Raw genomic sequence first — 56,976 nt, 5'->3', positions numbered from 1 at the left:
GTAGTCGAGGCCGGCGGCGCCGCCGACCCACAGGCCGCCGTGCGCATCGCTGGCCAGTGCCGCGACCGCCGGACTGCTCAGGCCCTTGGGCCCGGCCGGATAGCGGATGAAGCGCTCGGTCTGCTTGTCGTACATGGCGACGCCGTCGGTGGGCGTGCCCAGCCACAGCCGGCCCTGGTGGTCCACATGCAGCGTCTGCACGAAGTCGGCCGGCAGTGAGGTGGGATCGTCGGCCTGGTGGAAGAAGTTGCGCATCTGGTAGCCGTCCCAGCGGCCGAGGCCGCCCTGGGTGGCCATCCAGATGTAGCCGTCGCCGTCCTGGGCGATGGCCATCACCACCGGCGCCGGGAAGCCGCGCTCGGCCGGCGCCAGGTGCTCGAACATGGTCGGCGCCAGCTTTTGCCAGGGCGTGGGCGCGGCAACGGCCAAAGGCGGCGCTAGCGCTACCATCAGCGTCAGGATTGCCCCACCAGCTGCGGCAAAGAGGGAAAAAGGGTAGCGCACAAGTACTCGGGTTGGATTTCCCATGCTCGATAGCAAGGGGGGATGACGACTCTAGGATACAAAATTGTGCGGCCATTGTCTATTTATACAGTGACGTAAAGTTTGCGCAACCGCGTTGACAAGAAATATTTATCGGAATATATTTGACGCAGAAATTGGAATCGTTTCCAATTTGTGGGAGCGATAAAAAAGGAGACATAATGAACGACCAGAAATTCGTTTTGTCCGCCATCGCCGCCAGCCTCGCGCTGGCGTACGCGGCCCCCGCGATGGCCAGCGTCACCAGTCCCGTCATCGGCGCCTTGCTGTGGTCCGAGGAGTTCAACGGCGCCGCGCTCAACACCAGCTTGTGGACCACTTACGACGGCAACGGCTGCCAGATCAACCTGTGCGGCTACGGCAACCAGGAGCTGGAATACTACAGCCCGAACAACCTGTCGATTGTCAACGTGCCGTTCGAGCCGAACACGCGCGCGCTGGCGATCCAGGCGCGCAGCCAGACGGTGGGCAGCAATGTCTTCACCTCCGGCAAAATCGATTCGTTCAACAAGGTGCAGGTGCAGTACGGCATGGTCGAGATCCGCATGGCGACGCCGGCGCTGGGCACCGGCCTGTGGCCGGCGGCGTGGATGCTGGGCACCAGCCCGCAGGCGTGGCCACGCAAGGGCGAGATCGACATCGTCGAAATGGGTCACAAGGCCAGCAGCCGGGCGGCGGCCGGGACACCGGCGCCGGCCATCGACAATTTTACCGGCGCCAACGTCATCACCTGGCAGCAGGCGGCTTGCGTCACCGGCAACGAAAGCTGCGCCGCCTCGACCGCGTGGCAGACCAAGAACTGGTACGCGCCGGCGCAATCGCTGGCCAACCGCTTCGTCATCTACCGTTTCTACTGGACCGAATCGCAGATGCGCTTCACGGTGGTGGACAATGGCCTCGAATACGATATGTACAACAGCCCGTTGCCGGTCAATTCGAGCGCGCTGCAGGCGCCGTTCTACCTGCTGTTCAACCTGGCGGTAGGTGGCAACTTCACCGACGCCGCCACGCCGGCGCAGGTGACGGCGCCATTGCCGGGCACCATGTACGTCGATTACGTGCGGGTGTACCAGCTGGACGGCAAGGGTTCGGTCAAGCTGGGCAACCAGACGCCGGCCGAAGTGGGCAAGTTTGGCGTGTTCACCGACAACACCGTGGTCAACAACAAGCTGGAGGCGGGGAATACGTCGGATGTCTTCGTCTGGAATACCGCCTCGACCACGGCCGGCACGATTCCGCCGTACGAAGGCGCGAATGCGCTGTCGTGGAGTTTCAACCAGCCCGGTTCGTGGTTTGGCGGCAGTGTGGAATCGCATCAGGCGCGCGACATGAGCGGCTTCCGCAACGGCAATATGAAACTGAAGATCAAGATCCCGGCGAACGTGGCGTTCACGGTGGGCATCCAGGACACCTACACCAACCAGAATGCGGTGAAATTCCCGGCCAACGCCACCGCTTACGGGCTGGTGCGGAACGGCGACTGGGGCACGGCGACGATCCCGATTGCCGACCTGGCCGGCCCGAAAGTCGCGCTGCAATCGATGCTGGACCTGTTCCAGATCGCCAGCGACGGCGCGGCCTTGCCGCAGGCGGCGTTCCAGATGTCGGTGGACGACATCATCTGGGACAGCGGCGTGCCGACGCCGACGCCAACGCCAACGCCCACTCCCACTCCCACTCCCACTCCCACTCCCACTCCCACTCCGACTCCTACGCCAACCCCGACGCCTACGCCTACGCCAACTCCCACGCCAGCCGCGGCCCAAACCAGCGCAACGATGCTGAAGTTCTCGCTAGCCAGCTCCAGCTGGGCAGACGTGCACTACACCGTCAACACTGGCGGCCAGTTGAACGTCCGGATGACGCAAAGCAGCGGCGCCAACACCTACACCGCCAGCGGCCTGAAAGCCGGCGACGTCGTGCGGTACAGCTTCACCTACTGGGACAGCGTCAACAACTACGCCATCGACACCGCCCAGCAAACCTACACCATGCAATAACCATCCGGGGTCAGTTCTGCCAATCGCACACGAGCTCATGTACCAATGGCAGAACTGAACCCGGAGTTTCCGGAGGTTATGGGGTGACGGTGGCTGTTAGCGGGTGGGTGGCACGGGCGGTCATGAGTTTGACTTTCTCCTGCCACTCGGCCGCGGTTTTGGCGTGGCCGGCGCGGTCCCAGGCGGCGCCGATGTAGTAGCGCAGCGGTTTGCCGGATGCGACCGGCGCCACGATCAGCTCGTTGAACTGGTCTTCGGCGATGGCGCTTGCCGTCGGCAGTACGACGGCGGTGCCGAACGCGCCCTTGGTGGCTTGCGTGACCCATTGCGTCAGCGCCACGCCATCCCGGCCGACGGCGATCTTTTCATCCTGGTTCTTGTCGGACGGCTTTTTGTTCAGGCCGACCGCCACATTCAATGTCTGCGGACCGCTGAAGGTGAAGGTGCTGTCCATGGTGTCGAAGTCCTGGCCCGCATCGACCGTGAAGCGCTTCACTTCGCTGACCTTGGTGCCGGCCGCATCCCAGCCTTCATAGTTCAGCTCGAAGATGGTGCGGATCGGGCCGTTGGCCAGCACTTTCCACGACGCGTAGTTGCGGCCGACATACAGCTGCTTGCCGTCCCACACGCCAGTGCCGCCGGCGCCGCGCGATTTGCCGACGTTGTACATGTCCATGCCTTCACCTTCGTCATGGTGATAGTGGTCGTGGCCCTTGTTGTACCAGCGGTCGACGATCGGGTAGTCGACGCGCTTGAACCAGATGTCCAAGCCGCTCGTCACCAGCACTTCCTTGCCGACGCCTGCCGTATCCGGCGCGGCCAGCGCCGGGCCGTAGGTGCGGTGGCCGACATGATCGTTTTCCCACGCGAAGTCATCCAGACGCTCGGGCACGTAGCGCGCAAAGGTCTTGGCCGCGAACGGTTGCGTGACGGTTTCGGTTTTCTCGACCGTGAAGGTGGCCTGCTTCTCGCCGGCCGCAAAGCTGTGCTGGAAGTACAGCTCGCCATACGCGACGCCGATGCCTTTCGGATCCTTGGCCTGCGGCGCCACATTGCTCACCTGGTAGGGCAGCACGTTGCCCTTGCTGTCCTTGATGGCGATCTTCTGGATCAGCGCGCCCGGCAGCGCGCGGTTGATCTCGCTCCACGGTATGGCGATGGTTTCCGACGGCCGCGCCAGGTCCAGGTCGTTGGTGACGGTGATCTTGGCCAGCTCGGCGGCCTGGGCGGCGGCGCCGGCCAGCAACGCGACGATGGGCAGAAGGTAAGTACGCATGCGGGTCGTCTCCTTATTCATGGCTGTAGTTGGTGGCGCCGGAATCCTTCGGCACGTAATGGTAGGTGCGCAGCTTGACCTGGATATCGATTTTCGGATTGTTGATCAGGCGGATCATCTCGGCGCCGGCCAGCAGCGCTGGGCCGTAGCCGTGCAGTGCGTCGACGCTGGCGGGACGGTTGTAGTAATAGATCTGGTCGCTGGCGAAGGTGGTGCCGACGCAGGTGCCTTCCACCTGGCCGCGCGCGTTGATGCGGCTCGACAGGCCCACCCAGCCGGCCTGCGCGATCGAGCCATAGGTCGCCGGGCTGACCCAGCCTTCGTTGACGGCGTGCGCGATCACGTAGGTGAAGATGGCGCTGGCCGAGGTTTCCAGGTAGGAGTCGTTACGGTCCAGCATCTGGTGCCACAGGCCCACACCCGATTGCAGTTCGGCGATGCCGCGCAGCGAGGCGCGCAGTTGCGCCAGCACTTTCGGATAGCCGGGATGGTCCTTCGGCAGCACGTCCAGCAGGTCGCTCATGGTCAGCACCGCCCAGCCGTTGGCGCGGCCCCAGTAGAAGCGCGGCGCGTCGGGATTGTTGGCGTTCCAGCCGTGGGTGTACAGGCCCAGTTGCGGGTTGTACAGGTACTGGGTCATTTGCAGCACGTTCCTGACGGCGTCGTCGTAGTATTCGCGCTTGCCGGTCAGGTGGCCCATCTCGGCCAGCGCCGGCACGCCCATGTACATGTCGTCGGCCCACAGCGAGATGGCTTGCGGACGCTGGCGCGCCAGCGTGCCATCTTTCAGGCGGAACTGTTTCTTGGCGACCCAGTTGCCGCAGACGTCGATGAAGTGGCCCATGTCCGGCCCGACCTTGGCGAACTTGGCGCGGATCATGGCGGCGCACATGGAGCCGGCGTCATCCAGCGAGCGCGGATCGAGCACGCGCGCGAAGCTGTTGGCGCGCTCCAGGTGAAATTGCTGTTCCTGCGCCTTGAAGTAGGGCAGCTTGTCGCTCATGAACTGGAAGTGGCGCGCGGTCATGGCGGTGTATTTGCTGTCGCCTGTGACGGCGGCCGCTTTCATCAGGCCGGCGTGCACCACGCCCATTTCGTAGACCTGGATGCCCCAGTCGGCGCTGCTCGGCTCGACAATGGCGTCGGCCACCGGCGTGCTGAAGTCGGTGATCTGGAGGCCGCTGCCCTTGTGGACGACTCTGGTCGGCGTGGTCGCCTCCATGTAGCTGCGGATACGGTCCAGCGACGCGGTGATTTCGGCGACGGTCGGCTTCTTGTACAGCACCGGGTAGGTGCCTTCGCCGGCGTCGTAGACGCTCTTGTTGTCCGGGTTGCGGTAAGGGCCTTCGGCGTGGGCGGAAAGGGCGAACAGGGATGCGGCGACAGCCGCAATCAGGGCGGTTCGGGAGGTCACGGGTTTTCGTCTCTTTTATAGTAAAACGTTTATTTGGTCAGACCATTCTAGATTGGTCCGGCCACTTTTGCAATCCGGACAGGCCACTTTGTGGCGGCCCAGAACATCAGCGCGATCAGGCTCAATCCGCCGCCCAGCAGGCAGACCCCGCTCCAGCCCGCCTGTGCATGGATGGTGGTGGCGGCCAACGCGCCGGCGCCGCTGCCGACGGCGTAGAACAGCATGTAGCCGCCGATCAGCCGGCTGTGCTCGTCGCCGCTGCGCAAAATCATGCTCTGGTTGGTGACATGCAGCGCCTGCACGGCCAGGTCCAGCGCGACGATGCCGGCGATGAGCGCTGACAGCGAGTGCGGCGCCAGCGCCAGAAGCAGCCAGGACAGCGGCATCAACAGCAGCGCGGCGGCGCTGGTGGCCTGCGCGTAGCCGCGGTCTGCCCAGTGTCCGGCGCGGGCGGCAGCCAATGCGCCGGCCACGCCCACCAGCCCAAAAGCGCCTGTGGTCCCATGTGAATATGCATAGGGCGGGGCGCCAAGCAGGAACACCAGCGCGCTCCAGAACGTGCCGAACACGGCAAACATCAGCAGCGCGATCACGCCGCGCACTTGCAGCACGCGGTTGCGCCGCAGCAGCGTGACCATGGAGGCGATCAGGCGCGGGTAGGCGAAGCGCGGCGCCTGGCCGCCGGCCTGCGTGGGCAGCAGCGGCAGGCAGCGCCACAACAGCGCGGCCAGCACCAGCATGATCGCCGCCGATGCACCGTAGACGCCGCGCCATCCGGCCAGATCCGCAACCAGCCCGGCAAATACGCGCGCCAGCAGCAACCCGGCCAGCACGCCGCTCTGCGCCGCACCGACCACACGTCCGCGCTCGGCCTCGGCCGCGGCGCTGGCCGCGTAGGCGATCAAGCCCTGCGTCATCGCCGTACCCAGCATGCCGACCGCCAGCATTCCGGCCATCATTGCGAACGTACTGGACGTCAGGCAGACAGCGACCAGCGCCGCAGCCAGCGCCATCAACTGCGCCAGCATCAAGTGCCGCCGTGGCAGCAAGTCGCCCAGCGGCACCAGCAGCAGCAAGGCCAGCACGCTGCCCAGCTGCGTCGCGGTGATGACGCCGCCGACCACCGCATGGCTGATGCCGAAATCAGCCGCCAGCGCATCGAGCAAAGGCTGCGCGTAATACACATTGGCGACACTCAGCCCGCTGGCGCAGGCAAATAATAAAACGAGGGAACGTGGCACGGGGATCTCCAATCTGGTTTTAAATTAAAACTGCTTGCAGCCTACCGTAAGCCAGTTTTAAAATGCAACCATGGCCAAACGAAAATCCCTGCAACACGATGACTGCCCGGTCGCCCGCGCGGTCGATCTGGTCGGCGACCGCTGGTCGATGCTGATCGTGCGCGACGCGCTTGACGGCATCCGCCGCTTCGGCGACTTCCAGCGCAACCTGGGCGTGGCGCGCAACATCCTGTCTGACCGGTTGAGTGCGCTGGTGGACGACGGCCTGCTCGCCATCCAGCCTGCCTCCGACGGCAGCGCCTACCAGGAATACATCCTCACGCCGAAGGGCGAAAGCCTGTTTCCGGCCATCGTCGCGCTGCGTCAGTGGGGCGAACGCCACCTGTTCGCGCCCGGCGAAGCGCATTCCGAATTGATAGAAACCGCCAGCGGCAAGCGTGTCGCCGCCATGCAGCCGCGTGACCACGACGGCAAAATCCTCAAGCCGTCCCACGCTGTGGTGAAAAAACTGGTTGAGAAGTGAACAAATGCCGCCAAACGGTCGCCCATTTAAATAACATGGGAGTACAATCATTTGGAACGGTCGTGCTTTTTTTATGCGCCGTAAAAAATAAGGAGACAGCATGGATTTGACTTACACGGCTGCGGATCTGGCGTTTCGCGACATGGCGCGCGCATTCCTCGACGCCAACCTGCCAAGCGACCTGCAAAAGAAAGTCCGCAACCACCTGCGCCTGAGCCGCCAGGACTACGTGCGCTGGCACCAGATTGTCGCCCGCCAGGGCTGGTCGGCGCCGGCCTGGCCGGTGGAATACGGCGGCACCGGCTGGAGCGCCACCCAGCGTCACATCTGGGACGAGGAGTGCGCGCGCGCCGGCACGCCGCCTATCCTGCCGTTCGGCGTCAACATGGTGGCGCCGGTCATCATGGCTTTCGGTAACGAGGCGCAAAAAGCCCACTACCTGCCGCGCATCCTGAATTGCGACGACTGGTGGTGCCAGGGCTATTCCGAACCAGGCTCCGGCTCCGACCTGGCCTCGCTGAAAACCACCGCCGAGCGCGCCGGCGACCATTACATCGTCAACGGCCAGAAGACCTGGACCACGCTGGCGCAGCATGCCGACATGATCTTCTGCCTGGTTCGCACCGACACCACCGTGCGCAAGCAGGAGGGCATCTCCTTCCTGCTGATCGACATGAAAACGCCGGGCATCACGGTGCGCCCGATCATCATGCTGGATGAAGACCACGAGGTGAACGAAGTCTTCTTCGACAACGTCAAGGTGCCGGTGCAGAACCTGATCGGCCAGGAAAACAAGGGCTGGACCTACGCCAAGTATCTGCTGGGCCACGAGCGCACCGGCATCACCGCTGTCGGCCGCTCCAAGCGCGAGCTGCTGTTCCTGAAAAAGATCGCCTCCGAGCACTTCAAGCATGGCAAGCCGCTGATGCAGGATCCGCTGTTCGCCGCCAAGGTCGCCAGCCTGGAGATTGACCTGATGGCGCTGGAAACCACCGTGTTGCGCGTGCTGACGCGCGAATCGCACGCGCCGGGGCCGGAAGCGTCGATGCTGAAAGTGCGTGGTTCCGAAATCCAGCAGCAACTGACCGAACTGATGGTCGAGGCGCTGGGGCCGGATGCGATGCCGTTCGACACCGACTACCTCGAAGGCAAGACCGACCATGCCGTCACCGGCGACGACGCCGCGGCGCCGTTGAGCGGCTACTACTTCAACTACCGCAAGACCTCGATCTACGGTGGCTCGAACGAGATACAGAAAAATATCATCACCCAGATGATTCTGGGCCTGTAAGGGAGCGGCGATGGATTTCAATTTCAAGGAAGAACAACAGCAGTTTGCCGACGCGCTGCGCCGCTGGGTCGACAAGGATTACGGCTTCGACGTACGTCACCGCATCATCCACTCGCAAAGCGGCGTCTCGGACGTGGCGTGGAACACGCTGGTCGAGCTGGGCATGACGGCCTTGCCGGTGCCGGAAGCGCAGGGCGGTTTCAGCGGCAACGCGGTCGACATGCTGGTGGTGATGCAGGAGCTGGGCCGTGGCCTGGTGGTCGAGCCGTATTTCGCCACCGTGTGGGGCGCCAAGTTCCTGCAACTGGCGAACAACCAGTATCACCGGCTGGAGGACGTGGCCAAGGGCGAGCTCAAGCTGGCGTGCGCGCTGGGCGAAAAGCACTCGCGCTACGACCTGGCCGACATCAAGACCATCGCCAGCATCAACGGCGAAGGCTACCGCATCGACGGCACCAAGACCGTGGTGATCCACGGCGGTCAGGCCGGGGCGCTGATCGTCTCCGCCCGCAGCGCCGGCACGCAACGCGACACCAACGGCATCAGCCTGTTCGTGGTGCCGACCGACACGCCGGGCGTGGTGATCCGCGACTACCGCACCATCGACGGCCAGCGCGCGGCCACGGTGCAGTTCAACCACGTGGCCGTGCCGGCTTCCGCGCTGCTGGGCAAGATGGGCGGCGGCTGGGACATGCTGGAAGAGGCCGCCGACTACGGCGTCAGCCTGCTGTGCGCGGAGGCGGTGGGGGCGATGGACGCGCTGTTCAACGCCACGCTGGAATATCTGAAGACGCGCAAGCAGTTCGGCATCGCGATCGGCAGCTTCCAGGCCTTGCAGCACCGCATGGCCGACATGTACATCCACCTGGAGCAGGCGCGCTCGATGGCGATGCTGGTGGCGGCGCGCATGTCGTGCGATGCGGAGGAGCGACGCCGGGTGGCGTCGGCGGCCAAGGTGCGCATCGGCCAGGCGTCCAAGTTCATCGGCCAGCAGGCGGTGCAGCTGCACGGCGGCATGGGCGTGACCGACGAATTGCCGGCCGCCCATCACTTCAAGCGCTTGACCATGATCGAGCAGACCTTGGGCGATGTCGATCACCATCTGGAACGCTTCGCCGCGCAGCGCGGCTTCCAGCAGCACTCGTAGCGTTACGCCTATGGCGCCATCCAGACCAAGTTCCACAGGTGGCCGTCGATATCCTCGAAGCCCTGGTCGTACATGAAGCCATGGTCCTCTGGCGGATGGGGGATGCGGGCGCCGGCGGCGGCGGCCTTGGCGATCAGGCTGTCGATTTCCTGCGGACTTTCGCAGCTCAGGCAGATGATCACTTCATTGGCTTCTTTCGCCTGCGCGACGGCCTTGTTGGTGAAGGATTTGAAGAAATCCTCCGTCATCAGCATGGCCTGGATGCTGTCTTCCACAATGATCATGAACGCCGCCTGCTCGTTGCTGAATTGCTGATTGAAAGTAAAGCCAAGCGCGGCAAAGAAGGCCTTGGACTTGTCCAGGTCCTTGACCGGCAGATTGAAGATGATTTGCTTGTGCATGATGTCCCCATTCGAAAGTGGATTGAATAAGCGCTGTTTCATCCTGACGACGAATGATGGCACGCCAATTCGACCAGTGCGCGAAAAAATAAGTGGCTGCCCTGCAGCCTTGCGCGAACAACAGTACAATGACTATTCGTCAACGTATGCGAGGGCGGTTTTAGGGGATGTGATATGAAGTATGTTGTCGTGGGTTTTCTGTTTCTCTGCATTTTGCACGTTCATTTTCGCGGCAAGGTGCGCCTGCCTTTCATGCGTCAGTTGTTCGACCATTCGTCGTTCATGGCGCCGATCAACCTGTTCATGCAGTTGTTCTCACGGGTGCCTGCGCAGCCGTTTCTGGACACCGAGCCATGGGAGGAACTGGCGCCGCTGCAGCAGAACTGGCAAGCCATTCGGAGCGAGGCGGTGAACCTGCTGGCGCTGGAAAAAATCAAGGCGGCCGAGCGAAACAACGACGCCGGCTTCAATTCCTTCTTTAAAACCGGTTGGAAGCGCTTTTACCTGAAGTGGTACGCGGCCGGCCATCCGTCCGCTGAACGCCTGTGCCCGCAGACGGTGGCGCTGTTGCGCCGCATTCCATCGGTGAAGGCGGCGATGTTTGCCGAACTGCCGCCCGGCGCCAAGCTCAACCCGCATCGCGACCCGTATGCCGGTTCGCTGCGTTATCACCTCGGTCTGGCGACGCCGAACGACGACCGCTGCTTCATCGAAGTCGATGGCCAGCGCCATAGCTGGCGCGATGGCCAGAGCGTGATCTTCGACGAAACCTATATCCACTGGGCCGTCAACGGCAGCGAGACCAACCGCGTGATCCTGTTCTGCGATATTGAGCGTCCGATGCGCTTTCGCTGGGCCCAGGCGCTCAACCGCTGGCTGGGGCGCACGCTGATGACCGCCGCCAGTTCGCCCAACGAAACAGGCGACCAGGTCGGCCTGATCAGCAAACTGTTCACGATTTCCTATGTCATGGGGCAGTACCGGAGGCGCTACAAGGCGTGGAATAAAACCGCCTACCGGGTCACCAAGGCGGGTCTGATTATCGGTTTGGCGGGGTTGATCATCTGGCTGTGAGGGTCTCAGCACTTATTTTATGTGGCATTGACGGTCTGGATGTCTTTTGACTTCTTCAGCATCCTGTAAGTCAATGGCACACGATTTGAATACTTTGTATCGGGAACCATCAAATTTAAGCAGTGAATCTGAGTAATGCCCAGCTGTACCGCTGGGCATACTGAGGTCTCGCAGTCCATTGGTCTTTGAATTCGATAAAACTACTGCTTGACCGCCGTTGTCCAGCACGATGCGGTAGTGGTTTTTTTCATTTTTCAATATCCAGATTTTTGCAGTCGCTGCACCCCAAGCACATCCATCGGCGGTCTTTGCAATCCAGTCCAGTTTGCGGCCGTTCCCGTTCAAGTCGACGGCACTTCCGACAAACTCGCCTTGTGCACAGTCCTTGTAGTTTGTTTGCCTGACATGCGCACGCAAAGCAGATGCGACCGCCGGCGGCACTCTGCGCAGGCTTTCGTCCTCAATGTCGAAGTCGCCCTTGGCGTGGGCAGGGTGCAATGCTGTACATACCAAAAGCGATATCACAACGGGTGGGGCATACAAGTGCCTAGCCATATGAGCCTTGTTCAGTTTTGGACGCTATTGGTCATCAGTCGCTGTCTTGATCGGCGGTTTCATGTACTGCTCAAAGTTCTCGATATAGTCGTCCAGATTCTCCGTCAAACATCTTTCGTACTGGGTCACAAAGTAGGCAATGGTCTCCGCACGCGCTGCTTGCATATCTTCCTTTTTCTGAAATCCACAGGCACTTCGTCATTGAATCGGGATGCCGCGTACATGAACGAGGCGCTGACTATTCCGCTAGTCGCATCGCTTAATTGCTCGTTCGCCAGATGAATGTGCGCATCAGCATGATTGTAGAAATGGTCGTCAGTTTGCTGATGCATATTCAAAATTGATTCCTTGGATTTCACAGACCGCACAGCAGCAAGTTATCATGAAAGTCCGCATTTCGCTGGTGAGTTGTTAGAAAAGCTCCACCACAACACATTCGTCACAGCGCTTTATCAGCTATCTATTCCTACGGTGGGGAGGGGAGACTGAATTCTCCCTATCAAGCCGACTGCCTTCTGCAAACACAATGTAGTGAGCGTATCGGCTGCATCCGCCCCAACTCGGACATTCACTTTACACACGCAGGGTCGTAAATAATTTGAATTCCATCGTATTTTTTAATCAAAGCGTCGCTTATGCTGATATGGATGAGTTAGTTAGCAATCCGAGACATTGCGTTTCATGGTACGGACAATATTTCCATGCCGAGAAACAAACTGCAGCTCATCGCCACGCCCAAAAACTTTAATGACACCGGGGAGCGAGGCGACAAAATCACTTATCACTACGAACTCATCATCACTCTTCTTTTCTACGAAAAAGTAGCGCTCCTTGCCCACACGTGGTATCTCGATCGACATCAGCTCAAGTCGCTGGTCCGGTGCGCCGTGCATCTGATTGGCGTAAAAAGAACCATACGTAGGAAATCTGAGCTCAATCATAGCGCTGAGAATTTCATCCTTCGATTTGAAATGCGGCCCGAAAGGTATGATCTCCATGATCTTTTCCAGTCGTTGAGCTTCTTCCCAGGGAATTTTCTCTCTATCGAGCAAAAACGACCGCTCGTGAAAAAATATCTTCCGCAGTTTTATGCGATGGCCGAAATACTGAATACTTCTAATAATTCTTATACCAAAAATGAGGTCAAGCATTGTCGAAATAACTCAAAAAAGTGGAGTGTCATGCTTATGCCCTTGTCAGCCATCGGCTCTAAACAGGTCTTGGCGCGTCCGTCCGCTCTTGGCCGAAGGCTGCATAACGAGTCTCGCGTCAACAAACCGATGACGACGTCGTTTCTCCTGACTTTAGAAGGACGGCCACGGTTCATCGGTAAAGCTTCCCATCCTTCGTGCAGGCCAAGCTCTGGGCTGTCTTCAAATATACCTTAGAGTCGCAGGCGGATTTCTGAGGCAATGCTTGAATTCCATTGTAGATATCTTTGGCCGCACGGCCTTCGACAATAAACACTACCCGATCCTCTTTTTCACCAGAGGGAGGGTCTATGAGCGAGCGCCCGGTGATCGCGTAAGTTCCATCCAACTTCTTAAATTCAGCAGCAGAGCCAGTAATAGAAACAGCAATAGAAACAACACTTAGCACGCACATCGTCACTAACATCGAGAGTTTCATTCATCGTCCTTCGTGACTGAATGCATCATGGTATTAAAGTCTATTTCAGATTTTGGTACAAGAACAGTCCGGTATTGGCCGAATGCCGTAGCTTAGCCGATAACTATCGCCCGAGCCGAATAATGTTCACCTGCACTTTGCACATGGCCTGAGTCCAAGGGAAAGTATCTTCGATTTCCCCTCCATCGTATTCCACGATCTCCGGCTTCCAACGCTTATGCTCAACATCAACGACTGACTTCAGGCGGTACTTCTTGCCTGCTTCAGCTGTGAACTGAAGCGGGAAGTCACCGACCGATTGTAAACAGAGCACAAAAAATCGCGAATTCAGTTCGTGCCGACCTGGTGCAAGGGCAATCGCTTCGCGCCGCTTTCCGGCAGAATGGGCTAAGTCCCGAGACTCATCATTAGGATGCTCGGTAATACTGTCCACACGGGTTACAACGACATGCGGATCAATAAATAACGTAGCAATTTGGCTTGGTTCTCTGTCGGCTCCATCATAGAGCTTGATTGTGCTCGTGGTCGTGCAGGCAGTAAGGAAAATTAGGCTGGTAAGTATAGGAAAAAAGCGAGATATATTCATGAAGCTCCTTGGTGGCGCTGTTGGACTAAACGGCTGACTGCTCATTCCCGACCGCTTTGGCCGTTTACGGGTTTGGGGGAGCAGCCTTTTTACAACGAATCCTGAGCCGGGCAGTCTTGGTCCCAGCTGTCAATTTTGAGGTCTTTGAATTGCTCACCCCAAGTAATTATGCGAAGGCACTTATTCTTCTTAGCATAGTGAACTATGCATACGGGCTTGTCCATCGCGCAGCTTTCTAATCCTTCAACTCCATGCTCTTTAATGGTTTTTTCACTGCCGATGTATTCATACCCGTCTCTAGTATGAACTACTCGCTGACGCCAGCCGCTGCGGCGAAGCGATGTATCAGCCATTTGATAGCTCATCCCTTTCTTGATAGGAACCACCTCAGATTCCGCAAAGGTTTTTGCCGCAAGTCCAAGAAAGACAGGTATTAGAATGTATTTTTTCATTTAGCTGAAGGCAGAATTTGGGAACGACTGCTGCTGGCCGATTTCGGTTAGTTGACGTTCACTGAAATTAATTCGTTCGAGATTTTTATAATTGGAGCTCCGTCTAGAGTACGATACTCGCGAACAGACTGCACCATTGCCTTTGCCTTAGGTGCGAACCAATACGTTACGGAAAATTTTTCTAAGTTAATTCCTTGGTACGTGCGTTTTCCTTTTCCTTGGATTTTTATAGCCTGAAAGGTTCCTGCTTTAGAATTAATTACTTCCTCTCCTACTACGATGAAATCTATCTGTTCAAGCACGTCGCCAGCCTTGATTTCACTTTTCCATTCCGAACCTACCTTTAGACCTTCTTTGCAGGAGTTAACTAGGTCAAGATTGGTTCGGCCCACGAAATCACGAAGACAATTTGTCGCAGGTAACGACTCAATGGGCTGCCAAATGACTTGACCTGAGGCCGTGATCGCTTTTGCCCATCCAAGCATCATGTCGCCGCTCTTTTTCTTGAAAAGCATACTTAAGCGTATTTCATTTGAGACGTCGGGCTTACCTGGCTCGGTTCGTAACTGAAGAAAAGTCCATTCATCGTTTGGAGAAAACTCTTGAAGTTCTACACCATAAGCTAAGCCGCAAAAAAACATCATCCCAAGCATAACGGATTTGAGCTTCGTAAAGTGCTGCAACATGTACTACCTTTCTCAATATCCGCAATCGGCCGTCAGCGGCCTCCAAAAAGTGATGTAATTAATTCAAGGTCAAGATGCTTTCCATCTTCTGAAAGGTCCAATATCTCTCCATTTTCAATTAGCCATTTAAGTCGCTTGCTGACTAAGTTTAGCGCCAAAGACATCGCCTGGAGTGAACTAATCCCGACGATATCAGAATAACGCCCCTCAAATCCAAATATCGCACAAGGACAAGCCCAATCAATATTTTTCCTATATGGCGCACCAATCATCACTTGTACGGGAGCTGTCGTACCATCTTTTTTATGCCAGATGAAGTCATGTGTCGCAATGACCGTGGGATTCTCAATTTTCATCATAGTTTTTGGGTCTAACTTGGCACACTTGAGTATCCGTTCCTGGCCGAACTTGGCCGGCGCCCGTAAAGAATAACATTTTGTCAAACTGAAAAAATACGCGGAATCTCACGGTAAGAGCTGGCGGCGACTTGCCCGGAGTGGGAGCCACAATGATATGATTTCCAACATGCCTTGCTAAGTGTGGTCGAATTCCTTATCGTCTGAAAATCTCGCAGAACATCCGCCGTTATAAAAAGGTGTGCCCGTTATGAAGAGCCACGCAGAGCATCCTCCACTTCCCACCGAGGCATTGGAAAAACGCCGGGCGCAGATTTATCCCGTTCTCAGCAAAGCTGATATCCGCCACGTCCGTCGCTTTGGCCCTGAGCGCCATTTCGAGGCCGGTGAGAGGATTTATCGTGCCGGGCAGCAAACGCCGGGCACGCTCTTCATTCTTGAAGGCCGTATTGCGGTCTACCGCAACGACGGCTTCAGCACAGACAGCCTGATGGCTACCTTGCAGGCGCGCCAGTTCACCGGGGAGATCGGCCAACTATCGGATCGCCCGTCGATGGCCGACGGCGTCGCCATCGACCGCGTGACTGCCATCGTGCTGTCGGCGGAAGCGCTGCGCGCCTTGCTGGTGGCCCATGCCGACCTGGGCGAACTGATGATACGCTCGCTCATCTTGCGCAGCGTTGCGCTGCTGGAGAAAAATTCGGGTGGCCCGGTCTTCATCGGGCCGCCGGGGCATGCGCGCATCCATGCGCTGCAAAGCTTCCTGACCGCCAACTCCCATCCCTACACGGTGCTCGATCCGCACACCGACCAGCGCGCCGCGGCACTGGTCGCCGCCGAGCAGCCGGCCGCAGACGATTGGCCGCTGGTGATCTGTCCGGGCGTCGGCCTGAAAAAAAATCCGTCCATTCCTGAGCTGGGTCGTTGCGTCGGCATGCTGAGGCACTTGAGCGAAGACACTGTATGGGACGTGATTATTGTCGGCGGCGGACCGGCCGGCTTGGCTGCTGCCGTGTACGCGGCGTCCGAGGGGCTGTCGGCGCTGGTGCTGGAAACGCGCGCCTACGGCGGTCAGGCCGGCGCCAGCGCGCGCATCGAAAATTACCTGGGTTTCCCGACCGGCATTTCAGGCGCCGGCCTGACTGGCCGCGCCTACGTACAGGCGGAAAAATTTGGCGTCGAGATCGCCATCCCGGCGCCGGCGGGACGCCTGCTCTGTGCCAGCTGGCCCTTGCAAGTGGAGATGTGCGGCAGCCTGACGATGCTGAAGGCGCGCAGTGTGGTGTTGTCGTGTGGCGCGCGCTACCGCCGGCCCGCGCTGGACGGGCTCAAGCAGTTCGAGGGACGCGGCGTGTATTTCTGGGCCTCGTCGGTCGAGGCGCAGCTGTGCAAGATGGAGGAAATCGTGCTGGTCGGCGGCGGCAATTCGGCGGGCCAAGCGGCGGTGTATCTGGCGGCGCATGCGGCGAAAGTGCACATGCTGATCCGCAAGGGCAGCCTGTCATCGACCATGTCCAGCTATCTGATCGAGCGCATCGCGGCACATCCGAATATCGCATTGCACACCCATTCCGAGATTGTCGGCATCGCGGGCGACGACGATGGCTTGAAACAGGTGCGGATCCGCGACGCCCGCAGCAACGAGGAAGTCACGCGCCAGACGCGGCGCCTGTTTTTGTTCATCGGCGCCGATCCGAACACCGGCTGGCTCGATGGCTGCGGCATCGCCGTGGACCGCCACGGGTTCATTCTTACCGGCACTGACGTCGAGCAAGCTCCGCTGTGCGAGACCAGCGATGTCGAGCAGGATTACGTTCGCAGCGTCCAGGCGCAGTCGACGCTGATGACCAGTGTGCCCGGCGTCTTTGCCATCGGCGATGTGCGGGCCGGGTCGACCAAGCGGGTGGCGGCGGCCGTCGGCGAGGGGGCCGCGGTGGTGGCGCAAATCCACGCCTTTTTGGTCAACGCTCCGCGCTCTCCAGACTGATGCAATAGCGGTTGCGGCCGGTCTGCTTGGCGCGGTAGAGGTTGTTGTCGGCGATGCGAATCAGCGGGCTGGGATCGTAGCCTTCGAGCGGCGGCAGTGCGGTGGCCAGGCCCATGCTGACGCTGACGTGCGGCGCCGTCAGCGAGGCGGCGTGCGGAATGTCGAGCTTGCGCACTTCCTCCAGGATGCGGTTGGCCACCACTTCGGTGCCGTCGGCGCCTTCCTGCGGCAGCAGCAGGATGAATTCCTCGCCGCCGTAGCGCGCCAGCATGTCCTGCGGCCGCGTGGCGCAGCGCTTCATGGCGGCGCTCACTTGCTGCAGGCAGGCGTCGCCGGCCTGGTGGCCGTAGTGGTCGTTGTACAGCTTGAAGTGGTCGATGTCGATCATGATCACCGACAGCGGCAGGCCGGCGCGCGCGCAGCGCCGCCATTCGGCCTCGACGGTGTCGTTGAAGTTGCGGCGGTTGGCGACGCCGGTCAGGCCGTCCGTCATGCTGAGTTCGCGCATGGCGTCGCCCTGACGCTTGATGGTCAGCTGGCTGCGCACGCGCGCCCGCACCACCGCCACGTTGAATGGTTTGCTGATGAAGTCGACCGCGCCGGCTTCCAGCGCCCGCGTTTCGTCTTCCGGCTGGCTCAGCGCGGTGACGAAGATGACCGGGATGTCCTGCAGCCGCGGCGAGCTGCGCAACGCCGCCACCACCGCGTAGCCGTCCATGCCGGGCATGACGGCGTCCAGCAGGATCAGGTCCGGCTGCTGGTCGTGGGCGATCTGCAAGGCTTGCTCGCCGTCCAGCGCGAACAGCACTTCGTGTTCTTCGCGCAGCGCATGGTGCAGGATCTGGATGTTTTCCATGGTGTCGTCGACCACGAGTATCCGTCCGTTCCTGGCCAGGTCGGTCCAAGTCATGCACTTTCCTTTCGCTGCAACATTTCTTCCACCATCTGGCGTGCGGCCTTGAAGTTGAGGGTTTCCACGGCTTCTCCCAGGGCCTGCGCTTGCCCGGTCGACGCCAGAGCAGGCCGCAGGGCCTTGAAATGTTCCAGTGCTTTCAGATTGTTATTCTGAAGCAAACCTTGTAACTCCGCCAGTTTTTGCGCCAAGTCAGAAGGGGGAGTGTTGCTTGTAGGAATATCCGGCCGGGGCGCGGCCAGGTTGCGGACGGTGCGGGCGATCAGATTCAGCGCCTCGTCCAGCCGGTTCAGCGCGGCCGGCATGGCCAGCGTGTCGGCGCTGGCGTCGTGCAGCACGGCCTCGGCCGCGCCGGCGAGCCGGGCGACGTCGGCCGCGCCCAGGTTGGCGGCCACGCCGCGCAGGCGGTGCAGCACCTGGGCCGCCTGTGGGCGCTGGCCGGCGCCGAGCAGGGTGCGCACTTCGCCGACGGCGCCGCCCTGTGATTGCTCGAAGCGCTTGAGCAGGGCGCTGAGGGCGTCGTAGTTGCCGCCCAGCCGGCTCAGTGCGGCTTCGACGTCGATGCCGGGCAAGGGCGAGATCGGCGGCATCAGCGCGGCCGCCGGCGTCGGCGGCGGCGCCTTGGCCGGCACCGGCGCCACCATCTCGCGGGTGGCGTCGCGGATGGTCACCAGCCGCGTCAGCACCGAGATCAGCTCCTCGACGTCGATCGGCTTGGCCACGTGGGCGTTCATGCCGGCTTCGGCGGCGCGGCGGCGGTCGTCTTCCAGCACGTTGGCGGTCATGGCGATGATCGGCAAGGTCAGCCGGCCCTGGCGGCGGATTTCGCGGGTGGCGTCGTAGCCGTTCATCACCGGCATCTGCACGTCCATCAGCACCACGTCGTAGCGTTCGGGCGCGGCGGCCAGCAGTTCCACCGCCAGCTGGCCGTTGGACGCCACCTCCACCGTGGCGCCGGCGTGCAGCAGCATGTATTCCGCCACTTCCTGGTTGATTTCGTTGTCTTCCACCAGCAGGATGCGCATGCCGGCCAGGCGGCCGTGCAGCGGCGTGTGTTCCAGCTGCGCCAGCAGACCGTCGGCCGCCTGGTCGCCGGCCAGCAGGCTGCTGACGCGTTCCAGCAGCCGCGCCGGGCTGACCGGCTTGGCCAGCACGCCAGCCAGCCCCAGCGTGGCCGCCTGCTGCACCAGCGCGGCGGCGCGGTGCTCCGAGGTCATCATCAGCACCGGCGGCAGGGCCAGGTCGGGCGGCAGCTGTTGCAGCAGGGCGGGGCCGTCGACGCCCGGCATGTCCTGGTCCAGCAGCAGCAGGTCGTAGGGGCGGGCGGCGCGGGCGCGTTCCAGCAGCAGCGTGCGGGCCTGGTCGGCGCCGGTGGCGCAAGCGGTGTGCCAGCCGAAGCTACGGCCGGCTTCATACAGTGCCTTGCGCACGCTGGCGTTGTCGTCGACGATCAGCACCGACAGCGTGGTGGTGGCCGACGGCGCCGGCGCGGCGGCCAGCGGCGCGCTGCATTCCAGCGGGCAGGCGAACAGGAATTCGGCGCCGTGCCCCGGTTCGCTGCTGACGCTGATGGCGCCGCCCATCATGTCGGCCAGCTGGCGGCAGATGGCCAACCCCAGGCCGGCGCCGCCGAACTGGCGGCTGGTGCTGCTGTCGGCCTGCGAGAAGGCGTCGAAGATGCCGGCCTGCTTGTCGGGGGCGATGCCGATGCCGGTGTCGCGCACCGAGAATTCCACCAGCAGCGCCTGGTCGCCTGGCCGGGCCGAGCCGGGCGCGGGGCGCACCGTCAGCACCACTTCGCCGTGGGCGGTGAACTTGATGGCGTTGCTGACCAGGTTGAGCAGCACCTGCTGCAGCCGCATCGGGTCGCCCGCCAGCTCGGTCGGCATGGCCGGATCGATGTCGAACACCAGCTCGACGCCCTTGTCGCAGGCGCTGCCGCTGAGCATGACGCTGATGCTGTCGAGGATGTGCTGCAGGTGGAAATTGGCGTGTTCCAGCACCAGCTGGCCGGCCTCCACCCGCGAAAAGTCGAGCACGTCGTTGACCAGGCTGAGCAGCGATTGCGTGGCGAACTGGATCTTGTGCAGATAGCCGCGTTCGCGCGGCGCCAGCGGCGCTTCCTCCAGCAGCCGCGCCAGGCCGATGATGGCGTTCATCGGCGTGCGGATCTCGTGGCTCATATTGGCCAGGAACTCGCTCTTGGCGCGGCTGGCCGCCTCGGCGCGGTCGCGCGCCAGGATCAGTTCTTCGTTGACGACCTGCAGGTGCAATTCGGTTTCCTTTAATTCGGTGACATCGGAGACTAGCACAAAGAAACCGACTACTGCTCCCGTATCGTCGACATCCGGGATGTAATTGACCCAGGTATGGCTGATGTCGCCCGACGGCCAGCGCAATTTGCCGGCAAAGCCCTGCGGCTCGCCGGCCAGCGCCGCCTGCACGTAGGCGGCGCCCTCGGCGTATTCCTCGGCGCCGGCCACGTCCGGCATGTGGGCGCCGATGATGGCCTCGTGGCTCAGGCCGTGCCATTCGAGGAAGTAGCGGTTGGCGAAGCGGCAGCGCAGCGCGGCGTCCCAGTAGGCCACCATGCCGGGCAGGTTGTCGGTGACGGTGCGCACGAAGTGTTCGCTGGCGGCCAGCCGCTCGGCGGTGGCGCGCAGCACTTCCTTGGCCTGCTTGCGGTCGGTGATGTCGAGCGAGAAGCCGAGCACGTGGGTGGCGATGCCGTGCTCGTCGCGCAGCGCCACCTTGCGGGTGGTCAGGTAGCGGGTGCCGTCGGGCGTGGTCAGCGGTTCCTCGGCGATCTCGGTCACCACGCCGGGCGCGCTGGCCAGCACGCGGCGGTCGTCGGCAATGAAGACTTCCGCCTGCTCGGGGGGCACGAAATCGTAGTCGTTCTTGCCGATGATTTGCTCGCCGCCGACGCCCAGCATCTGCGCGCCATGGCGGTTGAACATGTCGTAGCGCAGGTCGTCGGCGCGCTTCAGGAAAATCATCGCCGGGATGTTTTCCACCACCGAACTCAGAAGCCGGCGCGAGCGTTGCAGTTCCGCCTCCACGTATTTTTGCTCGGTGACGTCGAGCACCAGGGCGGTGATGCCGATGATCTTGCCGTCGGTGCCAAATTGCGGGTAATAGCTCAGCACCCAGTGGCGCAGCTGGTCCGGCGACGAGGCCGGGTGGCCGCTGCGTTCGATGCCGGTCAGCGGCTTGCCGCTGCTGAGCACGATGCGGTAGTCTTCCAGCACGCTGCGGCGCACGGCGTGGTCGGGGATCATGTCGCCGATGTGGCGGCCCAGGTGCGCCACCACTTTCTGCTGGTTGAGCGCGGCCAGGTAATCGTTGATGCGCAGCACCCGCAGTTCGGCGTCGACGTAGCTGAGGCCGACCGGCGCGGTGGCGTACAGCGTTTCGAGCTGGGTGCGGTTCTTTTCCAGCTGGCTGGTGCGCTCGGCGACCAGGCTTTCCAGCTCCTGGCTATGGCGGCGCAGGTCGCCTTCCACCGCGCCCAGCGCGCGCGCCACCATGTCGGCCTCGCGGAAGGCGGCGGCCGGCATGGCGAACGGCCGGCCGCTGGCCAGCGCCTGGGCCGGCGCCACCAGCTCGCGCACCGAGCGGGCGATGCGGCCGCCGACCGCCCACGCCAGCGAGAAACCGGCCGCCAGCACCGCGATCATTGTGGCGGCGATCAGCGCCACCGCGTTCATCAACTCTTCGTAGGCCTTGGACTGCGGCGTGGCCACGCCCACCACCGCGCCGCTGACCGGCGCCCGGCTCAGGCCGAGGTAGACCGGCGTGCCGTTGGCGTCTTCGGTGTCGAGCAGGTTTTCCTGCGGCTTGTGCAGGTAGGCGCGCAGCGCCGGCGTCGCCGCATGGCCCAGCAGCAGGCGCGGGCCGCCGTACTGGGCCACCACGTTGTCGTCGCCGTCGTACACGGTCAGGGCCTGGTCGGCGCTGATGTGCTCATCGGCGATGATGCGCGCCAGGCGGTCCGGCTTCAGCAGCGCGGTCATGGCGTAGGCCACGTGGCTGTCGATGAACACCGGCACGTCGAGCGCCAGCAGGGCGCTGCCTTCCACCACCACCACCGACATCTGCGGCCGGCCGTGGCCGAACAGCGGCGCCAGGCGGCGCGCGTTGTTGACCGGATTGAGCGTGTCGGGCAGCGCCGCGCCGACGTTCAGCGCGGCCTTGCCGGTGAGGTCGCTCAGGATGAATTGCGACGCCGGGAATTGCGGACTGAGCATGGCGCCGGCCTGCAGGCGCAGCGCCGCCAGGTCGCCGCTGCGCAGGCTGGGCGAGGAGGCCAGCGCGGTGGCGGCGCCTTCGCTCTGCACCAGGTCGCGGTCGATGGCGGCGGCCACCGCGCGCGCGGCCTGCTGGGTGTCTTCCTTGAGGTTGTCGCGCTCGCGCGTGTAGAACTGGCCGACCAGGGCGCCGAAGCCGACCACCGTGGGCAGCGCGCAAGCCAGCACCAGCAGCGCGATCTGCGAGCGGATGGATGGCAGGGATTTGCGTTTTGTTTCTGGCACGCGCTTGGCCTCGGTCATGGTGCTGGCAGCACGATAGTAGCCGAGGCCGGAGTTTTCAGAAAGTGCTTTTGTCCAGGGCGAACCTTAACGCCACACCGTCAGATCGGTTTGCCGCAGGCGTAGGCCCAGCCCAGTTCGGCCATCGGCCGCGCCATCCTGCCCGATTCCAGCGCCTGGGCGCTGGCGGCGGTGCCGTCGACGTAGCGCTTCATGATGCCTTGCATGATGCTCGCCAGGCGGAACATATTGAACGCCAGGTAGAAATTGAAGTCGGCCAGCTGGATGGTCTTGCCGGTGCGCTCGGCGTAGCGGGCGATGTATTCCTGCTGGGTCGGGATGCCCAGCGCCTGCAGGTCCAGGCCGGCGATGCCGCGGAACTGGCCGGGCGGGATGTGCCAGCTCATGCAGTGGTAGGAGAAGTCGGCGAACGGGTGGCCCAGCGTCGACAGTTCCCAGTCCAGCACCGCCAGGATGCGCGGCTCGGTCGGGTGGAACAGCATGTTATCGAGGCGGAAGTCGCCATGCACGATGGCCGTGTCGTCGCCCGGCGGGATGTGGGCCGGCAGCCAGGCGATCAGCTGGTCCATGGCCTCGATGGTTTCGGTTTGCGAGGCCAGGTATTGCCTGGTCCAGCGTTCGATCTGGCGCGCGAAGTAGTTGCCCGGCTTGCCGTAGTCGGCCAGGCCGATGGCAGCGTAGTCCACCGTGTGCAGCTGGGCGATGACGCGGTTCAGTTCATCGTAGATGGCGGCGCGTTGCTCCGGCGTCATGCCGGGCAGCGACTGGTCCCACAGCACGCGGCCTTCGACGAACTCCATCACGTAGAAGGCGCGGCCGATCACGGCTTCGTCGGTGCACAGCGCGTATTGGCGGGCGGCGGGGAAGCCGTGCTGTTGCAGCGCATCCATGACGCGGTATTCGCGCTCGATGGCGTGCGCCGACGGCAGCAGCTTGTCGGCCGGCGCCGGCTTGGTGCGCAACACATAGTGCTGGCCGCCGACGCTCAGCTTGAAAGTGGGATTGGACTGGCCGCCCTTGAATTGCTCGGCCGTCAGTTCGCCGTCCGGGTAGCCTGCCACATGCTGGCGCAGCCAGGCGTTGAGGGCGGCGGTGTCGAACTGGTGGCGCGACGATACCGCCTTGGTGCCGATGAATTCTTCGAACATGCTGCTGTCTCCAACTTTTTATATGCGTGACAGCCATTCTAGATCAAAAAAGTACGGATGTGCTTTTAATCTCGGTGGAAGGCGGCGGGCGTTGAACGACGGGCGCAACACTATCGCGCTTCCGTCTGCAGAAAGCGACACCTTAGCTCGCTCCGCACGGCCATCTGTCATAGAATGGCCGCAAGTTTTGGTGACAATTGACAAGGAGCGCTATGTCCAGACCAGAAAAAGTGCGGTTGGGTGAAATTCTGGTGCAGCAAAAGCTGCTCTCCGAGGAGCAACTGGGCCTGGCGCTGGCCGATCAGAAGCGCAGCGGACGCAAGCTGGGGCGCGTCTTTGTCGAAAATGGCTATGTTACCGAGGAACAGATTGCCGGCGCGCTGGCGCGCCAGCTGAACATCCCGTATCTGAACCTGAAGTTCTTCAACATCAATCCCGAGATCGTGCGGCTGCTGCCGGAAACCCAGGCGCGCCGCTTCCGCGCGCTGGTGCTGGAAGACCGGCGCGGCTCGCTGCTGGTCGGCATGTCCGACCCGACCGACCTGTTTGCCTACGACGAGATCGCCCGCATCGTGCGCCAGGACATCGAGCTGGCGGTGGTCAACGAGACCGAGGTGGTGGCGGCGATCGACCGCATCTACCGCCGCACCGAGGATATTTCCGACCTGGCGCGCGAGCTGGAGCAGGATCTGGGCGACGTGTCGGTCGACTTCGGCGCGCTGGCGGCGGCCAATCCCAACCTTGAGGAAGCGCCGGTGGTCAAGCTGCTGCAATCGGTGTTTGACGACGCGGCGCAGGTGCGCGCTTCCGACATCCACATCGAGCCGCAGGAAGGCCGGCTGCAGATCCGCTTCCGCATCGACGGCGTGCTGCACCTGCAAACCGAGTCCGATATCAAGATCGCGCCGTCGCTGGCCTTGCGCCTGAAGCTGATGTCGGACCTGGATATCTCGGAAAAGCGCTTGCCGCAGGACGGCCGCTTTGCCGTCCGCGTGAAGAACCAGCGCATCGACGTCCGTATCTCGACCATGCCGACCCAGTACGGCGAATCGGTGGTGATGCGTCTACTGAACCAGAGCGGCACGCAGCTGAAGCTGGACGCGATCGGTATGCCGCGCGGCCTGCTGGAGAAGTTCCGCGCCATCGTCCAGCGGCCGAACGGGCTGGTGCTGGTGACCGGGCCGACCGGCTCCGGCAAGACCACCACGCTGTATTGCGCGCTGTCCGAGCTGAACTCGGTCGAGAAAAAGCTGATTACCGTGGAAGATCCGGTCGAGTACCGGCTGGCCGGCATCAACCAGGTGCAGGTCAACGACAAGATCGACCTCAACTTCGCCCGCGTGCTGCGCTCGGCGCTGCGGCAAGACCCGGACATCGTGCTGGTCGGCGAGATGCGCGACCAGGAAACCGCCGCCATCGGCCTGCGCGCCGCCATGACCGGTCACCTGGTGCTGTCGACGCTGCACACCAACGACGCCGTCAGCACGCCGCTGCGGCTGATGGACATGGGCGTGCCGCGCTACATGGTCGGCAGCTCGCTGCAGGCGGTGCTGGCGCAGCGCCTGGTGAGGGTGATCTGCGAAAGCTGCACCACGCCGTACGAGCCGACGCCGACCGAGCGCGAATGGCTGAGTCTGGAACTGAACGACAAGGTCGACAAGGCGCGCTACTTCCACGGCAAGGGCTGCTCGCACTGCAACGGCATGGGCTATCGCGGCCGCACCGGCGTCTACGAATTGCTGGAAATGACGCGCGCGGTGGTGGACGCGGCCAACGATCCCGATCCGTCCCACTTCCTGAAGGTGGCGCAGCAGCAGATGGCCGGCGAAACGCTGCGCCGGCACGCGGTGCAGCTGGTGGTGCAGGGCCGCACCACGGTGTCGGAAGCGATGCGCATCAGCAACCAGGTCGAGGACTAAGACCGTGCCTTTCTTCGCATACAAAGGCCGCAACGCGCGCGGCGAGCTGATGCAAGGCGTGCTGGAGGCGATCGACAGCGGCGCCGTTGCCGACCAGCTGTTCAATACCGGCGTGACGCCGATCGAGATCGTTGTCACCAACAAGAAGGTGGCCGGCGGCGACAACTGGTGGGCCAAGCTGCTGGAAAAAAAGGTCACGTCGATGGACGTGCAGCTGTTCAGCCGCCAGATGTATACGCTGCTCAAGTCCGGCGTGCCGATCATGCGCGGGCTGGCGGGCTTGCAGGAATCGGCGGTCAGCAAATCGTTCGGCAAGGTCATCAAGGATCTGCGCGAGTCGCTGGATGCGGGCCGCGAGCTGTCGGCCGCCATGCGCCGCCATCCGGACGTGTTCACGCCGTTTTACCTGTCGATGGTGCGCGTGGGCGAGATGACCGGGCGGCTGGAGGAAGTGTTCCTGCGATTGTTCGACCACCTGGAGTTCGACCGCGACATGCGCGAGCGGGTCAAGACCGCGCTGCGCTATCCGAGCTTCGTGGTGTTTGCCATGATCGCCGCCATGGTGGTGGTCAACATCTTCGTGATCCCGGCCTTTGTCGGCGTGTTCTCCAAGTTTAACGCCGAGCTGCCGCTGATGACGCGGATATTAATAGGCACCTCCAACTTCTCGGTGCGCTACTGGCCGGTGTTTGCGGTGGGGCTGGTGGCCGCGGTGTGGGGCTTCCGCGCCTGGGTGGCGACGCCCAAGGGCCTGTACCAGTGGGACAAGTTCAAGCTGAAAATCCCGGTGGCCGGAAAAATCATCCTGAAAGCGACGCTGGCGCGGTTTGCGCGCAGCTTCTCGCTGTCCAGCCGCAGCGGCGTGCCGATCGTGCAGGCGCTGTCGGTGGTGGCGCAGACAGTCGACAACGCCTACCTGACCGCGCGCGTGGAGCAGATGCGCGACGGCGTCGAGCGCGGCGAAAGCATCCTGCGCACGGCCACCGCCGCCAGCGTGTTCACGCCCATCGTGCTGCAAATGATCGCGGTGGGCGAGGAGAGCGGTTCCATCGACGAGCTGATGGACGAAATCGCCCAGATGTACGAGCGCGAAGTCGATTACGAGCTGAAAACCCTGTCGGCGCAGATCGAACCGATCCTGATTGTGTTCCTGGGCATCATGGTATTGGTGCTGGCGCTGGGCATCTTCCTGCCGATCTGGGATCTGGGCAAGGCCGCCTTGCATCATTGAGTGTGAAATCGTGATCTTATCGGCAATATTTGTGACTGCCAAACAACGGGGCGCGAGCTTGCTGGAGTTCGCCGTTTCCGTAATTGTGGTAGGCATTTTGCTGGGTTTTCTGCTGCAACGGGTCTGGTATTACCAGGGCGAAGCCGAACAGGCGGCGGTGCAGATGACGGTGGCAAATGTGCGGACCGCCTTAGAAATTAAGGTGGCGCAAGCAAAATTGCCCGGGCGCAGCGAGGATTTAACGTTTTTGGCCGAAGAAAATCCGCTGGATTTGCTAAATGTTAAGCCGGTCAATTACGCCGGCGCCTTGTTCAGCCCCTCCGACAAGGACATCGGCGCGGGCAATTGGTGCTTCGACCGTACTAATAAAAGTCTGATTTATTTGTTAAATTTCGGAAATTCTTTTCGAGATGCTGAAACGAAACGTTTGAAATTCAAGGTAAAATTGTTTCGCTTGCCCCATAGCCCCGCCAAGCCGTCAGGCGCACCTGAGTTAGTAGGTGTGGCCTTTGAGCAAGTGAAGGACTAGCGCAATCCGCGCAAATTTTTCGACGATTTGGAGAGAGTAATGAACAAGCAAGCCAGCATCGCATCCCGTCAACGCGCCCAAGGCGGTTTCACGCTGATCGAGCTGATCGTAGTGATCGTGATCCTCGGCATCCTGGCGGCGACCGCGTTGCCGAAGTTTGCCAACCTGGGCGGCGACGCCCGCATCGCCGCGCTGAACGCGGCGCGCGGCGCACTCAATACAACGTCATCCATGATGCACGGCCAGTTCCTGATGAACGCCGCTGGTCCGTTCACCAATGAGGGCATCACGATCACCAACGTCAATGGTTATCCTGGCGCCGATCAGAACACCACTCTCGCGTCTGGTATTGGCAATCTCGCCAACAACGCTGATTATCTGGTGACGGTGGGAAGTGCCGCGAACAATAGCGCGACCAACAATCGTCCGGCTGTCAACGTTGGCAGCCTGCTGGTGCAGCCTATTTCGGTCGCCAACAATCCGCAAGGCCTGACCTGCTATCTGATGTACACACAGGCGGCTAATACGACGACGCCGCCTACGGTGAACGTGGTTACTACCAACAACTGCAACTAATGTTAGCCGGCGGCGTGGCCAGCCGCCAGCGGGCGGACGGCTTCACGATTGTTGAGCTGGTGACGGTGATTGCGGTGATCGGCATATTGGGCGCCATCGGCATGTCCCGGTTTTTCGATAACACTGTATTCGAGAATCAGGCTTACGCCGACCAGGCCCGCAGCCTGATACGCTACGCGCAGAAGTTGGCCGTTGCGCAGAACCGCATGATTTTTGTCCGCTCGGACGGCAACAGCTTTGCCGTCTGTTCCGATGCGGCCTGTAGCGCCAATGGCATCATCGCCGCACCCGGCGGCAATAACAACGGCAGCGCCGCCACCAAGCTCAACTGCTTGCAGGGCAATGTCTACGCCGCGCAGTGGATGTGCGTCGGCCGCCCTTCCAGTGTGGTTGTCAGTGCCGGAAGCACACGTCCTGAATTGGCCGCTGGAGGTTTCTTCTCCTTCGATGCGATGGGGCGTCCCTATAATCGGGACGGTACGGCGATGACGGCGACGCTCCCGAACGCATCGGTGGTGAACGTACCTGCCATGACGCTGACCTTTACCAGTGGCGGCAATACCGCTCGCCTTGCCATCTGGCCGGATACTGGATATGTGCAAAGTGTTGCGCAATAAAATCGCCCTTCAGCGGGGCTTAACCATCGTCGAACTGGTGATCTTCATCGTCATCGTCGGCATTGCCGCGGCCGTGCTCATGCAGGTGATGAATTTGGCGAACAAAAGCAGTACCGATCCTGCGCGCCGCAAGCAGGCGCTGCTCATTGCGGAAGCGTACATGGAAGAAGTCCAGCAAGCGCAGTTCACTGCCTGTGATCCATCCGATGCCAATGCCGCGACCATTACCGATCCCAATCAATGCGCTGTCAGGGAGCGCTTTGGCCCGGAGCCGGGTAATGTCCGGCCATTCGACAACATCAATGATTACGTTCCGCAAAATTATGTGCCAGGAAATGCTGTGCGCGCGTTTGCCGTGACCGATTCGTCCGGCAATCTGGTCGATGCAGATGTTTCCGGCAACCCCTTGGGCGCCGGCACGGTGGGCGGCAATTTGAGCGGCATCACCACTACTCTGGCACTTAATCCGGTTATTTCGTTGGGCGGTGTCAGCTCCACCCTCAACAACATGACCGTGATGCAGATTACCATCACCACCACTTACGGTCCGGGCCAGTCTGTCACGTTGGACGGCTATCGCACCCGCTATGCGCCGGAGGTCCGATGAAATTCTCTGTCGCCAGCCGCGCGCGCGGATTCACGCTGGTGGAAGCGATTGTCGTGATGGTGCTGACGGCCGTCCTGGCGGGCATGATGGTGGTATTCATCCGCAAGCCCGTGCAAAGCTACGCGGATGCCGCAAACCGCGCCGAATTGACTGATGTGGCTGAAGTCGCCTTACGCCGCATGGCGCGCGAGATCCATGGGGCTGTGCCGAACAGCATACGGCTGACCATTGTCGGTGGTGCGACTTTCCTGGAGTTCATCCCCAGCAAGGCCGGTGCGCGCTACCTGGCGGAGGACGATGGTGCTATTTCTACGGCGCAGGATCCGCATCCGCCGCTGAGTTTCACTGATCCGACTGCGCGTCAATTCGAGGTGGTGGGCCCGATGCCGCCAGCGCCTTACGCGATTGCCGTCAACGACATCATTATCCTTAACAACTTTGGCACCGGCTTTGCCGATGCGGATGCTTATGCGCAGAACGCCAATAATCGCGCCGTTGTAACAGCCCTTAATGGCAAGTTCATTACTTTGGCCGCCAACCCGTTCGCCGGACATGTCAACCCGTTGCCGGGCAAGCGCTTCATTGTTGCGGGTTCGCCCGTTACTTTCGCGTGCGTGAGTGATGCCACCACCGGCAGGCAGCGATTGGTGCGTTATTCGGAATATGATTTCCAGGCCAATCAAGTCGATCCTGCCACGGTTGTCCTGCCTTCTCCACGTCAGGTGAAAATGACGCTAATGGCCAGCAATGTGTCGGGCTGTAACTTTACCGCGACGCCATTGGCTAACCGCCAAACGGCGCTGGTGGGGCTGGCGATTGCGCTGGTACGCGTGAAGCCTGGCGCGGCGGCGAATGATCTGGAGACGTTGACGCTGGCCCAGCAGATTCACGTGGATAACACACCATGAAGCCATCCGTATTCATGCGCCGCAAAAATGCCGGCGTTGCCATCGTGACCGCGATCTTCCTGCTGGTAGTGGTGGCAGGCCTGGCGGTCGCTATCGTCTCGCTGACAACCACCCAGCAGGATGCATCGGCCAAGGATTTGCAGGGGCAGCGCGCTTATCAGGCTGCGCGGGCCGGTATCGAATGGGCCTTGTACATCGGCTTGCAAACGCCGGTCTCAGCACAGCAACCTCCGCCACCGCCGCAGCCGTCGACATCTCTGGTGTGTGACTCGCACAGTAACGTGGCTCTGCCGACCGGCACCACGCTGTCCTCCTTTACTGTGACAGTGCTGATCACCTGCGATAACGTGCGCGTTGGTGGCATTGCTGGCGGCGGCCAGAATGATCCGACTGCTTATCACGTTTTGATTACCTCCTACGCCTGCAATCAACCAGGGGCGAATGGCGAGTGTCCGAATCTGAATTCCTCGGGACCAGACTACGTCCAACGCAGGGTGACGGCACAGCTGTAAGCAGGGTGTGGCGGAATGTGGCTATTTTTGCAGAATGGTTGTTGTTTTGAACATGAATCGATGGGTAAGTTGAATATAATCAAGCATCTAGCGCGTTAACCTCGTGTAGTGAGATATGGGTTTCTTTAAAAGAGCGAAAAAAACCGATGGCTGGCTGACTGTCACTTTCTTGAGGGACGGGATCTGTGCGGGCCGCGTTCAGCGCGTGCGCGACGCCAAGGCCATCGTCGAGGTGGCGGCCTTTTATCCGGCCGACAGCAGCTTTTCGCCCGAGGCGCTGGAGCGCCTGAGCAAGGAGCTGAAAGCCGCCGGCTACTACTGCGGCACCATGCTCGGCGGCGGCGAGTATCAGCTGCTGATGGTCGATGCGCCCAACGTGCCGCAGGACGAACTCAAGACCGCCGTGCGCTGGCGCTTGAAGGATATGCTCGACTTCCATATCGACGACGCCACCATCGACGTGCTGGATATCCCGGTCGATAACGCCGTCGCTTCGCGCGGTCATTCGATGTTTGCCATCGCCGCGCGCAACACGGTGATCCAGTCGCGCCAGACGCTGTTCGGCGAAGCCAAGCTGGACCTGACCGTGATCGACATTCCCGAAATGGCGCAGCGGAATATTTCGGCGCTGCTGGAAACCGACGGCCGCGGCCTGGCCATGCTGTCCTTCGACGCCGATGGCGGCCTGCTGACCATTACCTACAAGGCCGAGCTGTACCTGTCGCGCCGCATCGATGTGACGCTGGAGCAGTTGCTGGAGCGCGATTCGATGCGCCAGCAAATCCATTTCGACAAGATCACGCTGGAGCTGCAACGCTCGCTGGATCACTTCGACCGCCAGTTCTCGTTCGTCAACGTGCTCAAGCTGCTGCTGGCGCCCACCGGCGCCGAGGGCTTGCACGAGCACCTGACCGGCAATCTCTACATGCCGGTGGAGGCGATGGAACTGGGCGATGTATTCGACCTCGGCAAGGTGCCGGAGTTGCAGGACGTCGCGCAGCAGCGGCGTTTCTTCCTGACGCTGGGCGCGGCCCTGCGGCATGAGGAGGTGCGCCTGTGAGCCAGCAGATCAATCTGTTCAATCCGATCTTCCTCAAGCAGAAGAAGATTTTCACCGCCTTGCCGATGGCCGAGGCGCTGGGCGTGATCGTCGCCGGCGCCTTGCTGCTGGACTGGTACGCGGCGCAGCGCGTGGCCGATTTGCAGCGCGAGGCCGATGAAGGCAAGGCCATGCTGGCGGTGCGCGAGCAGCGCCTGGTGAAAGCCAATGCGCAATTCGCGCCGCGCGCCAAGGACGCCAGGCTGGAAGCCGAGCTGGCCGAAGCGCAGGCGGAACTGAAGGCGCTGCACGATGTGTCGTCGGTGCTGCAAGGCGGCGCGCTGGGCAATACGGCCGGCTATGCCGAGTACTTCCGCGCGTTTTCGCGCCAGAACGTCAGCGGCTTGTGGCTGACCGGGGTGACCATCAGCGGCGCTGGCAATGATATCGGCGTGCAGGGCAGGGCCATGCAGGCGACGCTGATTCCGAACTACATCGCGCGCCTGACCGGCGAACGCGTCATGCACGGCAAGAGCTTCGCCAGCCTGGACATCGGCCGGCCGGAAGCCGCCCAGCCGGCGCAGGCGGCGCCGCAAGGCCCGGCACCGGCCGCAGCCGCCACGGCGCCGTTCGTGGAATTCAGCCTGCAATCGACCGCTGCGCAGGAGGCCGCCAAATGAAGCAGACCCTGCAACAACAATGGATCAAGCTGAGCACCAAGCTGGATGCGATGACGCTGCGCGAGCGCGCCATGGTCTTCGCTGCGGTGGTGGCGGCGGTCCTGTTCCTGATCTACACCGTTTCGGCCGAACCGCTGCTGAAAAAACAGGACGCGCTGCGCACGCAGATCAAGCAGCAGCAGAACCAGATCACCGGCATCGACCTGGAAATCGTCGGCAAGGCGCAAGGCTTCAACGCCGATCCCGATGCCGCCACCCGCGCGCAATTGCGCGCCGTGCGCAATCACATCGACGCCACCAGCAGCAGCCTGATGGCGGTGCAAAAAGGGTTGGTCGCGCCGGACAAGATAGCGCCGCTGCTGGAGCATCTGCTGCAAGGCAATGGCCGGCTGAAGCTGCTGTCGATGAAGACATTGCCGGTGGCCGGCCTGAATGAATCGGTGCAACCTGCCGCACCCGCCGCCGCCGCGCCGGCCGACAAGGGTGCAGCGTCCAAGCCACGCGAACTGCTGTACCGCCACGGCGTCGAGATCGTGCTGCAAGGCAGCTACCTGGATATGGTCAACTACATGCAGGCGCTGGAAACCCTGCCGGTGCAGCTGTTCTGGGGCAAAGCCCGTCTGGACGCCGAACAGTATCCGAATTCGCGCCTGACGCTGACCTTGTACACGCTGAGCCTGGATCAGAAATGGATGAAACTATGAACCGCCTGCCGATGCTGTGCGCCGGCCTGTTGCTGTCGGGCGCCGCCGCCGCGCAAACGCTGGCCGATCCGACCCAGCCGCCGCCCGAGTCGCGCCTGCTGCCGGCGACGCAGACCGACGTGCCGGTGTACCAGGGGCCGCGCCTGCAGTCCGTGCTGATCGGCTCGCGCGGACGCGAGGTGGCGGTGATCGACGGCCAGACCGTCCGCAAGGGCGAGAAGTTCCACGGCGCCACGCTGGTCCAGGTCAACAAGAATTCTGTAGTGCTGCAAAACGGCCGGAGCAGGCAGGTCCTGACTCTCTTCCCTGAAGAAGCCAAGAAGGCCGCTCATTAAACGCGAAGAATGTATATGCAAAAAATCCTGACCATCGCCCTCGTGACCACGCTGCTGCTCGGCGGCTGCGGCACGCCGTCGACGCGCGATACCTACGACAAGATCAGCAGCGAAGTGAACGCGGCGGCCGCCAAGCCGGCCGTGGTGACCCAGAGCGACGCCGTGTCGAGCGCCTTGCTGCCGCCGGTGTCGCAGCTGGCCGATCAGTTGCCGAAGGCGCGCGCGGTGCTGGAGGAACGCTTCAATGTGTCGTTCAACAATGTGCCGGTGCAGCAGTTCTATAATTCGATCGTGGCCGGCACGCGCTACAACATGCTGATCAATCCCGAGGTGACCGGCAACATCACCGCCAACCTGAAGGACGTGACCCTGTTCGAGGCGCTGGACGCCGTGCGCGAGCTGTATGGCTACGACTACAAGGTGGAAGGCACGCGCATCTATATCCGTCCGCTGACCATGCAGACCAAGATTTTCAAGGTCAACTACCTGACGGCCAAGCGCAAGGGCGTATCCAGCCTGCGCGTGTCGTCGACCTCGGTGGCGAACGCGGGCACCAGCAATAGCGGCGGCCAGAACAACAACGGCAACAACTCGAACAACAACAATAACAACAATAACAACGATCCGAACAATCCGAACGGCGGCCAGACCCAGCGCGATTCGGCCAACGTCTCTACCACGTCGGAAAGCGATTTCTGGCTGGAGCTGAAGTCGGCGCTGGAAGCGCTGGTGGAAGTCGGCAAGGACAACCGCAGCGTGACCATCAGCCCGCAGTCGGGCGTGATCGTGATCCGCGCCATGCCGGACGAGTTGCGCAATGTGGACATGTACCTGAAAGCCACGCAGCTGTCGGTCGACCGCCAGGTGATTTTGGAAGCCAAGATCCTGGAAGTGGAACTGAACAATAATTACCAGAGCGGCGTGAACTGGTCCGCCTTCGGCAAGTTCGCCAGCGGCGGCAACAACCGCTTCTCGGCCGGCACGCTGCAGCCGGGCACCACGCTGGCGCCGCTGGGCACCGCTTTGAGCAGTGGCGGTCCCGCCGGCATCAACGCCTCGCCGGGCAGCACGCTGGGCGCGTCGGCCGACGCGGTCGGTTCGCTGTTCGGCATGGCCTTCCAGACCAGTAATTTCGCCGCGCTGATTTCCTTCCTCGAAGGGCAGGGCACGGTGCATGTGCTGTCCAGCCCGCGTATCGCCACGCTGAACAACCAGAAGGCGCTGCTGAAAATCGGCACCGATGAATTCTTCGTGACCGGCGTCAGCACCACCACGACCACCAGCGGCACCGGCACCGGCGTGACCACGCCGACCGTGACGCTGCAGCCGTTCTTCTCCGGCGTGGTGCTGGACGTGACGCCGCAGATCGATGAAGACGGCAATATCATCCTGCACGTGCATCCGTCGGTGAGCCAGGTGTCGACCGTGAACAAGGGCTTGAACCTGGGCTCGCTGGGCAACTTCACGCTGCCGCTGGCGGCGTCGTCGACGTCGGAAATGGACAGCATGGTGCGCGGCCAGAACGGGCAGGTGGTGGCCATCGGCGGCCTGATGCGCCAGGCCACGACCACCGATAATTCCGGCGTGCCGGGCGCCAACAAGCTGCCGGTGCTGGGCGCGCTGTTCGGCAGCAAGAGCGAAGTGCTGCAAAAGCGCGAGCTGGTGGTGCTGATCAAGCCGACCATCGTCGAGACCTCGTCGGACTGGAACCAGGATCTGCTCGACAGCGGCCGCCGTCTGAAGGAACTGGACCCCGGCCGCAACAAGGGACGCTAATCATGTACAGCAAACACTTCGGCCTGCGCGAGGCGCCGTTCAGCATCACGCCGGACACCAGCTACTTCTTCACCAGCCCGCATTCGCAGGAGGCGTTGAATACCCTGCTGGTGGCGGCCAAGAGCGGTGAAGGATTCATCAAGATCACCGGCGAGGTCGGCACCGGTAAGACGCTGTTGTGCCGCAAGTTCATCGCGACGATCGGGCCGGAGTTTGTGACGGCGTATATTCCGAATCCGTATCTGGAGCCGCGCACGCTGATGCTGGCCCTGGCCGACGAGCTGGAGGTGACGCTGGAGAAGGATGTCGATCAGCATCAGTTGCTGAAGTCGATTACGCAGCGTCTGATGGATCTGGCGCGCGAGGGCAAGCAGGTGCTGCTGTTGCTGGACGAGGCGCAGGCGATTCCGACCGAGAGTCTGGAGGCGCTGCGGCTGCTGACCAATCTGGAGACGGAAAAGCGCAAGCTGTTGCAGATCGTGCTGTTCGGTCAGCCTGAGCTGAACCAGCATCTGCAGGCGACGGCGATCCGCCAGCTGGCGCAGCGCATCACTTTCCACTATCACCTGGGGCCGCTGACGCGGGATGACATCGAGTATTACGTCGCGCACCGCCTGCGCGTGGCGGGCTACACCGGCGGACGGCTGTTCCATCGGGCAGCGATTTCGCGGCTGTACAAGGCCAGCGGCGGGATTCCGCGCCTGGTGAACATCATGGCCAATAAATCGCTGATGCTGTGCTTCGGCGAAGGCAAGCAGCAGGTGACGCGACGTCATGTGAACCTGGCGGCCAACGACACGGTGACGCCGTCGCGCCGCTTGCGCTGGCCGTGGATGGCCGCAGGTGTAAGCTTGCTGATCGCCGCTTGCGGCCTGACCTGGGCGCTGACCAAATGAGCCTGATTAATAAAATGTTGCAGGATCTGGATGCGCGCGGCGGTGCGGCGGCGGCCGGGGAACAGCCGGAGGTGAAGGCGGTGCCGGCCGTGGAGCGCGATCGTCGTCCGCTGGTGATCGGCGGCGCGGCGCTTGGCGTGGTGCTGCTGGCGGCCGGCGGATGGTTCGGCTGGCAGTACTGGACGTCGCACAGCACGCCGCCAGGTCCGGTGCCGAAGGTGGTCGATAACCGTATTCCGGACCGGCCACGCTTCCAGGAGCCGCCGACTGCCATCAAGCCGATCGCCGCGCCATCGCACGCCAACGCGCCAGTTGCCGCCGAGACCGCCGTTTCGCCGGGCGTCGCGGCCCCAGCCATGCCATTGCACGCCACTGCACCGGCCGAGGATGCCGACACCGCGCCGGTCGCAAGCCGCGCTCCTGCCAAGCCCAAGCGCGCAGCGCATGTTGCGGAAGGCGAGGGCGGCGAAACCAGCGCTGCCGCAGCGCCTGCCCGCAAGCCCGCACGCGCGCCAGCCGCCCCGGCCGACGGCATCGTGCTGCGCGAACTGACGCCCAAGCAGATGTCGGAAAACAGCTACCGCCGTGCACTGGCAGCCTTGCAGGAAGGCCGCGTCAGCGCCGCCATGGCCGACCTGGACAAGGCCGTCGAAATCGATCCGCGCAACGACGCCGCACGCCAGACTTACGTCAGCCTGCTGCTGGAAAATCGCCGCACCGACGACGCCATCCGCCAACTGCGGCTGGCACTCGGCGTCGACGCGCGCCAGCCCGGTCTGGCGATGGTGCTGGCCCGTCTGCAACTGGAAAAAGGCGGCCCGGCACTGGACACGCTGCTGAAGACCCTGCCATATGCGACCAATAACGCCGACTACCAGGCCTTCCTGGCCGGCGTGCTGCAACGCGACCAGCGCCATGCCGAAGCCGCCGAGCACTACCGCGAAGCCCTGGGCCTGGCGCCCGGCAACGCCGTCTGGTGGATGGGATTGGGCATCTCGCTGCAAGCCGACCAGCATCTGCCGGAAGCGCGCGAAGCCTACAAGCAGGCGCGCGCCAGCGCCGGCCTCACGCCGGAACTGAAAAGCTTCGTCGATAAAAAAATCGAACAGCTGTCGCGCTAGGCCCCGGCGCGACTGCGCCGCTTAAAGGCTGGCCTGGGCGCCCCAGATCTGCTTCATGCTGAAGCGGGTCGAGGCCTGGTCTTCGGTCAGACCTTCGGTGATGGTCAGCGGGCCGTCATCGAGGCAGCGCGGCTGCGCCGGCGACAGCATGGCGCCGGCGGCGTCGCGCAGCGTGTGCACCTGCAGGCCGCTGCTGCAACCCTGGCGGCGGCTGATGACGCCGATTTCGCCGCCCCCCAGCCGCACCAGGCAGCCGGGCGGGAAATCGCCCAGCTCGCGGCGGAAACAGTCGGCCAGTTGCGGATCGACCGGCGCCGTCTTGTCCTCGACCAGATTGCGCAGCGCCAGGCTGGGCAGGATGGATTTGCGGTAGTTGCGCGCCGACACCTGCGCGCAGTAGCGGTCGGCAAAACTCAGCAGCTTGGCGTTGAGCGTCACCTCCGGGCTGGCGATGCCGGCCGGGTAGCCGCTGCCTTCATCGTTCTCGTGATGCATCAGCACGCAGGAAATCCAGTCGTCGTCATCGATGCCGACGTCGCGCAGCATGTCGGCGCTTTCCGCCGGGTGGCGGCGCACGATGGCCATTTCCTCGCTGTCGAGCGGCGTGTTCTTGTTCTGGAAGCTTTCGTGATGGCGCAGCATGCCGACGTTCATGGTCAGCGCGGCGGCCGTCACGGTCAGCGTGCTGGCCGGATTCATGCCCATGCTGCGGGCGATCACCACCGTCACCACGGCCGTCTCGATACAGTGCCGCACGGCATAGGTGCCGTTGATCTGGCTGAGGAAGATGCAGGCCAGCGCCACGTCCGGATTGATCTCCACCGCGCGGATCACGTCGCCCGCGATGTCGCGGATTTCGCCCTCGGCGTTATGCTCGTTGCGCAGGTTGTGCAGCAGGCGTTCCAGCCGGCGGTTGCACAGGTTGAGCTGGTGCAGCACCGACGGCGTGGCCTGCGCAAACACCGGCGGCTCTAATTGAGTGCTCTCGGACATTTTTAATCCCGATCTTAAACTTTGCCCAGGCGCTCCAACGCGAGTGCCAGGGTCTCATCTTTTTTGGCGAAGCAGAAGCGCACGATGCCCGACTCCTTGCCCTGCTGGTAAAACGCCGATACGGGAATGGCCGCCACCTTGATCTCGGTGGTCAGCCATTCGGCGAATTCGGCTTCCGTCTGTGTCGAAATTTTATCGTAGCGCACGCACTGGAAATAGGTGCCGTCGGCCGGCAGCAACTCGAAGCGCGTGTTGTTCAGGCCGTCGCGGAACAGGTCGCGCTTGCGCTGGTAGAACGCCGGCAGTTCCAGGTAAGGCTTGGGATCGGCCATATAGCTGGCGATGCCGTGCTGCATGGGCGTGTTGACGCTGAACACATTGTACTGGTGGACCTTGCGGAACTCGGCCATCAAGGCGGCCGGCGCCGCCACGTAGCCGATCTTCCAGCCGGTGACGTGGTAGGTCTTGCCGAAGCTGGAGACGACAAACGCGCGCGCCGCCAGCTCGGGGTGGCGCGAGACCGACTCATGCTGGTGGCCGTCGTAGACCATGTGTTCGTAGACCTCGTCCGACAGGATCAGCACGTCGGTGCCGCGCACGATGTCGGCCAGCGCCTGCATGTCGGCGGCGCGCAGCACGGTGCTGGTTGGATTGTGCGGCGTGTTGATGATGATCAGGCGCGTCTTGCCGTTGACGGCGGCGGCCACCTTGGCCCACGGCACGGTGTAGCCGGCCGGGCCGACTTCCATCTCCACCGCGACCGGCACGCCGCCGGCCAGCGTAATCGCCGGCACGTAGCTGTCGTACACCGGTTCGATGACGATCACCTCGTCGCCCGGATGCACGCAGCAGAAAATGGCGGTGGTCAGCGCCTGGGTGGCGCCGGCGGTGACGGTGATCTCGCTGTCGACGTGGTACTGGTGGCCGTAGAGCGCGGCGATCTTGGCGACGATGGCCTGGCGCAGCACCGGCGCGCCGCTCATCATCGGATACTGGTTGAAATCGGCCTGCATGGCGTCGTTGACGGCGGCCAGCAGGCTGCGCTCGCAGCCGAAGTCAGGGAAGCCCTGGCCCAGGTTGACCGCCCCGGCTTGCGCGGCCAGCATCGACATGCGGGTAAATACAGTGGTCCCGACCGCCGGCAGGCGGGTGGTCAGGACAGGCGTCATCGGCAGATTGGTGCGGCTGTTCATGGCGACTGGATAGTTGGCAGATCGCCTATTCTAGCTCAGCGTGCCGGCTTGCGTGTGGCTATGCCTCCAAAGTCCACTTCTCAGGCAACATCACCTTGAACATCCCTTCGCGGGCCAGGCGGCGGGCCAGTTTCAGCAGCGCCTTGTCCTTGGTGATCAGCACCTCGGCCTGGGCGTCGCGGGCGATTTCGAGGAATTTCTGGTCGTCCTTGTCGGTGCAGACCGGCAGGCGCACGCCGGATTGGGGCGGCGCCACCACCTTGATCAGTGCATCGAAGCGGGCGGCGGCCAGTGGGCGGCTGTCTTCGTCGAGCGGCAGGTGCTTGTAGTGCAGCACGATGTTGTACTCGTCGCGGCAGTCGGAGCGGGTGACCGCCTCGACCGCGCCGCTCTCGATGGCGCCCAGCAACTCCGCCCAGCGCGGATCGTTGAACACGAACAGGTCGAGGCAAACATTGGTGTCGATGACGATGCGTTTCTTTGGAACAGGTATCATGTGGGCTAGTTATGTAAAAATGTTTTTTGGAATCTTATGCTGATAGTGCTTTCGCCTGCAAAAAGTCTCGATCTGGAGACGCCGCCCACCACCAAGCTGCACACCGAACCATCGTTTCTCGACCATTCAGAACAGCTGATCAACCGCCTGCGCGAGCTGTCGCCGACCGAACTGGGCGAGTTGATGGACCTGTCCGATAATTTATCCGCGCTGAACGTGGCGCGCTACGCCTCGTGGACCCGCGATACCAGCGAAGCGCGCCAGGCGGTGATGACCTTCAACGGCGACGTCTACGACGGCCTGGACGCCCGCACGCTGAAGCCGCAGCAGCTGGATTATGCGCAATCGCGCATCCGCATCCTGTCCGGCCTGTACGGCATGTTGCGGCCGCTGGACCTGATCCATCCGCACCGGCTGGAAATGGGCACCCGCCTGAGCACGGCGCGCGGCAAGAGCCTGTACGAATTCTGGGGCGAGACCATTACGGCAGCGCTGAACCGCCAGGCAAGCGAGCAGGGCGCCGACACGCTGGTCAACCTGGCGTCGGAAGAGTACTTCAAGTCGGTCAAGCCCAAGTTGCTGGACGTGCCGGTGATCACGCCGCAGTTCGAGGACTGGAAAAACGGCAAATACAAGATTATTTCGTTCTACGCCAAGCGGGCCCGCGGCCTGATGGCGCGCTACGCCGCCGTCAAAGGCATCACCGATCCGCAAAAGCTGAAGAAATTCGATGTCGACGGCTACCGCTACGTGCCGGACAGCTCCAACGACAAAACCTGGCTGTTCCGCCGCAAGCTGGCCGAATAAACAAAACCGGGGTCAGTGCCGACATTCGGACACGAGCCCTGCCGTAGCGACCGCTACGGCAGGGCTCGTGTCCGAATGTCGGCACTGACCCCGGTTTTAAGGGTTACATGCTGGCGTTGGAACTCCAGAATTTCCACCAGTGGCGCTCGGCTTTTTTGCCCTGGTCGAGGAACTTCGAGTTCGGATAATTCAGCTTGAACACGCGCTCGGTGTCGTTTTTCAGCTCGGTCATGCCCAGCTTGTCGTAGCTGCGGATCATGATGAACAGCGCTTCTTCAATCGCCGGCGTGTCGCGGAAGTCGCTCATGATGCCCATCGCGCGGTTGGCTGCGGCCAGGTAGGCGCCACGGCGGTAGTAGTAGCGCGCCACGTGGATCTCATACGACGCCATCGCATTCAGCAGATAACGCATCCGGTCCAGCGAATCCGGCGTATACTTGCTGTTTGGGAACTTGGTGACGAGTTCCTTGAAGGCCGCGTAGGCTTCGCGCGTGGCTTTCGGGTCGCGTTCGGTGGCGTCCTGCTCGTAGATGAAGTTCAGGAAGCTGACCTGGTCGTTGAAATTGATCAGGCCGCGCAGATAGTACATATAATCCACGTTGGCGTGATTCGGGTGCAGCTTGATGAAGCGTTCGACGGCCGCCAGCGCCTGGGCCTGGTCCTGCGATTTGTAATAGGCATAGGCGATGTTCATCTGCGCCTGTTGGGCGTAGGTGCCGAATGGATAGCTCGATTCCAGCTTCTCAAACAACTGAATTGCACGTTCATAGTGCTGACCATTCAGTTCGTCGCTCGCCTCCGAGTATAATTTCGATGCGCTCCAACCTTTTGTTTCGTCGATCTTTTCGGAGAAAAGGCCGCAACCCGACAAACCAAGCAGAACTACCGTTGCTGCGACTACCGCTAATTTTTTTTGCATATCTTTTGCAAGAAACTGTTTAACCAAAGTTTTACGAGGCTAATTATAGCCGATAGGATTACCGTGATATTAAACGCAAAGCCAAATTTGGCCGAATCTTCCTCCGCCCACGATGCCGACGCCGACCTGATGGTCGCCGACAGCGATTTTGGCGAGGACGACGACGGCCTGGCTCCCATCGAACTCCAACTGGCTGCTGAGCACTGCGGCCAGCGCCTGGACAAAGTCATCTCGGGCCTGGTACCGCAATTTTCCCGTGGCCGCCTGCAGACCTGGATCACCGATGGCTTCGTGACGGTCGACGGCAAAACCGCCAAAAGCACCAAGGACACCGTCTACGGCGACGAGAAGATCGTCATTCTGCCCCAACCGGAGCCGGAAGACGAGGCTTTTAAGCCGGAACCGATGGAACTTAACATTGTTTTTGAAGATGAGCACCTGATTGTCGTGAATAAACCGGCCGGCCTGGTGGTTCATCCGGGCAATGGCAACTGGTCCGGCACCTTGCTCAACGGCCTGCTGCACCACTATCCGCAACTGAGCGGCGTGCCGCGCGCCGGCATCGTGCACCGCCTGGACAAGGACACCAGCGGCCTGATGGTGGTCGGCAAGACGCTGGCCGCGCAGACCGACCTGGTGCGCCAGCTGGCCGCCCGCACCGTCAAGCGCGAGTATTTCGCAGTCGTGTGGGGCACGCCGCGGATTAGCGGTACTATCGATGCGGCGATGGGCCGTCACCCGCGCGACCGCGTCAAGATGGCGGTCTCGACCGGCATGGGCTCGAAGCCTGCGATCACCCACTACCAGCTGATTGCCAGCGGCAAGCTGGGCGAGGGCCGTCCGGTCAGCCTGGTGCAGTGCCGCCTGGAAACGGGCCGCACCCACCAGATCCGCGTGCACATGCAGTCGATCGGCTTCCCGCTGGTCGGCGACACGGTGTACGGCAAGCAGCACCTGGCCGATTATTTCCCGCGCCAGGCGCTGCAGGCGCGCCGCCTGGGGCTGGTGCACCCGGCCACCGGCGAGCAGTGCGAGTGGATCGTGCCGCTGGCCAACGATTTTGCAGAATTGCTGGCACGCGCCGGCATCGAGGAACCGGAACAGATTTGATGTCTACACAGCAGCAGTGGTTGTTCCCGAACTGGCCGGGCCTGCCAGGCACGGTCGGCGTGCTGTCGACCACGCGGCGCGGCGGCGTCAGTCCGGCGCCGTATGACGATGGCATGGGCAGCGGCGGCCTGAATCTGGGCACCCACGTCGGCGACCAGCCGCACAATGTGGCGCGCAACCGCGCCATCCTGCGCGAGATGCTGCCGGACGACCCGGCCTGGCTGTCGCAGGTGCACGGCACGGCGGTGGCCAACCTGGCCGACATCGGGCCGCAGCAGGTGCCGGACGCCGACGCCTCGGTCTCCACCATTCCCGGTAAAGTCTGCGTGATCATGACGGCCGACTGCCTGCCGGTGCTGTTCTGCGACAAGGAAGGCAAGACCGTGGCCGCCGCCCACGCGGGCTGGCGCGGGCTGGCCTCCGGCGTGCTGGAAAACACCGTGGCCGCCATGCGCGAAGCCGGCGCCGGCGAGCTGATGGCGTGGATGGGGCCGGCAATCGGCGCCTACCAGTTCGAGGTCGGTCACGACGTCAAGCAGGCTTTCCTGAACGGCGCGGTCGACGAGTCCGGCGTGCGTCACGTCGAAGCTGCTTTCAGCCTGATCGAAGGCAAGCCCGGCAAGTATCTGTGCGACATCTACGGCCTGGCGCGCTACCTGCTGCACCGCACCGGCGTCAAGGAAGTGCACGGCGGCGAGTTTTGCACCGTCTCCAATTCCGGCCGGTTCTACTCCTACCGCCGCGACGGCGTCACCGGCCGCCAGGCGACTTTAATCTGGATCAAATGAACTTAGCGCGGGATGGCCGGGTCTTTCTGGGCGGCGTCCCGCGCCGCCTGCTCTGCGGCGCGGCGGCGCGCCTTGCGTTTGCCGGTGCCGGCGATGTATATCAAGGTTCCCAGCGGCAGCACGCAATAGAACAAAAACGTTACAATTCCCGCAACGACGGAAGTTTCCGTCAGCGCCATGAGGCCGACGACGTAAATCCAAGCAATAGCAACAATCAGCATTGTGTTTAACTCACTTTAGGGAACCGCACATGAATTTGCCCGATCCACAAGCTTTCAACGCCTGGATGCAGTCCAATCCGATGGCCGCCATGATGCAGGATGTCGGCGCCCACATCAAGCCGGAGGCGATGGAGGAGCTGAAGAACGCCTACTTGAAGGATTTCGGCGAGCTGTGGCAGGATTTGTTGACCGGTAAAACGCCGTCGGTGAGCGACCGCCGCTTCAGCTCGGCCGCCTGGCAGGGCAATCCGATGACGGCCTTCAACGCTGCCGCCTACCTGCTGAACGCGAAATTCCTCAACGCCATGGTGGAAACGGTGGAAGCCACGCCGCAGCAGAAGCAGAAGATCCGCTTTGGCGTGCAGCAGATTATTGACGCCATGTCGCCCGCCAATTTCCTCGCCACCAATCCGGAAGCGCAGCAGAAGCTGATCGAAACCAAGGGCGAGAGCCTGACGCGCGGGCTGGCCAATATGCTGGGCGATATGGGCAAGGGCCACATCTCGCTGTCGGACGAATCGGCGTTCGAGGTCGGCCGCAACCTGGCGATTACCGAAGGCACGGTGGTGTACGAAAATCCGCTGTTCCAGCTGATCCAGTACACGCCGAAAACCGCGACCGTCAGCCAGACGCCGCTGCTGATGGTGCCGCCGTGCATCAACAAGTTCTACATCCTCGATCTGCAGCCGGAAAATTCGCTGGTGCGTTACGCGGTGGAGCAGGGCAACACCGTGTTCCTGGTGTCGTGGGCCAATCCGGACAAGTCGCTGGCCCGCACCACCTGGGACGATTACGTGGAAAAGGGCGTGATCGAAGCGATCCGCGTGGTGCAGGACATCAGCGGCGTGCAAAAGCTGAACATGTTCGGCTTCTGCGTCGGCGGCACCATCGTCTCCACCGCGCTGGCGGTGCTGGCGGCGCGCGGCGAGCAGGCCGCCAACAGCCTGACGCTGCTGACCACCTTCCTCGATTTCAGCGATACCGGCGTGCTGGATGTGTTTGTCGATGAAACCCAGGTGTCGATGCGCGAACAGCAGCTCAAGGACGGCGGCCTGATGCCGGGCCGCGACCTGGCCAGCACCTTCTCCAGCCTGCGTCCCAACGACCTGGTGTGGAATTACGTGCAGTCCAACTACCTGAAGGGCAACGAGCCGGCCGCCTTCGACCTGCTGTACTGGAACTCGGACAGCACCAATCTGCCGGGGCCGATGTTCTGCTGGTATCTGCGCAACACCTACCTGGAAAACAAGCTCAAGACCGGCGAACTGGTGGTGGCGGGCGAGAAGGTCGACCTGCGCAGCATTGACGCGCCGGCGTTTGTCTACGGCTCGCGCGAGGACCACATCGTGCCGTGGCCGTCGGCCTTCGATTCGCTCAACATCCTGTCCGGCAAGACGCGCTTCGTGCTGGGCGCCTCCGGCCACATCGCCGGCGTGATCAATTCGCCGGCCAAGAACAAGCGCAACTACTGGACCAACGACAGCGGCAAGGCCAAGATCGCCGAAAATTGGTTTAAAGGCGCCACCGAAGTCGCCGGCAGCTGGTGGCCCGAATGGGCCAAGTTCCTGAGCGACAACGGGGGTAAAAAAGTAAAGCCGAAAGCCAAGCCCGGCAACGCCAAGTACCAGCCGATCGAAGCCGCGCCCGGCCGCTACGTCAAAGTGAAAGCGGATTGAGGCCAAAACTTAGCTGCGTTGCAATAAAATCCAAAACTTATATCAGATTGTGCAAGAATTATCTGTTCGCCTCTATAATAAGTAAAAGTAGGCACGCGGGAAGGGGACCAATAGTCCGCTTTCTATCCGATATTGAGAGACATGCGCTGCGGCGCAATAAAACGGACCTGTGATGAGTAGTGCGAAAAAAAATGCTGACCGCTTGATCAAGAAATATCCGAATCGTCGTCTGTACGACACGCAGACCAGTTCCTACATCACGTTGACCGACGTGAAGCAGCTGGTGCTGGATAACGAAGAGTTCACCGTTGTCGATGCCAAGACCAATGAAGACCTGAGCCGCAGCATCCTGCTGCAAATCATCCTGGAAGAGGAGGCCAGCGGCGCGCCGATGTTCTCCAGCGATGTGCTGGCCCAGATCATCCGCTTCTACGGCCACGCCATGCAGGGCATGATGGGCTCCTACCTGGAAAAGAACGTCCAGGCCTTCACCGACATCCAGCGCAAGTTCACCACCGGCACCGCCGTGGGCGGCCAGCCGTTCAGCCCGGAAATGTGGACCCAGTTCATGAATGTCCAGGGCCCGATGATGCAGGGCATGATGAACAACTACATCGACCAGAGCAAGAGCCTGTTCGTGCAGATGCAGGAGCAGATGCAGAACCAGAGCAAGAACCTGTTCGGCACCTTCCCCTTTGTCCCGGTTCCGCCGACCGACAAAAAGTAATTTCGCTACGCAGCTCGGTAGTGGCCCAGCGGCACAGCACACCACGGTGGCTGTGCCGTTTTTGTAACTTGATTACAAAATTCCGATAATTCCGTTGACACCTCAATTTCTTCAGTATTACTATTGACAACATCTTGTGGAAGCGCTTCCACTCAATGTTTCAGCGAAGGAGTTTTTGTGGTGTCAGTTGCAAATGATGAGAAGTTTACCCCGCCGGCCGACTCGGTCCTGTGGAACAAGGATTTCCTGATCGGCGCGGCCACCGCAGCCTATCAGATCGAAGGCGCGATCCATGAGGATGGTCGCCTGCCGTCGATCTGGGACACCTTCTCGGCCACGCCGGGCAAGACCCTGGCCGGCGACACCGGCGAATTCGCCTGCGACCACTACCACCGCTGGCCGGAGGATGTGGAGCTGCTGGCCAGCCTGAAGGTCGGCGCCTACCGCCTGTCGATCTCCTGGCCGCGCGTGATGACCATCGACGGCCAGCCGAACGAGCAGGGCATCGCCTTCTACCGCAAGCTGCTGACGGCGCTGCGCGCCAAGGGCTTGAAGACCTACGTCACGCTGTACCACTGGGATCTGCCGCAGCACCTGGAAGACAAGGGCGGCTGGGTCAACCGCGACACAGCCTACCGCTTCGCCGAATACGCCGACATGATCAGCAAGAAGCTGGCCGGCCTGGTCGACGCCTGGGCCACGCTGAACGAGCCATGGTGCTCGGCCATGCACGGCTACGGCACCGGCCACCACGCGCCGGGCAAGCAGGATGTGGTGTTCGCCACGCAGGCCATGCACCATCTGCTGCTGGGCCACGGCCTGGCGGTGCGGCACCTGCGCGCCAACGATCCGCAGGCGCAGGTGGGCATCGTCGCCAACGTCGGCCGCGGCACCAGCACCGACAGCAACAGCGCCGGCCAGCGCGCCGCCTGGCTGTTCGAGCTGCAGCACAATAACTGGATCCTCGATCCGCTGCTGAAGAAGTCCTATCCATCGGCGCTGTGGGAGCTGTGGCCTGGCGCCGAGCCGACCATCCTGGCCGGCGACATGGACATCATCGGCACGCCGCTGGACTTCTTGGGCATCAATTACTACTTCCGCACCAACGTGGTCAGCGACGGCAAGCATGGCTACACCGAAGTCGACCTGGAAGGCGTGGAGCGCACGCAGATGGGCTGGGAAGTGTATCCGGAGGGCCTGCGCCACCTGCTGGTCGGCTTCCACCGCGACTATCCGAACCTGCCGCCGATCTACATCACGGAAAACGGCATGGCCACCGACGATGCGGTGGTGGACGGCGAAGTGAACGACCAGCAGCGCATCTCCTTCCTGAACCGCCACCTGGCGGCGGTGGATGCGGCGGTCAAGGCCGGCGTCGACGTGCGCGGTTATTTTATCTGGTCGCTGATGGACAATTTCGAATGGGCCTTTGGTTATGAGCGCCGTTTCGGTATCATTCATGTCGATTACGCTACGCAAAAACGTACGCTGAAACGCAGCGCCAAACTGGTGACGGAATTTTTAGCGCAGAGGGCCGCGCAGTAAGACACCAGTAAGCTATCCGAATAAAATGGGCGCTCGACGCCCAATGGGAGACAGAATGTTTAAGGCCACACAAGTGGGCAGCGCCATCGCGCTAGCTCTGGCAGTCAGCGGCGCGCAGGCGCAAGCGCCGTTGAAGGCAACCGTGATTCACTGGTGGACATCGGGCGGCGAGTCCGCCGCCGTCAAGCAGTTTGCGGAAGCGTACAACAAGGCCGGCGGCCAGTGGATCGACCAGGCCATCGCCGGCGCCGACCAGTCGCGCGCCACCACCATCAACCGCATCGTCGGCGGCAATGCGCCGACCGCCGCGCAGTTCAACACTTCCAAGCAGTTCCGCGACTTCGTCGAGCAAGGCTTGCTGAACAACGTGGACGACGTGGCCATCGCCGGCAAGTGGGACCAGATCATGCCGCCGTCGATCCTGCAGGCGATCAAGATCAACGGCCACTTCTACGCCGCGCCGGTGGACATCCACATGCCCGCATGGTTCTTCTACTCGAAGGCCGCGTATAAAAAAGCCGGCATCACCAACGAGCCGCAGAGCTGGGAAGAATTCCTGGCGCAGCTGGGCAAGCTGAAAGCCGCCGGCGTGGTGCCGCTGGCCTTCGGCGGCCAGGTGTGGCAGGAGAAGATCACCTTCGACGCCATCTTTGCCATGGTGGGCGGCTCGGACCTGTACCTGAAGGTATACCGCGACCGCGACCAGAAGGCCGTGATGTCGCCGGCCTTCAAGCAGGTGCTGGTCGAATTCAAGAAGCTGAAAGGCTTTGTGGACGCCGGCTCGCCGGGTCGCAACTGGAACGACGCCACCGCCATGGTCGTGCAGGGCAAGGCCGGCGTGCAGATCATGGGAGACTGGGCCAAGGGCGAGTTCGCCGCCGCCAAGCAGGTAGCGGGCAAGGACTTCGGCTGCTATCCGGGCTTCGGTCCGAAGTCGCCGTACATCGTCGCCGGCGACGCTTTCGTGTTCCCGAAAACGAATGACGCCAATGCCGTCAAGGCGCAAAAACTTTTGGCCAATGTGGTAACGTCTCCAGCCGCGCAGGTGGCCTTCGCCTCGCGCAAGGGGGCGATCCCGATTCGCGGCGACGTCGATGAATCGCAATTGGATATCTGCGCGCGCCAGGGCCTGGCCATCATGAAGGACAAATCGCGCCAGCTGCCGAATACCGAGATGCTGGCCAGTCCCGACACCACCGGCGCGCTGCAGGATGTGCTGACCAGCTACTGGAACAAGAACCAGTCGCCGGATGATGCGCAAAAAGCGTTCGCCCGCGCCATTAAAGGCGAATAGCCATGGTCAAGAAACGCCAGAACGTTTCATTCGCGGCCTACGTCGCCATCCTCCCGATGGCGCTGACGGTGCTGCTGGCCTACCTCGGCACCATGCTGTGGACGGCCCGCGTATCGGTCAGCAGCTCGCGCACTTTCCCGGCCAGCGACTTTGTCGGCGCCTCGCAGTACATCCGCCTGTTCAACAATGAGCGCTGGCTGCTGTCGCTGCAGAACGTGGCGGTGTACGGCGTGCTGTTCATCGCCGCCTGCCTGGTCATCGGCTTTCTGCTGGCGGTGTTCATCGACCAGAAGGTGATGGCGGAAGGCGCGCTGCGCACCGTGTTCCTGTATCCGTATGCGATGTCGTTTGTCGCCACGGGCCTGATCTGGCAGTGGATCCTGAACCCGGAACTGGGCATCCAGGAAGTGCTGCACAAGCTGGGATGGACCGACGCCAAGTTCGACTGGATCGTCGATCAGGACATGGCGATCTACACCATCGTCATCGCCACCGTGTGGCAGGCGTCCGGCCTGGTGATGGCGCTGATGCTGTCCGGCCTGCGCGGCGTGGATGAGGAAATCTGGAAGGCCGCGCGCATCGACGGCATCCCGCGCTGGCGCGTCTACAGCAGCATCGTGCTGCCGATGCTGGGATCGTCGGTATCGACCGCCTTCGTGCTGCTGTTCGTGATGGTGGTGAAGGTGTTCGACGCCGTGGTCGCGATGACCCAGGGCGGTCCGGGCACGGCCAGCGAAGTGCCGGCCAAGTTCATCATGGATTACCTGTTCGGCCGCGCCAATATCGGCCTGGCTTCCGCTGCTTCGAACGTGCTGCTGCTGACAGTGCTGGCCATCGTCGCGCCGCTGTACTTTGTGCGCAACCGCCGCGCTGCATTGGGGGCATGATGGGACAAGTTGTGAAACTCGATAAAACCACGGGCCTGCCGGCCACCACGCCGCAACCTTTGACCGCGGCGAATGACGCCAGCATCCCGACTCCGCGTCCGCGCCGCAGCCCGGCATGGACGCCGGCGCGCCTCGGCGTGTACGGCTTCCTGATCGTGGCGGCGCTGTTCTTCCTGCTGCCGCTGTACGTGATGTTGGTGACGTCGGTCAAGCCGATGGAGGAGATCCGCCTCGGCACGCTGTTCGCGCTGCCGCAGCACATGACGCTGGAGCCATGGGTGCAGGCCTGGTCCACGGCCTGTACCGGCCTGGAATGCGGCGGCATCCGCAGCGGCTTCTGGAACTCGGTGGCGATTGTCGTGCCGAGCACCATCCTGTCGATCGCCATCGGCGCGGTGAACGGCTATGCGCTGTCGTTCTGGCGTCCGCGCGGCGCCGGCGTGCTGTTCGCCATCCTGATGATGGGCGCCTTCATTCCGGTGCAGGTGATGATCTATCCGCTGGTGCGTGTGCTGGCGTCGGTGAATCTGTTCAGCTCTCTGCCGGGCATCATCATCATCCACACCATCTTCGGCATGCCGGTGATGACGCTGCTGTTCCGTAACTACTACGCGGCGCTGCCGGTGGAGCTGTTCAAGGCGGCGCGCATCGACGGCGGCGGTTTCTGGCGCATCTTCCTGCAGCTGATGCTGCCGATGTCGACGCCGGTGATCGTGGTCGCCGTCATCATGCAGGTGACGGGCATCTGGAACGACTTCCTGCTTGGCCTGGTGTTTGCCGGTTCCGAACACCTGCCGATGACGGTCCAGCTGAACAACATCATCAACACCACCACCGGCGAGCGCCTGTACAACGTGAACATGGCGGCGACCATTCTGACTTCGGTCGTGCCGCTGGCGCTCTACTTTATTTCTGGCCGCTGGTTCGTGCGCGGTATCGCTTCTGGCGCGGTTAAAGGGTAAATACAATGTCTAATGTAGCTATTCGTAATTTGCAGATTCAGCTTGGCGGCAACAAGGTCATCGAGTCGCTCAACCTGGATGTGAAAGCAGGGGAGTTCGTGGTGCTGCTCGGCCCATCGGGCTGCGGCAAGTCGACGCTGCTGCACAGTATCGCGGGCCTGATCGACACCAGCTCCGGCCAGATCGAAATCGGCGGCAAGGACATGACCTGGGCCGATCCGAAAGACCGCGGCATCGCGCTGGTGTTCCAGTCCTATGCGCTGTATCCGACCATGAACGTGGAAGCGAATATGTCCTTCGGCCTGCGCATCAACGGCACGCCGAAAGCGGAAATCGCCCGCCGCGTCAACCGCGCGTCGGACATGCTGCAACTGGGCCCGCTGTTGAAGCGCAAGCCGGCCAATCTGTCGGGCGGCCAGCGCCAGCGCGTGGCGATCGGCCGCGCCATCGTGCGCGAAGCGGACGTGATGCTGTTCGACGAGCCGCTGTCCAACCTGGACGCCAAGCTGCGCACGGAGCTGCGCCGCGAACTGAAACAGCTGCACAAGCAGCTGGGCGCCACCATGATCTACGTCACCCACGACCAGGTCGAGGCGATGACGCTGGCGCAGCGCATGGCGGTGATGAAGGGCGGCGTGGTGCAGCAGTTCGACACGCCGGACGTCATCTACAACACGCCGGCCAACCTGTTCGTCGCCACCTTCCTCGGTTCTCCGGGCATGAACCTGTTCAAGGGCGCGCTGGAGCAGCAGGGCGGGAAAACCATCTTCAGCAACGAACACCTGTCGGTCGACGTGACCGGCTATCCATTCAAGCAGCCGCTCACCGGCAAGCACGATTGCGTGCTCGGTGTGCGGCCGGAGGACATCGGCGTCGGGCACAGTGACGGCGTCGGTCAGGCAGTGCGCGCATCGGTCTCGCTGGTCGAGGCCATGGGAGCGCACCGCGTAGTGTGGCTGGACTTCCACGGCACGCAGGTCGCGGGCATCGTGCAGGACCAGCAGCAGATTGAAACCGAGAAGGGCATCAGCTTCTCGATTCGTAGTGATCGTATTTCCCTGTTTGACGGAGCCAGCGAACAGCGGCTCTAAAGAATCGTAGTTGCTAAATCACCGGGTCTGCCATGGTATGGCCCGACGCACCCGTGCGTCTTGTGGTGGAACCGGTTCCACATGGAAGAAGCGAGGAGACATCAAATGAAAAAAACGATTTTAGCTTTGAGCATCGCACAGATAGCATTGACCGGCGGCGTGGCCTACGCCCAGCAGGCAAGCGATGCCCCGGCGGCGTCCAACGACAATATGGAGAAGATCATCGTCACGGCCACGCGCCGCGACACGCTGGTGCAGGACACGCCGCTGGCGATCACCGCCTACACGCAGGACACGCTGGCCAACAACCAGGTCAAGGATCTGGCGACCATGACGGCGATGGTGCCCAGCCTGGTGGTGGAGCCGCATAGCGACTCGGGCGGCGTGCACGTGTACATGCGCGGTGTCGGCTCGGCCAACCACACGGAGCTGGGCGACCCGGCGGTGGCGTTCTACGTGGACGGCATCTACGTGCCGCGTCCGCAGGGCGCCACGGCGCTGATGTATGACCTGAACCACGTCGAGGTGGCGCGCGGTCCGCAAGGTACGCTGAACGGCCGTAACTCCACCGCCGGCGCAGTCAACCTGGTGTCTGGCGCCCCAAGCACCAGCAAGGTGTTCGGCTCGGCCAGCGTCACCATCGGCGACTACCACCACGTGCAGACGCAGGCCATGATCAACATCCCGCTCAGCGAAGACATCGCGCTGCGCATCGCCGCCATCAAGGACCAGCATGACGGCTACGTCGACTTCCTGAAGGGCTCCAACGTCATGCCGGGCGCGCAGAAATACGGCGCAGGCAACCAGACCGGCGCGCGCGCCTCGCTGCTGTGGAAGTTTACGCCGGACCTGAAGGCCACCTTCATCGCCGATTACTACAGCGACACAGGCGCCGGCAACATCTACCTGTCGGCCGAGCCGAAGCCGGGCCAGAACCTGCGCTCCGCGCTGATCGATACGCCGGGTAATCTGGACCAGTCGATCATCACCGCCAAGACCAAGGTCGAATGGCGTCCGGTCGACGGCATCGCTACCCAGTACCTGGGCGCGTGGAGTCGCCTGAAACGGACCAACGCCAGCGATGCGGACGCCGGCTTCTACCCGGGCTTCAAGGCCGAGAACCGCACCGAATGGTCGCAGTTCGACAGCGTCTCCAACGAGGTGCAGGTGCGTTCGGAATATGAGTCGCCGCTGCAGTGGGTGGGCGGACTGTTCTTCTTCCGCGAAAAGAACAAGGTGCGCTTCGACATCGACCGCAGCCAGATTTCGGAAGCCATGCTGGCGCAGGACATCGCCAACGGCAGCGTGATCTTCGTGCAGCCGACCGTGGGCCAGTATGCATCGGCCATGTCCTTCATCCAGGGCGACCGTGAGCTGCATTCCAAGGCCGCCTTTGCGCAGGCCAGCTACGACCTCGATCCGGTCTGGAAGCTGACCGCCGGCGCGCGCTACACCAAGGACCACAAGTTCGACATCGGCGGCCAGAACTGGGCCTGCCCGAACTGGCCGGACAACGCGCCGCGCGGCGCCACGCTGACGCCTAACCAGATCGCGCAGCTGGTCACGCCGGGCGTGGGCACCATCAACACCCACAACATCGGGCCGGGCGGCGTGGTCAACCAATCGACTTGCGGCAATACCTACGGCGACAACACCGCCGACCTGGCATATGGCCAGGCGACCTGGCTGGGCCGCGTGGAGTACAAGGTGTCGCCGGACATCCTGACCTTCGCTTCGGTAACCACCGGCTTCCACTCGCCGGCCATCGGCGACGGAGGAGCCACCACCAAGCCTGAAAAACTGACCAGCTATGAACTCGGCTTCAAGTCGGACCTGCTGAACAAGCAGCTGTCGCTGAACATCGACGCGTTCTGGATGAAGTACAAGGACAAGCTGGAATCGCAGGTGGTCAACAACACGCTGCAGAACTTCAACGCGGCCGGCGCCTCGGTCAAGGGCGTGGAAGCGGAATGGATGTGGCGTCCGACCAGCGTCGACCGCTTCAGCGGCAATGCGACGTGGCTGAAGGCGCGCTATGACGACTTCCTGTCCTGCGACGTGGATGCTGCGCGCGCCAATGGCCAGGTGTGCGGCACCACCGCGCCGACCGTCAACGTCGGCGGCACCGTGCTGAAACACGCGCCGACGTTTGCCTCCACCCTGATGTATGAGCGCGACTTCGACGTCAGCAAGGGCCGTATCACGCCGCGCATCTCGGCGCACTACGAGACCAAGTCGTTTGTCGGTTCGGGTGCGTTTGCCAACGACGTGCCGGGCCATCCAGGTGTGAAGATGCAGGATTCGTACACCACGCTGGACCTGAGCCTGCGCTTCGAACCACGCAACAAGGCATACACGGCCGAGCTGTTCGTCAACAATGCGACCGACAAGGAAGTGAAGTATGACGCCATTGAAGTCTGCACGCAGGTTGGTGCGCCATGCCAGCCGACGCAGCAGATCTGGGCGGCGTACTACAACAACCCACGCACCTTCGGCGCGCGCGTCTCGATGAAGTTCTGATGTAGTAGTAGGGGTAGTAGTCTTTAAGGATGGCGACTCCCCCGCCATCCTTTTTTTTATGCTTGCACCCCACACCGGTGCGCATAGGCAGGGGTCTGACCCCGTACGGGGTCAGACCCCGCGTGGCCCTGCGGGGTTCGCGCGAACAGCTACTGAGCCGCGCACCGTCACCGTGACAGGAAACTCCCGCGAAATCTCATGCTGCGTGCCATAGCAAAGATTGAGCAGCCACCGCACCGCATTCTGCGTCAGCTGCTGCATCGGAATATGCACCGACGTCAGCCCCGGCGACGAAAACTCGGCCGAATAGTCATCGTCATACCCAACGATGGACACATCATCCGGCACGCGTATGCCAGCGCGGTGGAAGCACGATATCGCACCCACGGCCATCTCGTCATTCGCACAAAACAGGCCGGTGAACTTGCCGCCTTCATTGATCAACTGCTGCGTCGCCCCAAAGCCGCCTTCGCGCGAGAAGTCCGATGCGATCGAGCGCACCTCATCGCGGGCGATGCCTTGCCGCGCCAGCTCATCGAAGAAGCCGTGCAAGCGCTCCTCATTGTCCGACGTCCCGGCCGGGCCGGAAATCACCGCCAGCTGCCGATGTCCGGCATCGAGCAAGGTACGCGCCGCCAGCTCGCCACCATGATAATGATCGGGGCAGAACGACGACGATTCCAGCTCCGGGCTGCGACGATTAAGGAAGGCCATCTTCGGATGCATCTTGTGCAGCATCCGCATGTCCTCATCCAGCAGGTCATGACCCAGCACCACGATGCCGTCGCAATCGCGGCCGATCAGGAATTTGACCGCCTCGATGGCTTCCTCGCGCGGCGTGCCGTCGCCGCAGCCGGTGGCCACCACCACGTGGCGGCGCATGGCGCGCAGTTCGATGTCGGTTTGCTTGAGGATGGTGCCGTAGTAGGCGCCGAAGAAGGAGGGGGCGAAAATGCCGATCATGCCCAGCGACTGCGCCGACAGCGAGCGGCCGATGGAGGAAGGGCGGAAGTTGAGTTGTTCGATGGCGGCTTGTACTTTTTTCATCGCCTCGGCCGACACGGGGCCGGCGCCTGAAATGGCGCGCGATGCTGTCGACATGCCCACACCGGCAAGCAATGCGACGTCTTTCAGTGTTGCCACACAATCTCCTCTAGCGATGGGCGTTAAGCCACTATCGTAACATGGTATAATCGTCGATTGCTCGTAATTATTGTGAAGCTTTAAGCAACCATATGCAATCGCAACCACTCTCCCGTCTTCCCAAGCCAGCCGCCGGCGCGCCAGCACCGAAAGTCGGCTTCGTCTCGCTCGGCTGCCCTAAAGCGCTGGTCGACTCCGAACAGATCCTGACCCAGCTGCGCGCTGAAGGTTACGAGACCGCCAAGTCCTACGACGGCGCGGATCTGGTGATCGTCAACACCTGCGGCTTCATCGACGCCGCCGTGCAGGAATCGCTGGACGCCATCGGCGAAGCGCTGGCCGAAAACGGCAAAGTGATTGTGACCGGCTGCCTCGGCGCCAAGAAGGACACCGACGGTTCGGACCTGATCACCAAGATCCACCCGAAAGTGCTGGCCGTGACCGGCCCGCACGCGCTGGGCGAGGTGATGGACTCGGTCCACCTGCACCTGCCGAAACCGCATGAGCCGTTCATCGACCTGATTCCGCCGCAAGGCATCAAGCTGACGCCGAAGCACTACGCCTACCTGAAAATCTCGGAAGGCTGCAACCACCGCTGCTCGTTCTGCATCATCCCGTCGATGCGCGGCGACCTGGTGTCGCGTCCTATCGGCGAACTGCTGCTGGAAGCGGAGAACCTGTTCAAGTCGGGCGTCAAGGAACTGCTGGTGATTTCGCAGGACACCTCGGCCTACGGCGTGGACGTCAAGTTCCGCACCGGCTTCTGGAACGGCCGTCCGATCAAGACCCACATGACGCAGCTGATGGAAGCGCTGGGCGAACTGGCCAAGTCCTACGGCGCCTGGGTGCGCATGCACTACGTCTACCCGTATCCGCACGTCGACCAGGTGATTCCGCTGATGGGCGAGCACGTGCTGCCGTACCTGGACATCCCGATGCAGCACGCGCATCCGGATGTACTGAAGCGCATGAAGCGTCCGGCCAGCGGCGAGAAAAACCTGGACCGCATCCTGGCCTGGCGCAAGATGAATCCGGACCTGACCATCCGTTCGACCTTCATTGCCGGCTTCCCTGGCGAGACCGAAGCGGAATTCGAATACCTGCTGGACTTCCTGAAGGAAGCGCAGATCGACCGCCTGGGCTGCTTTGCCTACTCGCCGGTCGAAGGCGCCACTGCCAACGAACTGGCCAATCCGGTGCCGGAAGAAGTGCGCGAAGAGCGCCGCGGCCGCGTCATGCTGCTGCAGGAAGAGATCTCGAAAGCGCGCCTGAAAGCCAAGGTCGGCAAGACCGTGCGCGTGCTGATCGATGAAGTCAACCGCACCGGCGGCGTGGGCCGCTCGGCTGCCGACGCGCCGGAAATCGACGGCGTGGTCTAC

At 62.1% G+C, this 56,976-nt stretch carries 55 protein-coding genes and 1 pseudogene (2 of these 56 running past the window's edge); 33 read left to right on the top strand and 23 right to left on the bottom strand.

The genetic code is table 11. The annotated features are described in order from the left end of the window. A protein-coding gene (locus GJ698_RS07175) for a hybrid sensor histidine kinase/response regulator (RefSeq protein ID WP_229259868.1) crosses the window boundary here: on the bottom strand, positions 1–384 show its start. 4,428 nt of this gene lie to the left of the window's left edge; 384 of the gene's 4,812 nt are visible here — the first part of the coding sequence; its start codon is at positions 382–384; its stop codon lies off the left edge, out of view. 320 nt (positions 385–704) lie between these two features. Here GJ698_RS07175 and GJ698_RS07170 point away from each other — a divergent pair, with 320 nt between their 5' ends. After that, positions 705–2,543, top strand: coding sequence for a glycoside hydrolase family 16 protein (locus GJ698_RS07170; protein WP_154356922.1), 1,839 nt, complete (start codon positions 705–707; stop codon positions 2,541–2,543). 76 nt (positions 2,544–2,619) lie between these two features. Here GJ698_RS07170 and GJ698_RS07165 read toward each other — a convergent pair whose 3' ends face one another. Genes GJ698_RS07165 through GJ698_RS07155 form a run of 3 tightly spaced genes read right to left on the bottom strand, consistent with a single transcriptional unit; the run spans position 2,620 to position 6,474 of the window. Then, positions 2,620–3,819 carry a BT3233 family polysaccharide utilization protein gene (locus GJ698_RS07165; protein WP_154356921.1) on the bottom strand — a complete coding sequence of 400 codons (1,200 nt, stop codon included), beginning with the start codon at positions 3,817–3,819 and terminating at the stop codon, positions 2,620–2,622. A 13-nt stretch (positions 3,820–3,832) separates the two neighbouring features. Beyond that, positions 3,833–5,233: a glycoside hydrolase family 88/105 protein gene (locus GJ698_RS07160; protein ID WP_371865171.1), complete on the bottom strand. Its 1,401-nt coding sequence runs from the start codon at positions 5,231–5,233 to the stop codon at positions 3,833–3,835. Positions 5,234–5,280: 47 nt separating this feature from the next. Beyond that, entirely contained in the window at positions 5,281–6,474 is a 1,194-nt protein-coding gene (locus GJ698_RS07155) for an MFS transporter (protein WP_371865170.1), read from the bottom strand. 70 nt (positions 6,475–6,544) lie between these two features. On the opposite strand from GJ698_RS07155, the gene GJ698_RS07150 reads away from it, so the two are divergent. From GJ698_RS07150 to GJ698_RS07140, 3 genes are all read left to right on the top strand, one after another. Further along, positions 6,545–6,997 (top strand): winged helix-turn-helix transcriptional regulator, encoded by a 453-nt coding sequence (locus tag GJ698_RS07150; RefSeq protein WP_154356919.1) that lies wholly within the window; start codon positions 6,545–6,547, stop codon positions 6,995–6,997. 100 nt (positions 6,998–7,097) lie between these two features. After that, a complete protein-coding gene (locus GJ698_RS07145) occupies positions 7,098–8,288 on the top strand; it encodes an acyl-CoA dehydrogenase family protein (RefSeq protein ID WP_154356918.1) in 1,191 nt (396 codons plus the stop codon). Between the two features lie 10 nt (positions 8,289–8,298). After that, the gene (locus GJ698_RS07140) at positions 8,299–9,435 is read left to right on the top strand and encodes an acyl-CoA dehydrogenase family protein (protein WP_154356917.1); all 1,137 of its coding nucleotides are present in this window, start codon (positions 8,299–8,301) and stop codon (positions 9,433–9,435) included. 8 nt (positions 9,436–9,443) lie between these two features. Here the strand turns inward: GJ698_RS07140 and GJ698_RS07135 are convergent, their stop codons facing one another. Then, positions 9,444–9,836 carry a VOC family protein gene (locus GJ698_RS07135; protein WP_154356916.1) on the bottom strand — a complete coding sequence of 131 codons (393 nt, stop codon included), beginning with the start codon at positions 9,834–9,836 and terminating at the stop codon, positions 9,444–9,446. A gap of 174 nt (positions 9,837–10,010) precedes the next feature. Here GJ698_RS07135 and lpxO point away from each other — a divergent pair, with 174 nt between their 5' ends. Further along, complete coding sequence (lpxO, locus tag GJ698_RS07130) at positions 10,011–10,910, top strand: lipid A hydroxylase LpxO (protein WP_154356915.1); 900 nt, start codon at positions 10,011–10,013, stop codon at positions 10,908–10,910. Positions 10,911–10,922: 12 nt separating this feature from the next. Here the strand turns inward: lpxO and GJ698_RS07125 are convergent, their stop codons facing one another. The 9 genes and pseudogenes from GJ698_RS07125 to GJ698_RS07090 all read right to left on the bottom strand — a co-directional run bounded on the left by GJ698_RS07125 (position 10,923) and on the right by GJ698_RS07090 (position 15,177). Beyond that, positions 10,923–11,453, bottom strand: a complete 531-nt coding sequence (locus GJ698_RS07125) for a hypothetical protein (RefSeq protein ID WP_154356914.1) — start codon at positions 11,451–11,453, stop codon at positions 10,923–10,925. 36 nt (positions 11,454–11,489) lie between these two features. Then, positions 11,490–11,645, bottom strand: a pseudogene (locus GJ698_RS31375) (DUF3144 domain-containing protein); the annotation flags it as partial. Continuing rightward, positions 11,591–11,797, bottom strand: a complete 207-nt coding sequence (locus tag GJ698_RS31370; protein WP_208023783.1) for a DUF3144 domain-containing protein — start codon at positions 11,795–11,797, stop codon at positions 11,591–11,593. The gene GJ698_RS31370 and the pseudogene GJ698_RS31375, both read right to left, overlap by 55 nt. Before the next feature lie 324 nt (positions 11,798–12,121). Further along, the gene (locus tag GJ698_RS07115) at positions 12,122–12,616 is read right to left on the bottom strand and encodes a hypothetical protein (RefSeq protein WP_154356913.1); all 495 of its coding nucleotides are present in this window, start codon (positions 12,614–12,616) and stop codon (positions 12,122–12,124) included. A gap of 172 nt (positions 12,617–12,788) precedes the next feature. Next, entirely contained in the window at positions 12,789–13,094 is a 306-nt protein-coding gene (locus tag GJ698_RS07110; protein ID WP_154356912.1) for a hypothetical protein, read from the bottom strand. A gap of 103 nt (positions 13,095–13,197) precedes the next feature. Continuing rightward, positions 13,198–13,680: a hypothetical protein gene (locus GJ698_RS07105; protein WP_154356911.1), complete on the bottom strand. Its 483-nt coding sequence runs from the start codon at positions 13,678–13,680 to the stop codon at positions 13,198–13,200. 89 nt (positions 13,681–13,769) lie between these two features. Further along, complete coding sequence (locus tag GJ698_RS07100; RefSeq protein ID WP_154356910.1) at positions 13,770–14,132, bottom strand: hypothetical protein; 363 nt, start codon at positions 14,130–14,132, stop codon at positions 13,770–13,772. Between the two features lie 47 nt (positions 14,133–14,179). Next, a complete protein-coding gene (locus tag GJ698_RS07095; RefSeq protein ID WP_154356909.1) occupies positions 14,180–14,818 on the bottom strand; it encodes a DUF3108 domain-containing protein in 639 nt (212 codons plus the stop codon). Positions 14,819–14,850: 32 nt separating this feature from the next. Then, entirely contained in the window at positions 14,851–15,177 is a 327-nt protein-coding gene (locus GJ698_RS07090) for a DUF6968 family protein (protein WP_154356908.1), read from the bottom strand. A gap of 247 nt (positions 15,178–15,424) precedes the next feature. On the opposite strand from GJ698_RS07090, the gene GJ698_RS07085 reads away from it, so the two are divergent. Continuing rightward, the gene (locus tag GJ698_RS07085) at positions 15,425–17,161 is read left to right on the top strand and encodes an FAD-dependent oxidoreductase (RefSeq protein WP_154356907.1); all 1,737 of its coding nucleotides are present in this window, start codon (positions 15,425–15,427) and stop codon (positions 17,159–17,161) included. Here GJ698_RS07085 and GJ698_RS07080 read toward each other — a convergent pair. The 3 genes from GJ698_RS07080 to GJ698_RS07070 form a co-directional block, all read right to left on the bottom strand. Beyond that, positions 17,136–18,071 (bottom strand): diguanylate cyclase domain-containing protein, encoded by a 936-nt coding sequence (locus tag GJ698_RS07080; protein WP_154356906.1) that lies wholly within the window; start codon positions 18,069–18,071, stop codon positions 17,136–17,138. The two genes, GJ698_RS07085 and GJ698_RS07080, sit on opposite strands and share 26 nt — an antisense overlap. Further along, positions 18,068–22,609, bottom strand: coding sequence for a PAS domain-containing protein (locus GJ698_RS07075; protein WP_371865169.1), 4,542 nt, complete (start codon positions 22,607–22,609; stop codon positions 18,068–18,070). The genes GJ698_RS07080 and GJ698_RS07075 overlap by 4 nt, the downstream gene beginning before the upstream one ends. A 98-nt stretch (positions 22,610–22,707) precedes the next feature. After that, positions 22,708–23,775: a phosphotransferase gene (locus GJ698_RS07070; protein ID WP_154356904.1), complete on the bottom strand. Its 1,068-nt coding sequence runs from the start codon at positions 23,773–23,775 to the stop codon at positions 22,708–22,710. A gap of 212 nt (positions 23,776–23,987) precedes the next feature. On the opposite strand from GJ698_RS07070, the gene GJ698_RS07065 reads away from it, so the two are divergent. The 15 genes from GJ698_RS07065 to GJ698_RS06995 all read left to right on the top strand — a co-directional run bounded on the left by GJ698_RS07065 (position 23,988) and on the right by GJ698_RS06995 (position 37,225). Then, a complete protein-coding gene (locus GJ698_RS07065; protein ID WP_154356903.1) occupies positions 23,988–25,694 on the top strand; it encodes a GspE/PulE family protein in 1,707 nt (568 codons plus the stop codon). A 4-nt stretch (positions 25,695–25,698) separates the two neighbouring features. Then, complete coding sequence (locus GJ698_RS07060) at positions 25,699–26,925, top strand: type II secretion system F family protein (protein ID WP_371865168.1); 1,227 nt, start codon at positions 25,699–25,701, stop codon at positions 26,923–26,925. Between the two features lie 31 nt (positions 26,926–26,956). Then, positions 26,957–27,454 carry a type II secretion system protein gene (locus tag GJ698_RS07055; protein ID WP_154356902.1) on the top strand — a complete coding sequence of 166 codons (498 nt, stop codon included), beginning with the start codon at positions 26,957–26,959 and terminating at the stop codon, positions 27,452–27,454. A 39-nt stretch (positions 27,455–27,493) separates the two neighbouring features. Beyond that, entirely contained in the window at positions 27,494–28,030 is a 537-nt protein-coding gene (locus GJ698_RS31145) for a type II secretion system protein (RefSeq protein ID WP_154356901.1), read from the top strand. Then, positions 28,030–28,647 (top strand): pilus assembly FimT family protein, encoded by a 618-nt coding sequence (locus tag GJ698_RS07045; RefSeq protein ID WP_154356900.1) that lies wholly within the window; start codon positions 28,030–28,032, stop codon positions 28,645–28,647. Before GJ698_RS31145 ends, GJ698_RS07045 begins: the two co-directional genes overlap by 1 nt. Further along, entirely contained in the window at positions 28,625–29,254 is a 630-nt protein-coding gene (locus GJ698_RS07040; RefSeq protein WP_154356899.1) for a type II secretion system protein, read from the top strand. The genes GJ698_RS07045 and GJ698_RS07040 overlap by 23 nt, the downstream gene beginning before the upstream one ends. Further along, positions 29,251–30,162, top strand: coding sequence for a PulJ/GspJ family protein (locus GJ698_RS07035; protein WP_154356898.1), 912 nt, complete (start codon positions 29,251–29,253; stop codon positions 30,160–30,162). Before GJ698_RS07040 ends, GJ698_RS07035 begins: the two co-directional genes overlap by 4 nt. Continuing rightward, positions 30,159–30,674: a pilus assembly PilX family protein gene (locus GJ698_RS07030; RefSeq protein WP_154356897.1), complete on the top strand. Its 516-nt coding sequence runs from the start codon at positions 30,159–30,161 to the stop codon at positions 30,672–30,674. The genes GJ698_RS07035 and GJ698_RS07030 overlap by 4 nt, the downstream gene beginning before the upstream one ends. 205 nt (positions 30,675–30,879) lie before the next feature. Then, entirely contained in the window at positions 30,880–31,734 is an 855-nt protein-coding gene (locus tag GJ698_RS07025; RefSeq protein ID WP_371865167.1) for an agglutinin biogenesis protein MshI, read from the top strand. Continuing rightward, the gene (locus GJ698_RS07020; RefSeq protein WP_371865166.1) at positions 31,731–32,393 is read left to right on the top strand and encodes a hypothetical protein; all 663 of its coding nucleotides are present in this window, start codon (positions 31,731–31,733) and stop codon (positions 32,391–32,393) included. Before GJ698_RS07025 ends, GJ698_RS07020 begins: the two co-directional genes overlap by 4 nt. Next, positions 32,390–33,097 (top strand): type II secretion system protein GspM, encoded by a 708-nt coding sequence (locus tag GJ698_RS07015; RefSeq protein WP_154356895.1) that lies wholly within the window; start codon positions 32,390–32,392, stop codon positions 33,095–33,097. The genes GJ698_RS07020 and GJ698_RS07015 overlap by 4 nt, the downstream gene beginning before the upstream one ends. After that, positions 33,082–33,432: an MSHA biogenesis protein MshK gene (locus GJ698_RS07010; RefSeq protein WP_154356894.1), complete on the top strand. Its 351-nt coding sequence runs from the start codon at positions 33,082–33,084 to the stop codon at positions 33,430–33,432. The genes GJ698_RS07015 and GJ698_RS07010 overlap by 16 nt, the downstream gene beginning before the upstream one ends. Before the next feature lie 15 nt (positions 33,433–33,447). Next, on the top strand, positions 33,448–35,208 hold the full coding sequence (gene mshL, locus GJ698_RS07005) for a pilus (MSHA type) biogenesis protein MshL (protein WP_154356893.1): 1,761 nt from the start codon (positions 33,448–33,450) through the stop codon (positions 35,206–35,208). A gap of 2 nt (positions 35,209–35,210) precedes the next feature. Continuing rightward, on the top strand, positions 35,211–36,104 hold the full coding sequence (locus GJ698_RS07000) for an ExeA family protein (RefSeq protein WP_154356892.1): 894 nt from the start codon (positions 35,211–35,213) through the stop codon (positions 36,102–36,104). Beyond that, positions 36,101–37,225: a tetratricopeptide repeat protein gene (locus tag GJ698_RS06995; protein WP_229259867.1), complete on the top strand. Its 1,125-nt coding sequence runs from the start codon at positions 36,101–36,103 to the stop codon at positions 37,223–37,225. The genes GJ698_RS07000 and GJ698_RS06995 overlap by 4 nt, the downstream gene beginning before the upstream one ends. A 21-nt stretch (positions 37,226–37,246) precedes the next feature. On the opposite strand, the gene GJ698_RS06990 is transcribed toward GJ698_RS06995, so the two are convergent. From GJ698_RS06990 to GJ698_RS06980, 3 genes are read right to left on the bottom strand one after another with little or no spacing between them, the layout of a single operon-like run. After that, positions 37,247–38,218 carry an HD-GYP domain-containing protein gene (locus tag GJ698_RS06990; protein WP_154356891.1) on the bottom strand — a complete coding sequence of 324 codons (972 nt, stop codon included), beginning with the start codon at positions 38,216–38,218 and terminating at the stop codon, positions 37,247–37,249. A 14-nt stretch (positions 38,219–38,232) separates the two neighbouring features. Next, positions 38,233–39,411, bottom strand: a complete 1,179-nt coding sequence (locus GJ698_RS06985; RefSeq protein WP_154356890.1) for a pyridoxal phosphate-dependent aminotransferase — start codon at positions 39,409–39,411, stop codon at positions 38,233–38,235. Positions 39,412–39,469: 58 nt separating this feature from the next. Continuing rightward, positions 39,470–39,907 (bottom strand): putative toxin-antitoxin system toxin component, PIN family, encoded by a 438-nt coding sequence (locus GJ698_RS06980; protein ID WP_154356889.1) that lies wholly within the window; start codon positions 39,905–39,907, stop codon positions 39,470–39,472. 36 nt (positions 39,908–39,943) lie between these two features. Here GJ698_RS06980 and yaaA point away from each other — a divergent pair, with 36 nt between their 5' ends. Beyond that, positions 39,944–40,714 (top strand): peroxide stress protein YaaA, encoded by a 771-nt coding sequence (yaaA, locus tag GJ698_RS06975; protein WP_154356888.1) that lies wholly within the window; start codon positions 39,944–39,946, stop codon positions 40,712–40,714. A 103-nt stretch (positions 40,715–40,817) separates the two neighbouring features. Here the strand turns inward: yaaA and GJ698_RS06970 are convergent, their stop codons facing one another. After that, entirely contained in the window at positions 40,818–41,633 is an 816-nt protein-coding gene (locus GJ698_RS06970; protein WP_154356887.1) for an outer membrane protein assembly factor BamD, read from the bottom strand. 129 nt (positions 41,634–41,762) lie between these two features. On the opposite strand from GJ698_RS06970, the gene GJ698_RS06965 reads away from it, so the two are divergent. Both GJ698_RS06965 and pgeF read left to right on the top strand, forming a co-directional pair. Beyond that, positions 41,763–42,743, top strand: a complete 981-nt coding sequence (locus GJ698_RS06965) for an RluA family pseudouridine synthase (RefSeq protein WP_154357051.1) — start codon at positions 41,763–41,765, stop codon at positions 42,741–42,743. Next, positions 42,743–43,531: a peptidoglycan editing factor PgeF gene (pgeF, locus tag GJ698_RS06960; RefSeq protein WP_154356886.1), complete on the top strand. Its 789-nt coding sequence runs from the start codon at positions 42,743–42,745 to the stop codon at positions 43,529–43,531. Before GJ698_RS06965 ends, pgeF begins: the two co-directional genes overlap by 1 nt. 2 nt (positions 43,532–43,533) lie before the next feature. Here the strand turns inward: pgeF and GJ698_RS06955 are convergent, their stop codons facing one another. Then, complete coding sequence (locus GJ698_RS06955) at positions 43,534–43,752, bottom strand: hypothetical protein (protein ID WP_154356885.1); 219 nt, start codon at positions 43,750–43,752, stop codon at positions 43,534–43,536. 29 nt (positions 43,753–43,781) lie between these two features. Between GJ698_RS06955 and phaC the strand changes: the two genes are divergently transcribed. The 8 genes from phaC to GJ698_RS06915 all read left to right on the top strand — a co-directional run bounded on the left by phaC (position 43,782) and on the right by GJ698_RS06915 (position 54,454). After that, entirely contained in the window at positions 43,782–45,428 is a 1,647-nt protein-coding gene (phaC, locus tag GJ698_RS06950) for a class I poly(R)-hydroxyalkanoic acid synthase (protein WP_154356884.1), read from the top strand. A 172-nt stretch (positions 45,429–45,600) separates the two neighbouring features. Then, positions 45,601–46,155, top strand: a complete 555-nt coding sequence (gene phaR / locus GJ698_RS06945; protein WP_154356883.1) for a polyhydroxyalkanoate synthesis repressor PhaR — start codon at positions 45,601–45,603, stop codon at positions 46,153–46,155. Between the two features lie 177 nt (positions 46,156–46,332). Next, positions 46,333–47,700: a GH1 family beta-glucosidase gene (locus GJ698_RS06940; RefSeq protein WP_371865165.1), complete on the top strand. Its 1,368-nt coding sequence runs from the start codon at positions 46,333–46,335 to the stop codon at positions 47,698–47,700. 55 nt (positions 47,701–47,755) lie between these two features. Continuing rightward, complete coding sequence (locus tag GJ698_RS06935; protein WP_154356881.1) at positions 47,756–48,994, top strand: ABC transporter substrate-binding protein; 1,239 nt, start codon at positions 47,756–47,758, stop codon at positions 48,992–48,994. A gap of 2 nt (positions 48,995–48,996) precedes the next feature. After that, a complete protein-coding gene (locus GJ698_RS06930) occupies positions 48,997–49,881 on the top strand; it encodes a carbohydrate ABC transporter permease (RefSeq protein WP_154356880.1) in 885 nt (294 codons plus the stop codon). Positions 49,882–49,964: 83 nt separating this feature from the next. Then, on the top strand, positions 49,965–50,843 hold the full coding sequence (locus GJ698_RS06925) for a carbohydrate ABC transporter permease (protein ID WP_371865185.1): 879 nt from the start codon (positions 49,965–49,967) through the stop codon (positions 50,841–50,843). A gap of 5 nt (positions 50,844–50,848) precedes the next feature. Beyond that, positions 50,849–51,934 carry an ABC transporter ATP-binding protein gene (locus tag GJ698_RS06920; RefSeq protein WP_154356879.1) on the top strand — a complete coding sequence of 362 codons (1,086 nt, stop codon included), beginning with the start codon at positions 50,849–50,851 and terminating at the stop codon, positions 51,932–51,934. A 105-nt stretch (positions 51,935–52,039) separates the two neighbouring features. Next, complete coding sequence (locus tag GJ698_RS06915) at positions 52,040–54,454, top strand: TonB-dependent receptor (protein ID WP_166454819.1); 2,415 nt, start codon at positions 52,040–52,042, stop codon at positions 54,452–54,454. 111 nt (positions 54,455–54,565) lie between these two features. Here GJ698_RS06915 and GJ698_RS06910 read toward each other — a convergent pair whose 3' ends face one another. After that, the gene (locus tag GJ698_RS06910; protein WP_371865164.1) at positions 54,566–55,597 is read right to left on the bottom strand and encodes a LacI family DNA-binding transcriptional regulator; all 1,032 of its coding nucleotides are present in this window, start codon (positions 55,595–55,597) and stop codon (positions 54,566–54,568) included. 92 nt (positions 55,598–55,689) lie between these two features. Here GJ698_RS06910 and rimO point away from each other — a divergent pair, with 92 nt between their 5' ends. Continuing rightward, a protein-coding gene (gene rimO, locus GJ698_RS06905; RefSeq protein ID WP_154356877.1) for a 30S ribosomal protein S12 methylthiotransferase RimO crosses the window boundary here: on the top strand, positions 55,690–56,976 show its 5' portion. The gene runs 105 nt beyond the window's last position; 1,287 of the gene's 1,392 nt are visible here — the first part of the coding sequence; it begins with the start codon at positions 55,690–55,692; its stop codon lies beyond the right edge, outside the window.

This window comes from Duganella aquatilis, from assembly GCF_009674565.1.
Taxonomy (GTDB): Bacteria; Pseudomonadota; Gammaproteobacteria; order Burkholderiales; family Burkholderiaceae_D; genus Rugamonas; species Rugamonas aquatilis.
The sequence above is the reverse complement of the archived record's forward strand: the minus strand, read 5'-3'. Positions and strand labels throughout refer to the sequence as shown.

Coding starts and splice junctions, on each gene's coding strand:
- GJ698_RS07170 (WP_154356922.1), top strand. CDS start 705: ATGAACGACCAGAAATTCGTTTTGTCCGCCATCGCCGCCAGCCTCGCG.
- GJ698_RS07165 (WP_154356921.1), bottom strand. CDS start 3,819: ATGCGTACTTACCTTCTGCCCATCGTCGCGTTGCTGGCCGGCGCCGCC.
- GJ698_RS07150 (WP_154356919.1), top strand. CDS start 6,545: ATGGCCAAACGAAAATCCCTGCAACACGATGACTGCCCGGTCGCCCGC.
- GJ698_RS07145 (WP_154356918.1), top strand. CDS start 7,098: ATGGATTTGACTTACACGGCTGCGGATCTGGCGTTTCGCGACATGGCG.
- GJ698_RS07140 (WP_154356917.1), top strand. CDS start 8,299: ATGGATTTCAATTTCAAGGAAGAACAACAGCAGTTTGCCGACGCGCTG.
- GJ698_RS07135 (WP_154356916.1), bottom strand. CDS start 9,836: ATGCACAAGCAAATCATCTTCAATCTGCCGGTCAAGGACCTGGACAAG.
- lpxO (WP_154356915.1), top strand. CDS start 10,011: ATGAAGTATGTTGTCGTGGGTTTTCTGTTTCTCTGCATTTTGCACGTT.
- GJ698_RS31370 (WP_208023783.1), bottom strand. CDS start 11,797: ATGCATCAGCAAACTGACGACCATTTCTACAATCATGCTGATGCGCAC.
- GJ698_RS07115 (WP_154356913.1), bottom strand. CDS start 12,616: ATGCTTGACCTCATTTTTGGTATAAGAATTATTAGAAGTATTCAGTAT.
- GJ698_RS07110 (WP_154356912.1), bottom strand. CDS start 13,094: ATGAAACTCTCGATGTTAGTGACGATGTGCGTGCTAAGTGTTGTTTCT.
- GJ698_RS07105 (WP_154356911.1), bottom strand. CDS start 13,680: ATGAATATATCTCGCTTTTTTCCTATACTTACCAGCCTAATTTTCCTT.
- GJ698_RS07100 (WP_154356910.1), bottom strand. CDS start 14,132: ATGAAAAAATACATTCTAATACCTGTCTTTCTTGGACTTGCGGCAAAA.
- GJ698_RS07095 (WP_154356909.1), bottom strand. CDS start 14,818: ATGTTGCAGCACTTTACGAAGCTCAAATCCGTTATGCTTGGGATGATG.
- GJ698_RS07090 (WP_154356908.1), bottom strand. CDS start 15,177: ATGATGAAAATTGAGAATCCCACGGTCATTGCGACACATGACTTCATC.
- GJ698_RS07085 (WP_154356907.1), top strand. CDS start 15,425: ATGAAGAGCCACGCAGAGCATCCTCCACTTCCCACCGAGGCATTGGAA.
- GJ698_RS07080 (WP_154356906.1), bottom strand. CDS start 18,071: ATGACTTGGACCGACCTGGCCAGGAACGGACGGATACTCGTGGTCGAC.
- GJ698_RS07070 (WP_154356904.1), bottom strand. CDS start 23,775: ATGTTCGAAGAATTCATCGGCACCAAGGCGGTATCGTCGCGCCACCAG.
- GJ698_RS07065 (WP_154356903.1), top strand. CDS start 23,988: ATGTCCAGACCAGAAAAAGTGCGGTTGGGTGAAATTCTGGTGCAGCAA.
- GJ698_RS31145 (WP_154356901.1), top strand. CDS start 27,494: ATGAACAAGCAAGCCAGCATCGCATCCCGTCAACGCGCCCAAGGCGGT.
- GJ698_RS07045 (WP_154356900.1), top strand. CDS start 28,030: ATGTTAGCCGGCGGCGTGGCCAGCCGCCAGCGGGCGGACGGCTTCACG.
- GJ698_RS07040 (WP_154356899.1), top strand. CDS start 28,625: ATGTGCAAAGTGTTGCGCAATAAAATCGCCCTTCAGCGGGGCTTAACC.
- GJ698_RS07035 (WP_154356898.1), top strand. CDS start 29,251: ATGAAATTCTCTGTCGCCAGCCGCGCGCGCGGATTCACGCTGGTGGAA.
- GJ698_RS07030 (WP_154356897.1), top strand. CDS start 30,159: ATGAAGCCATCCGTATTCATGCGCCGCAAAAATGCCGGCGTTGCCATC.
- GJ698_RS07015 (WP_154356895.1), top strand. CDS start 32,390: ATGAAGCAGACCCTGCAACAACAATGGATCAAGCTGAGCACCAAGCTG.
- GJ698_RS07010 (WP_154356894.1), top strand. CDS start 33,082: ATGGATGAAACTATGAACCGCCTGCCGATGCTGTGCGCCGGCCTGTTG.
- mshL (WP_154356893.1), top strand. CDS start 33,448: ATGCAAAAAATCCTGACCATCGCCCTCGTGACCACGCTGCTGCTCGGC.
- GJ698_RS07000 (WP_154356892.1), top strand. CDS start 35,211: ATGTACAGCAAACACTTCGGCCTGCGCGAGGCGCCGTTCAGCATCACG.
- GJ698_RS06995 (WP_229259867.1), top strand. CDS start 36,101: ATGAGCCTGATTAATAAAATGTTGCAGGATCTGGATGCGCGCGGCGGT.
- GJ698_RS06990 (WP_154356891.1), bottom strand. CDS start 38,218: ATGTCCGAGAGCACTCAATTAGAGCCGCCGGTGTTTGCGCAGGCCACG.
- GJ698_RS06985 (WP_154356890.1), bottom strand. CDS start 39,411: ATGAACAGCCGCACCAATCTGCCGATGACGCCTGTCCTGACCACCCGC.
- GJ698_RS06980 (WP_154356889.1), bottom strand. CDS start 39,907: ATGATACCTGTTCCAAAGAAACGCATCGTCATCGACACCAATGTTTGC.
- yaaA (WP_154356888.1), top strand. CDS start 39,944: ATGCTGATAGTGCTTTCGCCTGCAAAAAGTCTCGATCTGGAGACGCCG.
- GJ698_RS06970 (WP_154356887.1), bottom strand. CDS start 41,633: ATGCAAAAAAAATTAGCGGTAGTCGCAGCAACGGTAGTTCTGCTTGGT.
- GJ698_RS06965 (WP_154357051.1), top strand. CDS start 41,763: ATGGTCGCCGACAGCGATTTTGGCGAGGACGACGACGGCCTGGCTCCC.
- pgeF (WP_154356886.1), top strand. CDS start 42,743: ATGTCTACACAGCAGCAGTGGTTGTTCCCGAACTGGCCGGGCCTGCCA.
- GJ698_RS06955 (WP_154356885.1), bottom strand. CDS start 43,752: ATGCTGATTGTTGCTATTGCTTGGATTTACGTCGTCGGCCTCATGGCG.
- phaC (WP_154356884.1), top strand. CDS start 43,782: ATGAATTTGCCCGATCCACAAGCTTTCAACGCCTGGATGCAGTCCAAT.
- phaR (WP_154356883.1), top strand. CDS start 45,601: ATGAGTAGTGCGAAAAAAAATGCTGACCGCTTGATCAAGAAATATCCG.
- GJ698_RS06935 (WP_154356881.1), top strand. CDS start 47,756: ATGTTTAAGGCCACACAAGTGGGCAGCGCCATCGCGCTAGCTCTGGCA.
- GJ698_RS06930 (WP_154356880.1), top strand. CDS start 48,997: ATGGTCAAGAAACGCCAGAACGTTTCATTCGCGGCCTACGTCGCCATC.
- GJ698_RS06920 (WP_154356879.1), top strand. CDS start 50,849: ATGTCTAATGTAGCTATTCGTAATTTGCAGATTCAGCTTGGCGGCAAC.
- GJ698_RS06915 (WP_166454819.1), top strand. CDS start 52,040: ATGAAAAAAACGATTTTAGCTTTGAGCATCGCACAGATAGCATTGACC.